Annotated in this window: 52 protein-coding genes and 2 pseudogenes (2 of these 54 cut by a window edge); 33 read left to right on the top strand and 21 right to left on the bottom strand. The window is 73.1% G+C overall.

The window, feature by feature from the left end:
* Positions 1-102, bottom strand: the start of a protein-coding gene (locus ACIRGB_RS22345; RefSeq protein WP_403867767.1) for a Fur family transcriptional regulator. 312 nt of this gene lie to the left of the window's left edge; only the first 102 of its 414 coding nucleotides appear in the window; the start codon lies at positions 100-102; the stop codon falls past the left edge of the window.
* A gap of 123 nt (positions 103-225) precedes the next feature.
* On the opposite strand from ACIRGB_RS22345, the gene ACIRGB_RS22340 reads away from it, so the two are divergent.
* On the top strand, positions 226-1,689 hold the full coding sequence (locus tag ACIRGB_RS22340; RefSeq protein ID WP_403867764.1) for a catalase: 1,464 nt from the start codon (positions 226-228) through the stop codon (positions 1,687-1,689).
* Positions 1,690-1,788: 99 nt separating this feature from the next.
* Positions 1,789-2,184, top strand: a complete 396-nt coding sequence (locus ACIRGB_RS22335; RefSeq protein ID WP_403867762.1) for an ankyrin repeat domain-containing protein — start codon at positions 1,789-1,791, stop codon at positions 2,182-2,184.
* Between the two features lie 29 nt (positions 2,185-2,213).
* On the opposite strand, the pseudogene ACIRGB_RS22330 reads toward ACIRGB_RS22335, so the two are convergent.
* A pseudogene (locus ACIRGB_RS22330) lies at positions 2,214-2,324 on the bottom strand (flavodoxin family protein); the annotation flags it as partial.
* A gap of 89 nt (positions 2,325-2,413) precedes the next feature.
* On the opposite strand from ACIRGB_RS22330, the pseudogene ACIRGB_RS22325 reads away from it, so the two are divergent.
* From ACIRGB_RS22325 to ACIRGB_RS22215, 23 genes and pseudogenes are all read left to right on the top strand, one after another.
* Positions 2,414-2,671: pseudogene (locus tag ACIRGB_RS22325) on the top strand (hypothetical protein); the annotation flags it as partial.
* Positions 2,672-2,803: 132 nt separating this feature from the next.
* On the top strand, positions 2,804-3,919 hold the full coding sequence (locus tag ACIRGB_RS22320) for a MerR family transcriptional regulator (RefSeq protein WP_403867760.1): 1,116 nt from the start codon (positions 2,804-2,806) through the stop codon (positions 3,917-3,919).
* 334 nt (positions 3,920-4,253) lie between these two features.
* A complete protein-coding gene (locus ACIRGB_RS22315) occupies positions 4,254-5,732 on the top strand; it encodes a sugar transferase (RefSeq protein ID WP_403867757.1) in 1,479 nt (492 codons plus the stop codon).
* Positions 5,733-5,802: 70 nt separating this feature from the next.
* Positions 5,803-7,119: a nucleotide sugar dehydrogenase gene (locus ACIRGB_RS22310; RefSeq protein ID WP_403867754.1), complete on the top strand. Its 1,317-nt coding sequence runs from the start codon at positions 5,803-5,805 to the stop codon at positions 7,117-7,119.
* The gene (locus ACIRGB_RS22305; RefSeq protein ID WP_403867751.1) at positions 7,109-8,368 is read left to right on the top strand and encodes a glycosyltransferase family 4 protein; all 1,260 of its coding nucleotides are present in this window, start codon (positions 7,109-7,111) and stop codon (positions 8,366-8,368) included. The genes ACIRGB_RS22310 and ACIRGB_RS22305 overlap by 11 nt, the downstream gene beginning before the upstream one ends.
* Positions 8,365-9,732, top strand: a complete 1,368-nt coding sequence (locus tag ACIRGB_RS22300) for a Wzz/FepE/Etk N-terminal domain-containing protein (RefSeq protein ID WP_403867748.1) — start codon at positions 8,365-8,367, stop codon at positions 9,730-9,732. The genes ACIRGB_RS22305 and ACIRGB_RS22300 overlap by 4 nt, the downstream gene beginning before the upstream one ends.
* Positions 9,729-11,258 (top strand): Wzz/FepE/Etk N-terminal domain-containing protein, encoded by a 1,530-nt coding sequence (locus ACIRGB_RS22295; RefSeq protein WP_403867745.1) that lies wholly within the window; start codon positions 9,729-9,731, stop codon positions 11,256-11,258. The genes ACIRGB_RS22300 and ACIRGB_RS22295 overlap by 4 nt, the downstream gene beginning before the upstream one ends.
* Before the next feature lie 3 nt (positions 11,259-11,261).
* On the top strand, positions 11,262-13,196 hold the full coding sequence (gene asnB / locus ACIRGB_RS22290; RefSeq protein ID WP_403867743.1) for an asparagine synthase (glutamine-hydrolyzing): 1,935 nt from the start codon (positions 11,262-11,264) through the stop codon (positions 13,194-13,196).
* A gap of 58 nt (positions 13,197-13,254) precedes the next feature.
* Positions 13,255-15,450, top strand: a complete 2,196-nt coding sequence (locus tag ACIRGB_RS22285) for a bi-domain-containing oxidoreductase (protein WP_403867740.1) — start codon at positions 13,255-13,257, stop codon at positions 15,448-15,450.
* Positions 15,447-17,432, top strand: a complete 1,986-nt coding sequence (locus ACIRGB_RS22280; protein WP_403867738.1) for an alginate lyase family protein — start codon at positions 15,447-15,449, stop codon at positions 17,430-17,432. The genes ACIRGB_RS22285 and ACIRGB_RS22280 overlap by 4 nt, the downstream gene beginning before the upstream one ends.
* A gap of 22 nt (positions 17,433-17,454) precedes the next feature.
* Positions 17,455-18,999, top strand: coding sequence for a right-handed parallel beta-helix repeat-containing protein (locus ACIRGB_RS22275; protein ID WP_403867735.1), 1,545 nt, complete (start codon positions 17,455-17,457; stop codon positions 18,997-18,999).
* Position 19,000: 1 nt separating this feature from the next.
* Positions 19,001-20,233 carry an O-antigen ligase domain-containing protein gene (locus tag ACIRGB_RS22270; protein WP_403867732.1) on the top strand — a complete coding sequence of 411 codons (1,233 nt, stop codon included), beginning with the start codon at positions 19,001-19,003 and terminating at the stop codon, positions 20,231-20,233.
* A 2-nt stretch (positions 20,234-20,235) separates the two neighbouring features.
* Positions 20,236-21,474: a glycosyltransferase gene (locus tag ACIRGB_RS22265; RefSeq protein WP_403867729.1), complete on the top strand. Its 1,239-nt coding sequence runs from the start codon at positions 20,236-20,238 to the stop codon at positions 21,472-21,474.
* Positions 21,475-22,725 carry a class I SAM-dependent methyltransferase gene (locus tag ACIRGB_RS22260; protein WP_403867726.1) on the top strand — a complete coding sequence of 417 codons (1,251 nt, stop codon included), beginning with the start codon at positions 21,475-21,477 and terminating at the stop codon, positions 22,723-22,725.
* Complete coding sequence (locus ACIRGB_RS22255; RefSeq protein ID WP_403867723.1) at positions 22,722-23,531, top strand: glucose-1-phosphate cytidylyltransferase; 810 nt, start codon at positions 22,722-22,724, stop codon at positions 23,529-23,531. The genes ACIRGB_RS22260 and ACIRGB_RS22255 overlap by 4 nt, the downstream gene beginning before the upstream one ends.
* Positions 23,528-24,175, top strand: coding sequence for a PIG-L deacetylase family protein (locus ACIRGB_RS22250; RefSeq protein WP_403867720.1), 648 nt, complete (start codon positions 23,528-23,530; stop codon positions 24,173-24,175). Before ACIRGB_RS22255 ends, ACIRGB_RS22250 begins: the two co-directional genes overlap by 4 nt.
* A 3-nt stretch (positions 24,176-24,178) precedes the next feature.
* Complete coding sequence (locus tag ACIRGB_RS22245) at positions 24,179-25,204, top strand: NAD-dependent epimerase/dehydratase family protein (protein WP_403867717.1); 1,026 nt, start codon at positions 24,179-24,181, stop codon at positions 25,202-25,204.
* A complete protein-coding gene (locus ACIRGB_RS22240; protein WP_403867714.1) occupies positions 25,192-26,475 on the top strand; it encodes a DUF4910 domain-containing protein in 1,284 nt (427 codons plus the stop codon). The genes ACIRGB_RS22245 and ACIRGB_RS22240 overlap by 13 nt, the downstream gene beginning before the upstream one ends.
* A gap of 5 nt (positions 26,476-26,480) precedes the next feature.
* Positions 26,481-27,770, top strand: coding sequence for a hypothetical protein (locus ACIRGB_RS22235; protein ID WP_403867711.1), 1,290 nt, complete (start codon positions 26,481-26,483; stop codon positions 27,768-27,770).
* Positions 27,767-28,714, top strand: a complete 948-nt coding sequence (locus ACIRGB_RS22230) for a glycosyltransferase family 2 protein (protein ID WP_403867708.1) — start codon at positions 27,767-27,769, stop codon at positions 28,712-28,714. Before ACIRGB_RS22235 ends, ACIRGB_RS22230 begins: the two co-directional genes overlap by 4 nt.
* Positions 28,711-29,943 (top strand): polysaccharide pyruvyl transferase family protein, encoded by a 1,233-nt coding sequence (locus ACIRGB_RS22225; protein WP_403867705.1) that lies wholly within the window; start codon positions 28,711-28,713, stop codon positions 29,941-29,943. Before ACIRGB_RS22230 ends, ACIRGB_RS22225 begins: the two co-directional genes overlap by 4 nt.
* The gene (locus tag ACIRGB_RS22220; RefSeq protein WP_403867702.1) at positions 29,940-30,491 is read left to right on the top strand and encodes a dTDP-4-dehydrorhamnose 3,5-epimerase family protein; all 552 of its coding nucleotides are present in this window, start codon (positions 29,940-29,942) and stop codon (positions 30,489-30,491) included. Before ACIRGB_RS22225 ends, ACIRGB_RS22220 begins: the two co-directional genes overlap by 4 nt.
* Before the next feature lie 7 nt (positions 30,492-30,498).
* On the top strand, positions 30,499-31,824 hold the full coding sequence (locus tag ACIRGB_RS22215) for a glutamate-1-semialdehyde 2,1-aminomutase (RefSeq protein ID WP_403867700.1): 1,326 nt from the start codon (positions 30,499-30,501) through the stop codon (positions 31,822-31,824).
* Positions 31,825-31,877: 53 nt separating this feature from the next.
* On the opposite strand, the gene ACIRGB_RS22210 is transcribed toward ACIRGB_RS22215, so the two are convergent.
* Both ACIRGB_RS22210 and ACIRGB_RS22205 read right to left on the bottom strand, forming a co-directional pair.
* On the bottom strand, positions 31,878-32,597 hold the full coding sequence (locus tag ACIRGB_RS22210; RefSeq protein WP_403868169.1) for a phosphatase PAP2 family protein: 720 nt from the start codon (positions 32,595-32,597) through the stop codon (positions 31,878-31,880).
* A 160-nt stretch (positions 32,598-32,757) separates the two neighbouring features.
* Positions 32,758-33,576: an SAM-dependent methyltransferase gene (locus ACIRGB_RS22205; RefSeq protein ID WP_403867693.1), complete on the bottom strand. Its 819-nt coding sequence runs from the start codon at positions 33,574-33,576 to the stop codon at positions 32,758-32,760.
* 97 nt (positions 33,577-33,673) lie between these two features.
* On the opposite strand from ACIRGB_RS22205, the gene ACIRGB_RS22200 reads away from it, so the two are divergent.
* The 3 genes from ACIRGB_RS22200 to ACIRGB_RS22190 are packed head-to-tail and all read left to right on the top strand — an operon-like array spanning position 33,674 to position 36,157.
* Entirely contained in the window at positions 33,674-34,345 is a 672-nt protein-coding gene (locus tag ACIRGB_RS22200) for a HEAT repeat domain-containing protein (protein WP_403867690.1), read from the top strand.
* 3 nt (positions 34,346-34,348) lie between these two features.
* On the top strand, positions 34,349-35,353 hold the full coding sequence (locus ACIRGB_RS22195; RefSeq protein WP_403867687.1) for a MerR family transcriptional regulator: 1,005 nt from the start codon (positions 34,349-34,351) through the stop codon (positions 35,351-35,353).
* Between the two features lie 57 nt (positions 35,354-35,410).
* Entirely contained in the window at positions 35,411-36,157 is a 747-nt protein-coding gene (locus ACIRGB_RS22190; RefSeq protein WP_403867685.1) for a class I SAM-dependent DNA methyltransferase, read from the top strand.
* An 83-nt stretch (positions 36,158-36,240) separates the two neighbouring features.
* Here the strand turns inward: ACIRGB_RS22190 and ACIRGB_RS22185 are convergent, their stop codons facing one another.
* Together ACIRGB_RS22185 and ACIRGB_RS22180 are read right to left on the bottom strand one after the other, a co-directional pair.
* The gene (locus ACIRGB_RS22185) at positions 36,241-36,705 is read right to left on the bottom strand and encodes a spore-associated protein A (protein WP_403867682.1); all 465 of its coding nucleotides are present in this window, start codon (positions 36,703-36,705) and stop codon (positions 36,241-36,243) included.
* A gap of 145 nt (positions 36,706-36,850) precedes the next feature.
* The gene (locus ACIRGB_RS22180) at positions 36,851-37,912 is read right to left on the bottom strand and encodes an NAD(+)/NADH kinase (protein WP_403867679.1); all 1,062 of its coding nucleotides are present in this window, start codon (positions 37,910-37,912) and stop codon (positions 36,851-36,853) included.
* 150 nt (positions 37,913-38,062) lie between these two features.
* Between ACIRGB_RS22180 and ACIRGB_RS22175 the strand changes: the two genes are divergently transcribed.
* Both ACIRGB_RS22175 and ACIRGB_RS22170 read left to right on the top strand, forming a co-directional pair.
* Complete coding sequence (locus tag ACIRGB_RS22175) at positions 38,063-38,302, top strand: hypothetical protein (protein WP_059296486.1); 240 nt, start codon at positions 38,063-38,065, stop codon at positions 38,300-38,302.
* Positions 38,302-38,685, top strand: coding sequence for a hypothetical protein (locus tag ACIRGB_RS22170; protein WP_003978453.1), 384 nt, complete (start codon positions 38,302-38,304; stop codon positions 38,683-38,685). The genes ACIRGB_RS22175 and ACIRGB_RS22170 overlap by 1 nt, the downstream gene beginning before the upstream one ends.
* A 26-nt stretch (positions 38,686-38,711) precedes the next feature.
* Here ACIRGB_RS22170 and ACIRGB_RS22165 read toward each other — a convergent pair whose 3' ends face one another.
* On the bottom strand, positions 38,712-39,317 hold the full coding sequence (locus ACIRGB_RS22165; protein WP_403867675.1) for a GPP34 family phosphoprotein: 606 nt from the start codon (positions 39,315-39,317) through the stop codon (positions 38,712-38,714).
* A gap of 53 nt (positions 39,318-39,370) precedes the next feature.
* Positions 39,371-40,264, bottom strand: a complete 894-nt coding sequence (sigJ, locus tag ACIRGB_RS22160; RefSeq protein ID WP_403867672.1) for an RNA polymerase sigma factor SigJ — start codon at positions 40,262-40,264, stop codon at positions 39,371-39,373.
* Positions 40,265-40,362: 98 nt separating this feature from the next.
* Here sigJ and ACIRGB_RS22155 point away from each other — a divergent pair, with 98 nt between their 5' ends.
* The gene (locus ACIRGB_RS22155; protein WP_403867670.1) at positions 40,363-40,725 is read left to right on the top strand and encodes a hypothetical protein; all 363 of its coding nucleotides are present in this window, start codon (positions 40,363-40,365) and stop codon (positions 40,723-40,725) included.
* A gap of 36 nt (positions 40,726-40,761) precedes the next feature.
* Here the strand turns inward: ACIRGB_RS22155 and ACIRGB_RS22150 are convergent, their stop codons facing one another.
* Together ACIRGB_RS22150 and ACIRGB_RS22145 are read right to left on the bottom strand one after the other, a co-directional pair.
* Positions 40,762-41,352: a DUF998 domain-containing protein gene (locus ACIRGB_RS22150; RefSeq protein ID WP_403867668.1), complete on the bottom strand. Its 591-nt coding sequence runs from the start codon at positions 41,350-41,352 to the stop codon at positions 40,762-40,764.
* Positions 41,353-41,399: 47 nt separating this feature from the next.
* Positions 41,400-42,146 carry a DUF1838 family protein gene (locus tag ACIRGB_RS22145; RefSeq protein ID WP_403867665.1) on the bottom strand — a complete coding sequence of 249 codons (747 nt, stop codon included), beginning with the start codon at positions 42,144-42,146 and terminating at the stop codon, positions 41,400-41,402.
* 141 nt (positions 42,147-42,287) lie between these two features.
* Here ACIRGB_RS22145 and ACIRGB_RS22140 point away from each other — a divergent pair, with 141 nt between their 5' ends.
* On the top strand, positions 42,288-42,902 hold the full coding sequence (locus ACIRGB_RS22140; protein ID WP_403867662.1) for a dihydrofolate reductase family protein: 615 nt from the start codon (positions 42,288-42,290) through the stop codon (positions 42,900-42,902).
* Between the two features lie 72 nt (positions 42,903-42,974).
* The gene (locus ACIRGB_RS22135) at positions 42,975-43,856 is read left to right on the top strand and encodes a GNAT family N-acetyltransferase (RefSeq protein WP_403867659.1); all 882 of its coding nucleotides are present in this window, start codon (positions 42,975-42,977) and stop codon (positions 43,854-43,856) included.
* Between the two features lie 205 nt (positions 43,857-44,061).
* Here ACIRGB_RS22135 and ACIRGB_RS22130 read toward each other — a convergent pair whose 3' ends face one another.
* The 11 genes from ACIRGB_RS22130 to ACIRGB_RS22080 form a co-directional block, all read right to left on the bottom strand.
* Complete coding sequence (locus ACIRGB_RS22130) at positions 44,062-45,078, bottom strand: homoserine dehydrogenase (protein ID WP_403867657.1); 1,017 nt, start codon at positions 45,076-45,078, stop codon at positions 44,062-44,064.
* A 59-nt stretch (positions 45,079-45,137) separates the two neighbouring features.
* On the bottom strand, positions 45,138-45,809 hold the full coding sequence (locus tag ACIRGB_RS22125; protein WP_403867654.1) for a response regulator: 672 nt from the start codon (positions 45,807-45,809) through the stop codon (positions 45,138-45,140).
* The gene (locus ACIRGB_RS22120; RefSeq protein WP_403867651.1) at positions 45,806-46,990 is read right to left on the bottom strand and encodes a sensor histidine kinase; all 1,185 of its coding nucleotides are present in this window, start codon (positions 46,988-46,990) and stop codon (positions 45,806-45,808) included. The genes ACIRGB_RS22125 and ACIRGB_RS22120 overlap by 4 nt, the downstream gene beginning before the upstream one ends.
* Positions 46,991-47,081: 91 nt before the next feature.
* Positions 47,082-49,328 carry an MMPL family transporter gene (locus ACIRGB_RS22115; protein WP_403867648.1) on the bottom strand — a complete coding sequence of 749 codons (2,247 nt, stop codon included), beginning with the start codon at positions 49,326-49,328 and terminating at the stop codon, positions 47,082-47,084.
* 91 nt (positions 49,329-49,419) lie between these two features.
* Positions 49,420-50,058, bottom strand: a complete 639-nt coding sequence (locus ACIRGB_RS22110) for a hypothetical protein (protein WP_403867645.1) — start codon at positions 50,056-50,058, stop codon at positions 49,420-49,422.
* A 4-nt stretch (positions 50,059-50,062) separates the two neighbouring features.
* Positions 50,063-50,899 carry a carbohydrate ABC transporter permease gene (locus ACIRGB_RS22105; RefSeq protein WP_403867642.1) on the bottom strand — a complete coding sequence of 279 codons (837 nt, stop codon included), beginning with the start codon at positions 50,897-50,899 and terminating at the stop codon, positions 50,063-50,065.
* Positions 50,896-51,861 (bottom strand): carbohydrate ABC transporter permease, encoded by a 966-nt coding sequence (locus ACIRGB_RS22100; protein WP_403867638.1) that lies wholly within the window; start codon positions 51,859-51,861, stop codon positions 50,896-50,898. Before ACIRGB_RS22100 ends, ACIRGB_RS22105 begins: the two co-directional genes overlap by 4 nt.
* On the bottom strand, positions 51,858-53,195 hold the full coding sequence (locus ACIRGB_RS22095) for an ABC transporter substrate-binding protein (RefSeq protein WP_403867635.1): 1,338 nt from the start codon (positions 53,193-53,195) through the stop codon (positions 51,858-51,860). Before ACIRGB_RS22095 ends, ACIRGB_RS22100 begins: the two co-directional genes overlap by 4 nt.
* Positions 53,196-53,248: 53 nt before the next feature.
* Positions 53,249-53,977 carry a cupin domain-containing protein gene (locus ACIRGB_RS22090; protein WP_403867632.1) on the bottom strand — a complete coding sequence of 243 codons (729 nt, stop codon included), beginning with the start codon at positions 53,975-53,977 and terminating at the stop codon, positions 53,249-53,251.
* Complete coding sequence (locus tag ACIRGB_RS22085) at positions 53,971-54,912, bottom strand: PmoA family protein (RefSeq protein ID WP_403867629.1); 942 nt, start codon at positions 54,910-54,912, stop codon at positions 53,971-53,973. Before ACIRGB_RS22085 ends, ACIRGB_RS22090 begins: the two co-directional genes overlap by 7 nt.
* On the bottom strand, positions 54,909-55,890 hold the 3' portion of the coding sequence (locus tag ACIRGB_RS22080) for a Gfo/Idh/MocA family protein (protein WP_403867626.1). 167 nt of this gene lie beyond the right edge of the window; the window shows 982 of its 1,149 coding nt (coding positions 168-1,149); its start codon lies beyond the right edge, outside the window; its stop codon occupies positions 54,909-54,911. Before ACIRGB_RS22080 ends, ACIRGB_RS22085 begins: the two co-directional genes overlap by 4 nt.

Below are 55,890 nucleotides of genomic sequence, written 5' to 3'. Positions count from 1 at the left end.
GGTCAGGTGCACGTGGTCTCCGTCGAGGACCTCGGCGACCACGCGTCGCTGCGCGGTCAGGCGCCAGCCGCCTTCGCGAAGCCGCCCCAGGAGATCACTCATGCGCAGCACCCTAGCAGGGTCCGGCATCAACTCGAGAGCGGATATGGCTCTGGATGGCACCTTGCTTTAGATCCTGTCCAAGGTAGGGTGGTGTCCGCGAAGAACCACACCGAGGAGCAAGCCTTGCCTGAGAACAACCAGAAGCCGCTGACCACGGTTGCCGGTGCACCGGTTCCCGACAACCAGAACTCGCTGACGTCCGGCCCGCGCGGTCCGATGCTGCTGCAGGATGTGTGGTTCCTGGAGAAGCTCGCCCACTTCGACCGCGAGGTGATCCCGGAGCGCCGGATGCACGCCAAGGGCTCGGGCGCGTTCGGCACCTTCACGGTGACCCACGACATCACGCGGTACACGAGCGCCAAGATCTTCTCCGAGATCGGCAAGCAGACCCCGCTGTTCACCCGGTTCTCCACGGTGGCCGGTGAGCGCGGTGCCGCCGACGCCGAGCGGGACATCCGCGGCTTCGCCGTGAAGTTCTACACGGAGGAGGGCAACTGGGACCTGGTCGGCAACAACACCCCCGTCTTCTTCTTCCGTGACCCGCTGAAGTTCCCGGACCTCAACCACGCGGTGAAGCGCGACCCGCGCACCAACCTGCGCAACCCCGAGAACAACTGGGACTTCTGGACCAACCTCCCCGAGGCCCTGCACCAGGTCACGATCGTGATGTCGGAGCGCGGCATCCCGGCCTCCTACCGGCACATGCACGGGTTCGGCTCGCACACCTACAGCCTGATCAACGCCGACGGCGAGCGGTTCTGGGTCAAGTTCCACCACCGCACCCAGCAGGGCATCAAGAACCTCACCGACGCCGAGGCCGAGGCCCTCGTCGGCAAGGACCGCGAGTCCCACCAGCGCGATCTCTTCGACGCGATCGAGAACGGCGACTTCCCGAAGTGGAAGCTGTTCATCCAGGTCATGCCGGAGGCCGACGCCGAGAACTACCGCTTCCACCCGTTCGACCTCACCAAGGTCTGGTCGAAGAAGGACTACCCGCTGATCGAGGTCGGCGAGTGGGAGCTCAACCGCAACCCCGACAACTACTTCGCGGACGTCGAGCAGGCCGCCTTCAGCCCGGCCAACGTGGTCCCGGGCATCAGCTTCTCCCCCGACCGGATGCTCCAGGGCCGGCTCTTCTCCTACGGCGACGCCCAGCGCTACCGCCTCGGTGTCAACCACCACCAGATCCCGGTCAACGCCCCGAAGAGCCCGGTGAACTCCTTCCACCGCGACGGTGCCATGCGCGTCGACGGCAACCAGGGAGCCACCCCGGGCATCGAGCCCAACTCCTACGGGCGCTGGCGGGAGCAGCCGGCCTACCGCGAGCCCAGCCAGGCCGTGGGCGCCGTCGCCGACCGGTTCAACTTCCGTGAGGACGACGACAACTACTTCGAGCAGCCCGGCAACCTGTTCCGGCTGATGAGCCCGGAGCAGCAGCAGGTGCTCTTCGAGAACACGGCACGCGCGATCGACGGCGCCTCGGAGCAGACGATCGAGCGGCACATCGCCAACTGCACGCAGGCCGACCCGGCCTACGGTCAGGGCGTCCGCAAGGCGATCGAGGCCCTGGCCGCCGGCAACCGCTGACCCGGCCGGCCGGAAGAACGAGCGGTACACACGCACCGCGCCGGCGCGGGCACCCCTGAGGTGCCCGCGCCGGCGCGGGCGTACCGCCACGGAGACATCATGGACATGAGCAACAACGGTGGTCTGACGCCCGAGCAGACGGAGCGCGTCGTGGCCATCGCGATGGACCTGGCCCGGGAGGGCGGCACCGAGCAGCTGCTGGAGTTCGTGGCACACGGGCTGCCGGTGGACGTACGCGATCCGGCGGGCAACACCCTCCTCATGCTCGCCGCGTACCACGGTCACGCCGACACCGTGGCGGCCCTGATCCGGCACGGCGGCGACCCGGACCTCCGCAACGACAGGGACCAGTCCCCTATCGCCGGTGCCCTGTTCAAGGGTGCCGACGACGTGGTGACCGTACTGCTCCGGGCCGGTGCCGACCTGGACTCCGGTACGCCGACCGCACGGGCCGCCGCGGCCATGTTCGGCCGCGACCACCTCCTCGCGAGCTGACGCCGGCCCGACCCGAACGGCCGGCCCCGGCCCCGTACGTACAGGCCGAAGCCTTTGCGGCCCGGCGCTTCGAGGCCCTGCCTCAGCCGCAGGGGCGGGATCTCGTAGTCACCGGAGTTCTGCCGCCGGAACCGACGAGGTCTGTCATCGCCGACGCTCCGCCTCGGCGGCCGCGTCGTTCAGGGGCGCCGCTTCCGTCGGACCCCGGCGCCGCAGCCATACTGGGGCCATGGACGATCTCGCGGGCCTCCTGTGCACCCGGCGCTCGCGGGTCGGCCCCTCCTCCGTCGGCATCTCCGCCGACAGCCGTCGCCGCGCCGCGGGGCTGCGCCGCGAAGACCACCGGCTGGGCGTGGCCGCGGGCCACCGCCTCACCGGCCTCCTCTACGACCGGTCGCCGCGCGGCCTGTACGCCGACGGGGAGACGCCCACCCTCGACGCGGTCGGACACCTGCGCTTGGCGGCCGGGAAGTACCCCGGCGGGCCGGGCAGGGAACTGCCGGTCCTGTCCGCTGAGGGCGGGCTGCGTCTGCTGGGCACGTTCGGTGGTGCCGACCGACACGGTGCCGGGAGCGCAGCGCTTGACCCTCACGCGGCGTGATGCCGCATCGTTGGTGACGTGGAGGAACACCTGACCGTGGGGCGCGTGGCCGAGCTGGCCGACGTGAGCGTCCGCACGCTGCATCACTACGACGAGATCGGGCTCGTGCGGCCGTCCGCGCGGACCGCGGCCGGTTACCGCGCCTATTCGGCGGACGACGTGGAGCGGCTGCGGGAGGTGCTGGCCTACCGGCGGCTCGGTTTCAAGCTGCGCGACATCGCGGACCTGGTCGACGACCCGGCCACCGACGCGGTCGCGCACCTGCACCGGCTGCGCGGCCTGCTGGTGGAACGGCGCGACCGCGCCGCCTCCATGGTGACGGCCATCGACAGCGAACTGGAGGCACGGGCGATGGGTATCAGAACGACGCCGGAGGACCAACTGAAGGTGTTCGGCGCGAAGTTGTACGAGTCGATCGGGGGCGACTACCCGGCGACGCGGCGCACCGAACCGCGGATCGCCGCGAAGGTCTGGGAGGCGCTCGGCGACGCCCGGACGGTGCTGAACGTGGGCGCCGGCACCGGCTCCTACGAACCCCCGGACCGCGAGGTGACCGCGGTGGAACCGTCGGCGGTCATGCGGGCGCAGCGTCCCGCCGACGCGGCGCGGTGCGTGGCCGCCGCCGCGGAGAGCCTGCCGTTCGAGGACCGGTCCTTCGACGCCGCGATGGCCTTCAGCACCGTGCACCACTGGCACGACCCGATCGCCGGGCTGCGGGAGATGCGCCGCGTCGCCCGTCGCGTGGTGGTGTTCACGCACGACGCCAGCGACACCGGCTGGCGGCACCGGTTCTGGCTGACCCGCGACTACCTGCCCGAGGTCGCGGACCTGGTCGCGGGCCGGCCCCCGGTGGACGAGCTGGCCCGCGCGATCGGGGCCCGCATGGAGCCGGTGCTCATCCCCTGGGACTGCGCCGACGGCTTCCTGGAGGCCTACTGGCGCCGGCCGGAGGCGTACCTGGAGGAACACGTGCGCCGCGCGGTCTCCGCGTGGACCCGAGTCGGGCCACAAGCCGAACGGCGGGCGGTGGCCCGGCTCCGCGACGACCTCTCCTCGGGCCGCTGGACCGAGCGCAACCGCGACCTCCTGGATCTCGACGCCGCGGAGCTCGGCCTCCGGCTGCTCGTGGCCTGAACCGGCGGTCCGCGAACGCCCGGGCGGCGCCGGAATCACGGTGGGACCCGACGGCGCGGAGCACGCGGTGGCGGGAAGACGCCCCCGGGCTTTCACCGGTTGGTTGATCAACTCCCAAAGCTTGAGCACGAATTACACACATCCCCTCTACACGGTGGCCCCGATGGTCTAGATTGACCGTGCTTCAGCTGTTCAGGCACGAGGCGACCGATAACGGACAGGCCGGGGGGCCGTCCGTGGGGAGGAACAGCGCGGCGCGGGAGGCGGGGGTCTCCCGAGGGGGAAGCACAGTGCTAGGCGACTACGTCGAACCACTGGGAACCTGGGGGGTTCTGTGCGGCAAGGGGGATTGGTCAGCCCGTTTCCGTCTGCCCGCGGGCAGTTGGCGGACGGGGCAACCAGCCGGCCGGCGAGCGACTGGGAGCAGCGCTACCGCCGTACCGTGATCACCAGCGATACCGTGACCACCGCCTTAGTGGTGGCGGGCATCGGCAATTTCTTCGGCGTCCGGGACGCGGCCAACTGGCACGAGAAATGGGGAATTCTCGCGTTCGGCACCTGGCTGCTGGTGCTGGGCGCGCTCGCGGTGAGCCGGTCGTGGTCACCGGCCGTGCTCGGCCAGGGCGCCGAGGAGTTCCGGCGGCTCGGACGCTCACTGTTCATGGCGACCGTCGTGCTGGCGCTCGGCGGAATCGCCCTCACCTCGCGCAACATCAAGCTCTGGATATTCGTCGCCGTTCCCGCGATCGCGGTCGTCACCATGATCGCGCGTTACGCGCTGCGCGTCCGGCTGCACCGGCAGCGCAAGGAAGGACGCTGTCTGAGACCGGTGCTCGCCGCCGGCAGCCCGGCCACCGTGCGCGATCTGATCGCCCGGACCCGGCGGTTCCCGCACCTCGGCTGGCGCGTGGACGCGGTCTGCACGACGCTCGGCCCCGGACTCGAGGACGACCAACTGGACGGAGTGCCGGTCGTCGGCCCGCTGGAGGACGTCGCCCACCACGTCCGCCGCGACGGCTACCGGGTGGTCGCGGTCACCCCGGACCCGCACTGGTCACCGCACCGGCTGCAACGGCTGGCCTGGAACCTGGAGGGCAGCGAAGCCGAGATGATCGTGGCGCCGGTGCTGATGGAGGTGGCCGGTCCGCGGCTGCACGTCGACGCAGTGCTCGGGATTCCGCTGCTGCGGGTCAGCATGCCGACCTTCACCGGGGGCCGCCGGGCCGTGAAGGCCGTGGTCGACCGGCTGGGCGCGGCGATCCTGCTGACGCTGTTCGCTCCCCTGATGGTGTTCGTCGCCCTGCTCGTCATGGTGGACAGCCGGGGCGGGGCGTTCTACCGCCAGCGCAGGGTCGGCAAGGACGGCCGCGAGTTCACCATTCTCAAGTTCCGCACCATGGTCGCCGGGGCCCACCGGGCGCGCGCCGCGCTGGCCGACCGCAACGAGGGCGCGGGCCTGCTGTTCAAGCTCCGCCGGGACCCGCGGGTGACCCGGGTCGGGGCGGTGCTGCGCCGGTACTCGATCGACGAACTGCCGCAGCTGTTCAACGTGCTCACCGGATCGATGTCGCTCGTCGGCCCGCGGCCCCCGCTGCCGGAGGAGTCCGCGGCGTACGGCCCGGACATCCGAAGACGGCTGCTGGTCAAGCCCGGGCTCACCGGCCTGTGGCAGATCAGCGGACGCAGCGATCTGCCGTGGGAGGAAGCGGTCCGGCTGGACCTGCGGTACGTGGAGGACTGGTCGCTCGCGCTGGACACAGTGATCTTGTGGAAGACGCTGCGCGCCGTGCTCCATGGACAGGGGGCGTACTGATGCGCGGGGGCCGCCGGGCCGGCGCGCGGATCGCAGGCCGTCGAGGTCTGCCTGGGGGGAGGAACGGGTCATGAGGGTGAGCGTTTTCGGCCTCGGCTACGTGGGCTGCGTGTCGGCCGCGTGCCTGGCCGGCATGGGGCACGAGGTCATCGGGGTGGATGTGAACCAGGTGAAGGTCGACCTGGTCAACGACGGCAAGGCCCCGGTGGTCGAGGAGCGGATCGGCGAACTGATCGCCGAGGTCGTGGGCACCGGAGCGCTGCGCGCCACCGGTGACGTCCGCGAGGCGATCAGGGAGAGCGAGATGTCCCTGGTCTGTGTGGGCACCCCGTCGGAGCCCAACGGCAGCCTGTGCACGACGTACTTGGAGCGGGTCACCGAGGAGATCGGCGCCGCGCTCGCCGAGCGGGGCGGGCGGCACACCGTGGTGTTCCGCAGCACCATGCTCCCGGGCACCTGCGCGAACCTGCTGGTGCCGATCCTGGAGAAGTACGTCGGCGGCACCGCCGGGGTGGACTTCGGGGTCGCGGTCAACCCGGAGTTCCTGCGCGAGGGCACAAGCGTGCGGGACTTCTTCGACCCGCCCAAGACCGTCATCGGTGAACTCGACCCGGCCAGCGGCGACGCGGTGCTGGCCCTGTACGACAGCCTGCCCGGCGAGGTGTTCCGGGTGCCGGTCGCCACGGCCGAGGCGATCAAGTACGCGGACAACGCCTTCCACGGCCTCAAGATCGGCTTCGCGAACGAGCTGGGCGCGGTGTGCCGGGCGCTCGGGGTGGACTCGCACCAGGTGATGGACGTCTTCCTGGCCGACCGCAAGCTGAACATCAGCCCCGCCTACCTGCGGCCCGGCTTCGCCTTCGGCGGCTCCTGCCTGCCCAAGGACCTGCGCAGCCTGGTCCACGCGGCGCAGCGGGCCGACGTGTCGGTGCCCATCCTGGCCCACGTGCTGCCCTCCAACTCCGCGCACCTGGAGCGCGCGGTGGAGCTGGTGGAGCGCGCCGGGAAGCGCCGGGTCGGGCTGTTCGGGCTGTCCTTCAAGCCCGGCACCGACGACCTCCGGGAGAGCCCGCTCGTCGAACTGGCGGAGCGGCTCTTCGGCAAGGGCTACGACCTGAAGATCCACGACGCCAACGTGAGCCTGTCCCGGCTGCTCGGCGCGAACCGCGAGTACGTCGAGACCCGGCTGCCGCACCTCGCCCAGCTGCTCGCGGACTCCGTCGACGAGGTCCTCGAACACGCCGAGGTGTGCCTGGTCGGGACCAGGGACCCGGCCGTGCTGGCGGCACTCCCGCACGGCGGGGAACCGGCGCTGATCGACCTCGTCCACCTTCCCGACGCCGACACGCGCCGGACCGAACCGGGGTACGTGGGCCTTGCTTGGTGACCCGACGCCCGGTGCCACGCCGCTCGGCGGCGGCACCGGCGACCGGCCGGGACGGCGCGCGCTGATCCTGGTGGAGAACCTGTCGGTGCCCTTCGACCGGCGGGTGTGGCAGGAGTGCACCACCCTGCGCGACGCGGGCTGGGACGTGCACGTCATCTGTCCCCGGGGCGCCAAGCGGGACACGGAACGGGAAGCGGTCGTCGACGGCGTGCGCATCCACCGCTACCCGTTGCGCGCGGCCACCGGAGGACCGGCCGGCTACCTGCGGGAGTACGGGGCGGCGCTCTGGCACACCTTCCGGCTGGCCCGCAGGGTCGGCCCGGTCCACGTGGTCCACGCCTGCAACCCGCCCGACCTGCTGTTCCTGCCGGCCCTGTGGCTCAAGCGGCGCGGCGCGCGGTTCGTCTTCGACCAGCACGACCTGATACCCGAGCTGTACCTCTCCCGGTTCGGCCGCGGCAAGGACCTGCTCTACCGCGCCGTGTGCGCCCTGGAACGGATGACCTACCGGGCCGCGGACATCGTGCTCGCCACGAACGAGAGCTACAAGGACGTCGCGATACGCCGCGGCGGCCGGCGCCCGGACGACGTCTTCGTGGTGCGCAGCGCGCCCGCGACCGACCGCTTCCAACCGGTGCCGGCCGAACCGGACTTGAAGCGGGGCAAGCCCCATCTGCTGTGCTACCTCGGCGTCATGGGCCCCCAGGACGGCGTCGACTACGCCCTGCGGGCCCTGGCGAAACTGCGCGACGAGGTCGGGCGGACCGACTGGCACGCGGTGTTCGTCGGCTCCGGTGACGCCTTCGACGCGATGGTGGAGCTGTCCCGGTCGCTGGGGCTCGACGAGCAGGTGCGGTTCACCGGGCGCATTCCGGACGCCGACCTGGTGCGCTACCTGTCCACGGCGGACGTGTGCCTCTCCCCCGACCCGCGCAATCCGCTCAACGACGTGTCCACCATGAACAAGGTCCTGGAGTACATGGCGATGGGCCGCCCCATCGTCTCGTTCGACCTCCGGGAGGCGCGCGTCTCCGCCGGTGACGCCGCCCTCTACGCCCCCGCCAACGACGAGGCCGCGTTCGCGAGGCTCGTCGCACGGTTGCTGGACGACCCGGACGAGCGGGCCAGGATGGGCAAGATCGGCCAGGAGCGCCTCAACGGGCAGCTCTCCTGGCGCAATTCGCAGACGGCGCTGCTGGACGCGTACGCCGCCGCCTGCCGCACAGCAGGGAGAAGGCCGCGCCGTTGAGCGATGACACGATACGCCTGGTCACGGTCGGGCGGATTCTCCGTCGGCGGCGACGGCTGCTCGCCGTCCTCGTCGTGGTGGGCGCACTCGTCGGCTACGGCGCCTCGGTGCTGTTCCCGCCGCGCTACACGGCGTCCGCCTCGGTGCTGCTGCCGGGGCAGTGGGAGGAGCGCGAGCTGGTCACCCAGGTCGAGATCGCGACCAGTTCGTCGGTGGTCGACCGGGCGGGCGAGGCGCTCGCCTGGAGCGGCGTCAGCGACAGCGAGCTGCGCGACCGGGTGAGCGCCGAGACCGCCGACGGAAACGTCGTCAAGATCTCCGGGACGGCCGAGACCCCGGAGCGTGCGCAGCGGCTCTCCGACGAAGTGGCCCGGCAGTTCGTGACGTTCGCGGCACGGATCGCGAGCGGCAGCACCGATCCCGACGAGGCGGCGGGGCCCGAGGCGCTGCGGGAGCAGGTGAAGCGGACCAACCAGCGCATCACCGACCTGGCCAACGCGGCCGATCCGGGGCAGACCGTGGAGAGCGTGCAGGCCCGCACCGAGCTGGAGAAGCTGCGCACCACGCTCCAGGAGGCCATGCAGAAGCTGGAGGAGGCCGACCCGGCGAACAACAGGGCCGGCCTGGTCGTCATGGGGCCGGCGCCCCGGCCGTCCGGCGAGGCTCCGCCGACCAGGCCGCAGCTGGTGGGCGGCGGCGCGCTGCTGTTCTTCGTGCTCGCCGTCGTCGGTCATCTGGCCGCCGCGCGGGTGAACCGGCGGCTGCGTTCCGAAGCCGAGGTCGCCGCGGCGCTGCGCTCCACGCTGCTGGGCACCGTCGACGTCCCCGGTGACCGGCGCGCCCACCGGCCGAAGGCACGCGGCGCGCGGGCCCGGCTGCGGCGGCTGCTGGGCACCGACGTCCGGTGGGACCTGCCGGCCCCGCGGTCCTCCGGTGACGAGGCCGGGCGGCGGACCCGCTACCGGAGGGTGTGCGCGCGCCTGCGGGAACGGCTGCCGGCCGCCCGGCGGCTGCTGGTCGTCGTACCGGACGACGACGAGACCGCCCGGCGGGCCGCGGAGCGGCTCGCCGCCGAGGCCGGGGGCGGCCCGCTGCTGCGGGTGGTGGAGGTCTCGGTGTCCCGGCCGATGGTGCCGGACCGCGACACCGAGTCCGGTGTCCTGGTCGTGCTCGGCGCGGGCAGCCGCACCGCGGAGGAACTCGCCGGCGTCGCCGAGGCGTGTGCGGACGGCGGGCACGAGGTCGTCGGCGTCGTCGTCGCCGACGAGGTCCGGGCCCGTCCCACGGACTCGTCCGGCCGCCCTCCGGAGAACGCCGGCGCGCCGGCTCCGGTGCACGAGAACGCGACGGGAGGTGCCGCATGACGACGAGTACGGCTTCCCCGTCGTCCGCCTCCGCTCCGCTGCTGGACCTGCACGCACTGGTCGTGGCGGTGCGCAGGCGGCGGCGCCTGTGGGCCTCCCTCGCCCTGCTGGGCCTGCTGGCCGGCGCGGCGGTGGCGGTCCTGCTGCCGCCCCGCCCGGCCGCGGTGACCAAGGTGCTGGTCGCGCACAAGGACGACCAGCCGAACGACACCGGAACGCTGATCCGCACCGACGTCGAGCTGCTGAACACCACGCGGATCGCCGCCGCGGCCCTGCGCTCGCTCGGCTCCCGGGAGGACCCGGAGGACTTCATGCAGGACTACCGGGGCACCGGGCTGACCAACAACCTGCTGCGGATCGACGTGACCGGCGACAGCGACGCGGACGCGGTGGCCCGGGCCAAGGCGCTGGCCGAGGCGTTCGTCGCGGACCACGTGCGGCGGATGCGGGAGACCGCCGAGGCCGAGTCCGCGTCCCTGCTGGACCAGCGTGACCGCATGCGCAAGGAACTCGCCGAGGTCAACAGGTCGATCGGGGACCGCTCACCGGACGACACACCGAACGCGTCGGCGAGCATCGAGTCGCTCTTCGCCCGCCGGGCCGAACTCGACTCGCGGATAGCCGAGTTCGACCAGCGGGCCGCGGAGGCCCTCACCGGCACGCCCGAGGTCGTCGCCGGTACGAAGATCGTGGACGCCCCGCACGCGGTGCGGCACTCCCTGCCCAGGGCCGTGGGCACCGACGCCGCGATCGGGCTGGCCCTCGGGCTCGTGCTCGGGCTCGCGCTGGCCGCGGTCGGCGCGGTGGTGGCGGACCGCCCCGTGCTGCGCCGGGACATCGCCGCGAACCTGGGCGCCTCGGTCCTCGCGGAGCTGCGTCACCGGCCGCGCCGGTCGGCCCGGTCGTGGCAGCGCCGGCGGACCCGGGCGGCACGCGAACGGCTCACCACCACCCTGGCCCGCATCGTGCGCGGCTCCGCGGAACCGGTGTCACTGCTGGAACTCGGCTGTGCGCGCGGCACCGGCCTGATCGCCCTGGACGTCGCCGGAGCACTGGAGGCGGACGGGCCCGTCGTTGTCGTCGACGCGCTGCCCGGCACGGACCTCGCGGGCGCCCGCCCGAAGTCCGGGGGCCCCACCGTGCTGACCGGCGAGCGGGCCGCGGCCGAACCGCACCACGTACGCCGGCTCGGCGTCGGCTCGGTGGCGCCCGGCACCGCGTGGACCGACCTGCGTCACCTCGGCAGCCGGACGGTGCTCGTCGTGCGGGCCGGGCACGGCAGCGCCGCCTGGCTGCACACCGTGGCGCGGCAGCTCGCGGACCAGCGCATCGCGGTGACCGGGGTGGTCCTGATCGACCCCGATCCGCGGGACCGGACCGACGGCACCCTGTGGGACGGTCCGCGCCTCGTGCCGCGCGGCCACGAGGAACGGCCGAGGCGGCACAACGGGACGGGGAGGCTTCGCGCGGAACGGCCGTCGATGCCGGCCGCGACGGTCCCGGACAGCGATCAGGAGGCGCGGTAGCACATGTGTGGCATCGCAGGCACGTACCACTGGCCGGCCGGCAAGGCCGTGACTGACCGGCTCACCGACGTCCTCGCCCACCGCGGTCCGGACGGGGCGGGCCGCTACGCTCACCCCGCCGGTGACGGCGAGGTGCAGCTCGGGCACCGACGGCTGGCCATCATCGACCTGTCCGGGACCGGCGCCCAGCCGATGGTCTCGGACGGTCTCGCCCTGACGTACAACGGCGAGCTGTACAACGCACCCGAACTCCGCGGTGAGCTGGAGTCCGCCGGGGTGCGCTTCCGCGGTACCTCCGACACCGAGGTGGTGCTGGAGGCCTGGCGGCGCTGGGGCACCGACTGCCTGGCCCGGCTGCGCGGCATGTTCGCGTTCGCGGTGTTCGACGAGCGCACCGGTGAACTGGTGCTCGCCCGCGACCAGCTCGGCATCAAGCCGCTGTTCCTGCTCCGGCGCGGCGGGGGTCTGGTGTTCGCCTCCGAGCTGAAGGCGCTGGCCGCCGTGACCGGCGGGAAGCTGGAGGTGGACCACGCGGCGCTGGTGGCCTCGCTGCTGTACTACTGGGTGCCGGACTCGCGCTGCGCGTTCCGCGAGGCGGAGAAGCTGCCGCCGGGGAGCTGGCTGCGGTGCCGGCCCGACGGCCGGGTGGAGCGCGGCAGGTTCTGGAACCTGAAGGACGTCGCCGCCGAGGGCCGGGAGCGTGCCCTGAGCGGCGAGCGGCCGGACCTGGCCGCCGTGGTCGAGGAGTCCACCCGGCGCCACCTGCTCTCCGACGTGCCGGTGGCGACGTTCCTCTCCGGCGGGCTGGACTCCAGCTATCTGACCGCGCTGGCGGCCCGCGAGCGGCCCGGGATCTCCGCCTACACGATCGGGTTCCGCGCCGAGGACGCCAGGTTCGAGGCGATGCCCGACGACCTGCGCTACGCCCGGCAGGTGGCCGAGCGCTTCGGCGTGGACCTGCACGAGATCGAGATCGCCCCCGACGTGCTCGACCTGCTGCCGCGGATGACGTACCACCTGGACGAGCCGATCGGCGACCCCGCCGCGATCAACACCTTCCTGATCTGCTCGGCCGCCCGGGAGGCCGGGGTCAAGGTGATGCTCTCGGGGATGGGCGCCGACGAACTGTTCGCCGGTTACCGCAAGCACCTGGCCAACGTGCTGGCGCTGCGCTACCAGCGCGTCCCGCGCCCGCTGCGGCGCGGGGTGTCCGCGGCCGTGGACCGGCTGCCGGTCGCGACGAGCCGCCGGGGCTACCGGTCGGTGCGCTTCGCGAAGCGGTTCCTCTCCTTCGCCGACCTGCCGGAGGAGACCGCCTTCCGGCGCAGCTACACGATGTACGACCGTCAGGAGCTGCTCGCCCTGATCGACCCGGACCTGGCGGGGACGGTCGACGACGTGCTGACCGAGCACGCGGACGTCTACGCGGACAACGACCTCGACGACTTTGTGAACCGCATGTGCCTGGGCGACGCCCGGATGTTCCTGCCGGGCCTGAACCTCGCCTACACGGACCGCTCCAGCATGGCCGCGTCGACCGAGGTGCGGGTGCCGTACGTGGACGTCGAGGTGGTGAAGGCGGCGTTCGCCGTCCCCGGCGACCGCAAGATCGTCGGACGGCAGGGCAAGGCCGTCCTGAAGGAGGCGGCCACGTCGGTCCTGCCCCGGGAGATCGTGTACCGGCCCAAGGGCCTGTTCAGCGCCCCGCTGCGGGCCTGGATGAGCCGGGATCTGGCGCCGCTGGTGCGCGAGGTGGTGAACGACGGCGAGCTGGTGCGCTCCGGTTTCCTGCGGCGCGACGCGCTGCGGCGGCTCGTCGCCGAGGACGCCGCCGGGCAGCGGGACTACTCCAAGCACCTGTGGCACGTGCTGACCCTGGAGTACTGGTACCGCGGCGCGACCTCGGGGGCCGACCAGGACCCTCCATCGACGGTGTAGAACCTCCGGCGCACGGACCGGCACGGAGACAACCGGCACAGAGACAAGAGGACTTCGGGTGAAACAGGTTGTGCAGAACTACAAGAGCGGCGAGCTGGCGCTGCTCGACGTGCCGGTGCCGGGCTGCAAGCCGGGCGGTGTGCTGGTGCGGACCGCCTACTCGCTGATCTCCACCGGCACCGAGCTGATGAAGGTGTCCGAGGCCGGCATGTCGATGCTGGGCAAGGCCCGTTCCCGGCCGGACCAGGTGGCCAAGGTCGTGCAGAGCGTGGCCACCAACGGCGTGCCCGCCACGTACCGCAAGGTGATGGGCAAGCTGGACTCCTACACCCCGCTCGGCTATTCGCTGTGCGGGGTGGTCGAGCAGGTCGGCGCCGGGATCGACGACGTGAAGGTCGGCGACCTGGTGGCCTGCGCGGGCAACGAGCACGCCCTGCACGCCGAGGTGAACTGGGTCCCGAAGAACCTCTACGCCCCGGTGCCGGACGGTCTCGCGCCGCGGCACGCGGCCTTCGGCACCGTCGGGTCGATCGCGCTCCAGGGGGTCCGCCAGGGCGAGTCGCGGCTCGGCGAGGTGGCCCTGGTCGTCGGCCTCGGGCTGATCGGGCAGCTGGTGGTGCAGTTGCTCGCCGCCTCGGGCGTCCGGGTCGTCGGCGCCGACCCCGACCCGGTGCGCTGCGAGCTGGCCGAGCGGCTGGGCGCGGCGGCCTGCGGTGACCCGGAGTCCCCGGCCGTGGAGAGTGCCGTGGCCGAACTCACCGACGGCCACGGAGTGGACCAGGTGTACCTGGCCGCCGGCGGCGGCAGCAACCAGCCCGTCGAGCTGGCCGCGCGGCTGTGCCGGGACCGCGGCCGGGTCGTCGACATCGGCAAGTGCCGCCTGGACCTGCCGTGGAACGCGTACTACGAGAAGGAGCTGGACGTCCGGTTCTCCCGCTCCTACGGCCCCGGGCGCTACGACCCGGAGTACGAGATCGAGGGGCGGGACTACCCGATCGGCTATGTGCGCTGGACCGAGCGGCGCAACCTGGCGTGCTTCCTCGATCTCGTCGCCCGGGGCCGTGTCGACGTGGAGCCGCTGATCACCCGCACGGCCGCCTTCGACGACGCGGTGGAGACGTACCAAAGCCTCAAGGACGGCGAACTGAAGGCCGTGGCCGTGCTGTTCCGGTACCCCGAACCGACCGCGGAGGAAGGGGCGTCGGCCGAGGCACCGGTGCTGACCGTGCCCGCGGTGCCGAGCGGCGGCAAACGCTCCGCACCGCTGCGGGCGGCGAAGACGCCGGTGCGCCTCGCGTTCGTCGGCGCGGGGAACTACGCGACGTCGATGCTGCTGCCGCACCTGGCGCGGCGCGACGGCGTCGAACTGTCGACGGTCGTCACCACGACGGCCCTGTCCGCGGCCAACGCGCAGCGGAAGTTCGGCTTCGGGAAGGCGACCACCGATCTGGACGCCGTGCTCGGTGACGCCTCCGTCGACGCGGTGTTCGTCGTCACCCGGCACAGCTCGCACGCCGAACTGACCCGCAGGGCACTGCTGGCCGGCAAGGCCGTGTTCGTGGAGAAGCCGTTGGCGCTCACCGAGGACGAGCTGGCCGGCGTGCTCGCCGCGGTGGAGGAGTCCGGCAACGACCGGTTGCAGGTGGGCTTCAACCGCCGGTTCGCGCCGCTGCTCCAGGAGGCCAGGAAGCGGTTCGGCACCCGCACCGGACCGGCGAGCCTGCGCTACCTGGTCAACGCGGGGCGGCTCGACCACGGCAGCTGGTACCTCCAGCAGGGCACCGAGGGCTCGCGGTTCGCCGGTGAGGGCGGGCACTTCGTCGACACGGCGAGCTGGCTGCTGGGCACCGACCCGGTCTCGGTGTACGCCCTCGCCCCGTCCGGCGACGAGGACCTCCAGGTGGTGCTGGGCTATCCGGACGGGTCCACCGCCACCATCAGCTACGTCACCACCGGCGCGGCGGGCTTCCCCAAGGAGACGCTGGACCTGGTCGCGGACGGCAAGGTGCTCCAACTCGACGACTTCGTCCGTACCTCCGTCTACGACGGCCGCAAGCGGTGGGTCAGTTCCCGGCTGCCCAAGGCCAGGGACAAGGGCCAGTCGGCCGAACTGGCCGCGTTCGTCCGGGCGGTGCGCACCGGCGGGCCGATGCCGGTGCCGCTCCGGTCGCTGGTCGCCACCACGACGGCCACCCTGGCCGTGCGGGCCGCCCTGACCGGCGGCGCTCCGGTGACCCTGGCGGAGGCGCGATGACCGTGACCCCGGGGAGTGCGGGCTGGTACCTGCGGCGGCTGTCCCGGATGGGGCCGCGTGAGGTGGGCGGCCGGGTGGGCGACACCCTGCGCAGGCGCCGGTGGCGCTCGGCGCGGCCGGACGTCCCGGGCGTGACCGGGGCCCGGTTCACCGCGGCCCTGCCCGCCGGGACGCTCGCCGCGGTGCCGCCGGACGCCGCCAAGCGCCTCGTCGCCCAGGCGGACCGCCTGATGGCCGGGCAGGTCGAGTACTTCGGCGTGGTCCGCGACGACCTGACCGACCCGGACTGGTGGTACGACCCGAAGACCGGGCGCCGGGCGCCGGACGGCTACGCCTTCGACGTGCCCTACCGCGACGAGGACGCGGTCGGGGACATCAAGCAGATCTGGGAGCCGTCCCGGCACCAGTACCTGACGGTGCTCGCCGCCGCCTACGCGGTCACCGGGAACGAGCGGTACGCCGAGCGGGTGGCCGAGCACCTGCGGTCCTGGTGGGCGTCCAACGCGCCGCTGCGCGGCGTGCACTGGGTCAGCGGGATCGAGCTGGGGATCCGGCTGCTGTCGTGGGTGTGGGTCCGCCGGCTGCTCGACGGCTGGCCGGGCGCGGCCGGTCTCTTCGAGGACAATCCGGTGGCCCTGAAGCAGATCTGGCACCACCAGCGCTGGCTGGCCGCCTTCCCCAGCCGGGGATCGTCGGCGAACAACCACGTCGTGGCGGAGGCGGCCGGGCAGTTGGCCGCGGCCTGCGCCTTCGACTGGTTCCCCGCCTCGGCGCGCTGGCGGGACGACGCGCTGCGGTCGCTGGAGCGGCAGCTGCGCGCGAACACGTTCCCCTCCGGTCTCAACCGCGAGCTGGCCACCGAGTACCACGGTCTGGTGCTGGAACTCGGCCTGGCCGCGGTGGCGGAGGCGGACGCCGCCGGTGTGCCGGTGCCAGCGACGGTCCGGCTGGTGCTGCTGCGGATGACCGACGCGCTCGCCGCCGTCGTGGACGACTCGCTGCGTCCACCGCGCCAGGGGGACGCGGACGACGGGCACGGCCTGGTGCTGGACGGCGCGGGCACCGACCGCTGGGCCTCCCTGCTGGCCACCGGGGACGCCGTGTTCGGCGCCCTCCCCTGGTGGCCGACGGTGACCGGCACCGATGTGCGCACGCCGCTTCTGGCCGCGCTGGTCCGGCCGTACGGCAAGGAGGGCGCCGGTCCGGCCGTGAGCCGTCCGGCGCGCAGGCCGGCCCACTTCGCGGACGCGGGGCTCACGGTCCTGCGCGGTCCGGCGGGGATCTGGTGCCGCTGCGACGGCGGTCCGCACGGCTTCCTGTCCATCGCCGCGCACGCCCACGCGGACGCGCTCTCGGTGGAGGTGCGGCACGAGGGGATCGACGTGCTCGCCGACCCGGGGACGTACTGCTACCACGGGCAGCCCGGGTGGCGGCGGTACTTCCGCTCCACCCTCGGCCACAACACCCTGGAGCTGGACGGCACCGACCAGTCCGTCTCCGGCGGCCCGTTCCTGTGGACCCGGCACGCCCGCAGCCGCGTGCTGGCCGTGGACGCCTCCGACCAGGCGGTGTCCCGCTGGTGTGCCGAGCACGACGGGTACGGGGATTCCGTGCACCGCCGCCGGGTGGAGCTGACGGCCGCGCGCCGTGAGCTGCGGGTGGTGGACGAAGTGCGCGGACCGCGCCGGGCCGTGCGCCTCGCGTTCCACCTCGGCCCGGCGATCTCGGCCGACCTGTCCGGGAGCCGCGCCGTGCTCACCTGGGCCCGGGACGGCGAGGAGCGCTCGGCGGTGCTGGACCTGCCGGGCGAGCTGTCCTGGCGGGCGCATCGCGGGGAGACCGACCCGCCGCTGGGCTGGTACTCCCCCGGCTTCGGGCGCAAGGAACCGGCCACCACGCTGGTCGGCACCGGCTTCACCGACGGCACGCAGGGCTTCACGACCGTACTCGGGTTCCGCGACCAGGCCGACCAGGCCGACTAGGCACAGGAAGGGGGGAGGACGCATGGGGACGACCTGGCGGAGCCGCGGGCTGTGGGCCGCGGCGCCACTGGCGCTGGCGCTGCTGGCGGCCGGCTGTGTCGGCACGTCGGACGCGCCGTCGCCGGGGCCGTCCGGGTCGTCCGCGTCCTCCGCCCCGTCCGGTGGGCCGCCCGCGGCCCGGGTGTGCGCGAAACCCGCGGCCGGACCGGCGAAGGCACCGGCCGGTGCGGTGGCCGTCGATCCGGCGGTCGTCGGCGACCTGGCTGCCAAGACCCGCACCAGCCCCGCGCACACCACCTTCTGGCTGCGGCCCGGCAGGCACCGGCTCGAAGCGGACCGGTACGCGCAGGTCGTCCCCAAGGAAGGCAACCGCTACCTCGGCGCCCCGGGCGCGGTGCTCGACGGGCGGGAGACCAACCGGTACGCGTTCGGCGGCAGCGCGCGCGACGTCACCATCAGCCACCTCACCGTGCGGGGCTTCGCCGCGCCGCACGACGAGGGCGTGGTCAACCACGACTCGGCCGACGGGTGGGTGATCGAGCACGCCACGGTCCGGGACAACTCCGGCGCCGGGCTGATGGCCGGCGACCGCCAGGAGGTCCGCGCCAGTTGCCTGCGCGACAACGGCCAGTACGGCCTGAACGCGTACAAGGGCGACGGCACCATCAACGACCTGGTGATCGAGGGCAACGAGATCACGGGCAACAACACCGGCGACTGGGAGCGCAAGCGGCCGGGCTGCGGCTGCACCGGCGGCGTCAAGTTCTGGGCCGTCCAGGGCGCCGACATACGCGGCAACTGGGTGCACCACAACCGCGGGACCGGCCTGTGGGCGGACACCAACAACAACGACTTCCTCATCGAGGACAACGTGCTGGAGGGCAACGACGGTGCCGCGCTGATCTACGAGACCAGCTACAACGCGGTCGTGCGGGGGAACACGATCCGGCGCAACAACTGGGTCGAGGGCCGGGAGAACACCGACGGCGGCGACACCTTCCCGTTCGCCACCGTCTACATCTCCGAGTCCGGCGGAGAACCGCGGGTCGCGGCCCGCACCGACAAGATCGAGATCTACCGGAACGTCCTGGAGGACAACTGGTCCGGCATCACCCTGTGGGAGAACGCCGACCGGTTCTGCAACAGTCCGGCCAACACCTCCTCCGGCGACTGCACGCTGCTGGTGAAGGACATCGGGCGCTGCGCGCGCCCGGCGATCGCCAAGGCGCCGCTGTACGCCGACTGCCGCTGGAAGACCCAGCGGGTGGACGTCCACGACAACCGCTTCGTCCTGGACAAGACCGTCGTGGAGTGCACGTCGAACTGCGACCGCATGGCGCTGCTGGCCAACTACGGCACCTATCCGGACTGGTCTCCGTACCAGGGCGAGCGGGTGGCCGAGGCCGTCACCCACCGGCAGCGCAACCGCTGGCACGACAACGTCTACGTCGGACCGTGGACGTTCGTCGCCCACGACCCGAGCCGGGTCCTCGACTTCGGACAGTGGCAGGGCGCGCCCTACCGGCAGGACGCGGGCAGCACCCTGCGTACTCGGGACGGTGGTTGAGATGGACGCGGAGCGCACGCCGAAGCTGGTCGGGACGGTCTGGGGGCTGCTGGTCCTCAACACGCTGGGCTCCGCGGGGGCGGAGACCGTCGTCCCGCTCCCCCGGTCGCTCATCCAGATGGTCACCATGGGCGCGCTGGTCGCCGCGTTCTCGCTGGCGCTCGCGCTCAATCTCCGGCTGCGGGTGCGCGCCAGTGCCTTCCTGTTCCTGCTCTCCCTGCTGCTGGTGCCGAGCCTGATCTCCAGCGCGGACCTCCAGTCCGGGCTCGGCGCGCTGTTCCGCTGCGCCCGGATGGCGCTCTTCGTCGGCACCCTGTGGCTGCTCAGCCGCTGGTGGGACGGCGGCCCGACGTTCGTCCGGCACCACATCCGGATGTACTTCGCCGTCCTGTGCTCGGTGGCCGCCGGCGCGCTCGTCTCGCCGGGCGCGGCCATGCCCGACCTCTACGGCGGTCGGCTGGTCGGCGCGTTGTGGCCGCTCACCCCGCCGCAGATCGGACAGTACGCCGCAGTGATCATCGGGCTGGCCGTGCTGCTCGTCCTGGGCCACCGCACCGACCGGCGCAGCGCGGCGCTGGTCGTCGTGCCCTCGCTCGTCCTGCTCCTGCTCACCCATACCCGTACGGCCACCCTCGGCCTGCTCGTCGGTCTGACGCTCGCGATCGCCTCGCTGACCCTGACCAGTGCGGCGGCCCGCCGGTTCTTCTCCTGGGCGGTGCTGTGCGCCGCGGTGGCCGCCGTGGTGTTCGCCTCGGCGCTCCAGTCGTGGTTCCTGCGCGGGCAGAGCGAGGAGAACTTCAGCAATCTCACCGGCCGGGCCAAGGTCTGGGACGCCCTGCTGGCGGCGCCCCGGACGACCGGGGAGAAGGTCTTCGGGACGGGCCTGGGCGACAAGTCCTTCGACGGGCTGCCGATCGACAACAGCTGGCTGGCCGTCTACCACGAGCAGGGCCTGATCGGGGTCGCCCTGGTGGCGGCGGTCTTCGTCGCGCTGGGCGGCGTCGCGCTGCTGCGGCCGCCGTCACTGGCCAGGGCCTGCGCGATCTTCCTGATCAGCTACTGCGCCCTCGCGTCGTACACCGAGGCGGGTCTCGGCGACGCCTCGCCGTACCTGCTGCACCTCGCCGTGGCCGCCTCCCTGCTGGCGCAGCCCGCCCCGGCCGCGCCCCCGCCGGCGCCCGACCCCCCTCGACGACGCGTCCCGCGCTGGGCGCGGACCTCGGAGGTGATCTGAGCATGCACGTACTCGTGGTGCACAACCGGTACAACTCGGCCCAGCCGAGCGGCGAGAACAACGTCGTCGACCAGGAGGTGGCGCTGCTGCGCGCGGCCGGCCACCGGGTCGGGGTGTTCGAGCGGCGCAGCGACGACATCGCCGCCCGGTCACTGCCCGGAAAGGCCGCGCTGCCGCTCCTCGTGCCGTGGAACCCGGCGGTCCGCCGGGAGCTGGCCGCCCGGCTGCGCGCCGAGCGGCCGGACGTGGTGCACGTCCACAACGTCTTCCCGCTCCTGTCCCCGGCGGTGCTGGCCGCCTGCGCCGACGCCGGGGTGCCCGCCGTCGCCACGCTGCACAACTACACGCAGGTCTGTCCGCCCGGCACGCTCCAGCGCGAGGGGCGGCCCTGCACCGAGTGCGTCGGGTCGACGCCGCTGCCCGCCGTGCGGCACGGCTGCTACCGCGGCTCCCGCCTGGCGACGGTCCCGCTCGCGGTCAGCCTGGCGGCCAACCGGCGGCGCTGGTGGTCCGGTGTGGAGCGGTTCTTCTGCATCTCCGCGGCACAGCGCGAGGTGCTGGTGCGGTCCGGGATGCCGGCCGGGCGGCTGTCGGTGAAGCACAACTTCGTGCCCGAGCCGGAGGAGCGCCGCGCGGGTACCGGCGAGCACCTGCTGTATCTGGGGCGGCTCGCCGAGGCCAAGGGCGTGCGGCTGCTCATGGCCGCCTGGGACGAGGTCGCCGCGGCCGGCGGGGTGGGTGTCCCGCTCGTCATCGCCGGCACGGGACCGCTGGAGGGCGAGGTGACCGCCTGGGCGGCCGGGCGGGACGACGTGCGGTACGTCGGTCTGTACGACCCGGAGCAGTGCAGGCGGGCGCTGGCGCGGTCGGTGGCCGTGGTGGCTCCCTCGACCTGGCTGGAGGCGTTCGGCCTGGTGGTCGTGGAGGCGATGGCGGCGGGGGTCCCGGCCGTCGCCGCCGGACACGGCGCCTTCGTGGAACTCGTCGAGGACCGGGTGACCGGGCTGCTGCACCGGCCGGGCGAGCCCGCGTCGCTCGCGGCGTGCCTGCGCCGGATCACGGCGGAGCCGGACCGGAACCAGGAGATGGGCCGGGCGGCCCGGCGCCGTTACGAGCAGGGGTTCAGCCCGGCCGTCGGGCTGGAGCGCCTGCTGGAGGGGTACCGCACCGCGATCGCGGGGCGGTCGGCACAGGCTCGTGGCGGGGACACCCGCGCGGGCAGGGGGGATGGGGGCAAGTAGATGACACGATGCCGACTCTGCGGTTCGGCGGCGATGGAGAGCGTCGTCGATCTCGGAGCGACTCCGCCGTGCGAGAGCTTCCTCGCCGCGGACCAACTGGACCGGCCGGAGCCGGCGTACCCGCTGCACCTGCGGGTCTGCACCGACTGCTGGCTGGCGCAGATCCCCGCGCTGATCACGCCGGAGGAGACGTTCACGCAGTACGCGTACTTCTCCTCCTACTCGACCTCCTGGGTGGAGCACGCGCGGACCTTCGTGACCGGCGCCGTGGAGCGGCTGGGCCTCGGCCCGGACGCCTTCGTGGTCGAGGTCGCGAGCAACGACGGGTATCTGCTGCGGCACCTGGTGGACCGCGGGATCCGCTGCCTCGGCGTGGAGCCGTCGGTGAACGTCGGTGCCGCGGCGCGGGAGGCGGGCGTGCCCACGCTCACGGAGTTCCTGAGCCCGGACACCGGCGCGGCCGTCCGCGCCGAGCACGGCCCGGCGGACCTGGTCGTGGCCAACAACGTGTACGCGCACATCCCGGACGTCATCGGCTTCACCCAGGGGCTGCGCGCCCTGGTCGCCGACGACGGCTGGGTCTCGATCGAGGTGCAGCACCTGCTGACGCTGATCGAGGAGAACCAGTACGACACGATCTACCACGAGCACTTCCAGTACTACACGGTCGCGTCCGCGATCCGGGCGCTGGCCAGTGGTGGACTGGCCCTCGTGGACGTCGAGTTGCTGCCCACGCACGGCGGTTCCATCCGGCTGTGGGCCCGGCCGGCCGAGGTGGCCGGCGAGCCGAGCCGGCGGGTGGCGGAGGTGCTGGACCGGGAGAAGGCGGCCGGGCTGCGGGAGCTGTCCGGGTACACCGAGTTCTCCGCCCGGGTGGCCAAGGTGCGCCGGGACCTGCTGCGGTTCCTGATCGAGGCCGCCGAGCGCGGCGAGACGGTGGTCGGCTACGGGGCCCCCGGCAAGGGCAACACCCTGCTCAACCACTGCGGTATCCGGCCCGACCTGCTCGCCTACACGGTCGACCGCAACCCCTACAAGCACGGCAGGTTCACCCCGGGCACCCGCATCCCGATCCTGCCGCCCGAGCGGATCGCCGCCGACCGGCCGGACTACGTCCTCGTCCTACCGTGGAACCTGCGGGCCGAGCTGGCCGAGCAGCTCTCGTTCGTGCACGAGTGGGGCGGCCGGCTGGTGTTTCCCATCCCGGAACTGAGCATCGTCGAGGCCGCGTCCCGAGAGGTCACAGCATGAAGGTCGTACTGTTCTGCGGCGGTTACGGGATGCGGATGCGCGAGGGCGCGTCCGACGACGTGCCCAAGCCGATGGCGATGGTCGGGCCCCGGCCGCTGATCTGGCACGTGATGCGCTACTACGCGCACTTCGGGCACAAGGAGTTCATCCTGTGCCTCGGCTACGGGGCCCACCACATCAAGGAGTTCTTCCTCAACTACGAGGAGACGACGTCCAACGACTTCGTGCTGCGGGGCGGGCGGACCGAGCTGCTGTCCGCCGACATAGCCGACTGGACGATCACGTTCGCGCAGACCGGCATCGAGTCGCCCATCGGGGAGCGGCTGCGCCGGGTGCGGCACCATCTGGACGGGGACGAGATGTTCCTCGCCAACTACGCGGACGTGCTCACCGACGCGCTCCTGCCGCAGATGATCGACGCCTTCGCACGGCGGGACGCCGGGGCGTCGATGATGGTGGTGCCGCCGCAGTCCTCGTTCCACTGCGTGGACCTGGGCGAGGACGGTCTGGTGGGCGGCATCACGCCCGTGAGCGACCTGCCGCTGTGGGAGAACGGCGGCTACTTCGTGCTCCGCCAGGAGGTCTTCGACCACATCCCGGAGGGCGGTGACCTGGTGGCCGACGGGTGCACGCAACTGGCCAAGCGCGGACGGCTGGTGGCGCACCAGCATCGCGGCTTCTGGAAGCCGACGGACACCGTGAAGGAGCGGGCGGCGCTCGATACCGCCTACGCCCGGGGCGAGCGTCCGTGGGCCGTGTGGGAGCGGGACGGTGCCGGTGGGCGTGCCGGGGTGAGGTCCGCGTGATCCGGCTCGGCGCCGGACGCGCGGACCGGATCGTCGCGGTGGGCGCGCACTGCGACGACATCGCCATCGGCGCCGGCGGCACCCTGCTGACGCTGTGCCTGGCGCGGCCGGGCGTGCGCGTCGACGCGCTGGTGCTGTCCGGCGGTGGCGGTGAACGGGAGCAGGAGGAGCGGGCCGCGCTCGCCGCCTTCTGCCCGGGCGCCGATCTGCGGCTGACGGTGCTCAAGCTGCCGGACGGCCGGATGCCGGCCCACTGGGAGGAGGCCAAGACCGCCGTCGAGGAGCTGCGGGAGCGGACCGAACCGGATCTCGTGCTGGCCCCGCGCACCGACGACGCGCACCAGGACCACCGCGGCCTGGCGAAGCTGATGACCACCGCGTTCCGCGACCACCTCGTGCTGCGGTACGAGATCGTCAAGTGGGACGGCGACCTGGGCCGCCCGACGGCGTACCAGCCCTTGACGCCGGAGGTCGCCGAAGAGAAGGTGCGGCTGTTGCAGGAGCACTACCCCTCGCAGCGGCACCGCCCCTGGTACGACCGGGAGGCCTTCCTGGGCCTCGCCCGGATCCGCGGCATCGAATGCCACGCCCGCTACGCGGAAGCGTTCGACGTCGCCAAACTCACTCTCAACCTGGGGGGTTGAACCTTGCGCGTACTGCTCACCGGACACCAGGGCTACCTGGGCACCGTGATGGCACCCGTCCTCACGGCCGCCGGACACGAGGTCGTCGGGCTGGACGCCGGCCTGTTCGCCGACTGCGTCCTGGGACCGGCACCCGCCGACCCCCCGGGACGGCGGGTGGACCTGCGCGACCTCACGGCCGAGCACGTGGCCGGGGTGGACGCCGTGATCCACCTGGCCGCGCTCTCCAACGACCCGCTGGGATCGCTGGCACCCGAGCTGACCTACGACATCAACCACCACGCGTCGGTGCGGCTGGCCCGGCTGGCCCGCGACGCCGGGGTGCAGCGCTTCCTGTACGCCTCGACGTGCTCGGTCTACGGCGCCGCGGGCGGCGGCGACCTGGTGACCGAGGACGCCCCGCTGCGCCCGGTGACGCCGTACGCGGAGTCCAAGGTGCGGGTGGAGGACGATCTGCACGCGCTGTCCGACGGCGACTTCAGCCCGGTGTACATGCGCAACGCCACCGCCTTCGGCTACTCGCCCCGGCTGCGCGCGGACATCGTGCTGAACAACCTGGTGGGTCACGCGCTGCTGTCCGGCGAGGTGCTCGTACTCTCCGACGGCACCCCGTGGCGCCCCCTGGTGCACGCCGCCGACATCGCGCGGGCCTTCACCGCCGCCCTGGAGGCGCCCCGGGAGGCGGTGCACGACCGGGCGTTCAACATCGGCAGCGAGGTCAACAACGTCACGGTCGCCGAGATCGCCGAGGAGGTGGCCGCGGCGGTGGCCGGCTCGAAGGTGGTGATCACCGGGGAGACGGGGGCCGACCCGCGCTCGTACCGGGTGGACTTCTCCCGGTTCCGGGCCGCGATCCCCGGCTTCGACTGCGAGTGGACGGTGAAGCAGGGCGCGCTCGAACTCGCCGACGCCTACCGCGAGCACGGGCTGACCCGGGAGGACTTCGAGCGGCGCTTCACCCGCCTCGCCGTGCTGCGCGCGGCCTCCGAGACCGGCGCCGTCGACGACACCCTGCGGTGGCGCCGATGACCGAGCCGGGAGAGGAGATGTACGCCCTGGTGGAGCGGATGTACCCGCTGTGCCGGAGCATCACCGGCGACGGGGTGCGCGCCACCCTGCGGATCGTCGACGAGTACATCCCTCTGCACGTGCACGAGGTGCCGACCGGGACGCAGGTGCTCGACTGGACGGTGCCGCAGGAGTGGAACATCCGGGAGGCGTACGTCGCCGACGCCGCCGGCCGCCGGGTCGTCGACTTCGCCGCCTCCAGCCTCCACGTGCTCGGATACAGCGTCCCGGTGTCGGCGACCATGCCGCTGGCCGAGCTGCGCCCGCACCTGCACACCCTGCCGGAGCAGCCGTCCTGGGTGCCGTACCGCACGAGTTACTACCGGCCGGAGTGGGGCTTCTGCCTGGCCCAGGAGACACTCGACGCACTGCCGGAGGGCGACTACGAGGTCCGCATCGACTCCACCCTGGCGGACGGCCACCTCACCTACGCCGAGCACGTGGTCCCCGGACAGGTGCCCGACGAGGTGATCGTCTCCTGCCACACGTGCCACCCGTCGCTGGCCAACGACAACCTGGCCGGCATCGCGGTGGCGACGTTCCTGGCCCGGGAGCTGGCGGAGCAAAACCCCTACTACACCTACCGGTTCATCTTCGCGCCCGGCACCATCGGGGCGATCACCTGGCTGGCCCGCAACCGGGAGCGGGTGGAGCGGGTCAAGCACGGCCTGGTGCTGGCCTGCGCGGGCGACCCGGGGCAGCTGACGTACAAGCAGAGCAGGCGGGGTGACGCGGAGATCGACCGGGTGCTGCGGCATGTGCTGACCGCGTCCGAACGCCCGCACCGCGTCACCGAGTTCACGCCGTACGGCTACGACGAGCGGCAGTACTGCTCGCCTGGGTTCGACCTCGGCGTGGGCTCGCTCACCCGGACCCCGTACGCGGGCTACCCGGAGTACCACACGTCGGCGGACAACCTGGACTTCGTCTCCCCGGCGGCGATGGCGGACACGCTCGCCGTGTGCCGCGAGGCGTTCGCCGTCCTGGACCGCAACCGGCGGTACGTCAACCTCAGTCCCTACGGGGAGCCGCAGTTGGGGCGGCGCGGGCTGTACGACTCGCTGGGCGGCCGCAGCGACGCGAAGCAGGCCCAGATGGCCATGCTCTGGGTGCTCAGCCTCGCCGACGGCGAGCACGGTCTGCTGGACGTGGCCGACCGGTCGGGGCTGCCGTTCGCCACCGTCGCCGCGGCGGCCGACGCCCTGCACGGCGCCGGACTGATCAAGGCATGACGCCGATGGCCGTCGAAGGGGAGAAGACGACGACACCGGCGGGGGCCGCCCGGCGGGGCGTCGTCGGCAGGCTGTCCTGGGGGCTGGCCGACCAGGCGGCCTCCAGCCTGTCCAACTTCGTGGTGGGCATCTACGTGGCACGCTCGCTCGGACTGACCGCGTTCGGGGTGTTCAGCCTGGCCTGGGTCACCTACGGCGTGGTCCTCAACGTCTCGCGCGGGCTGGCCACCGACCCGCTCGTGGTGCGCTTCAGCGGTGTGCCGGAGCCGTCCTGGCGCGGGGCGGTGGCCCGGGCGTCGGGGGCCGCGCTCCTGGTGGCCACCGGTATCGGCGCCGTGTCCGTGGCCGCCGGGCTGGGCATCGGCGGCCAGGTGGGGGCCGCGTTCGCCGCGCTCGGCGTCGTGCTGCCGGGGCTGCTGCTCCAGGACGCCTGGCGTTACTCGTTCTTCGCCGCCGGCGTCGGCCGCAAGGCGTTCGTCAACGACGTGGTGTGGGCCGTCGCGCTCGTCCCGGCCATGGTGGTGGCCGCCCGGGTGGGCACGGTGCCGGCCTTCCTGCTCGCCTGGGGCGGGTCCGCCGCGGTGGCGGCGGTGTACGGCTGCTTCCAGTCCGGCATCCGGCCCCGGCCCACCGGAGCGCGCGAGTGGCACCGCGACCACCGCGACCTCGGCTACCGGTACCTGGTCGAGAACGTCGGCGTCAGCGGTGCGGGCCAGATACGGGCCTACGGGCTCGGCGCGATCGTCGGTGTCGGCGCGGTGGGCGTGCTCCGCGGCGCGGAGCTGCTGCTCGGGCCGTTCCTCGCGGTGCTGATGGGGCTGTCGCTGGTCACCGTGGCGGAGTCGGCGCGGGTGCTGCGGCAGGCCCCTCAGCGGCTCGGGAAGTTCTGCTTCCTGCTCGGCGCCGGGCAGACCGTCGCCGCGCTGGCGTGGGGCGCGGCGCTGCTGCTGGTGCCGGACCGGCTCGGCGAGTTCGTCCTCGGCGACGTCTGGAGCGGGGCCTCGGAGCTGATCGTGCCGGTCACGCTCAGCGTCGCGGGCGCCGGGCTCGGCACCGGCGCGGCGGCCGGGCTGCGGGCGCTCGCCGCGGCCCGGCGCAGTCTGCGCTGCCAGTTGTTCGCCTCCGCCTGCTATGTCACCGGCGGGCTCGCGGGCGCGGTCGCGGGCGGCACGGTCGGTTCGGCCTGGGGCGCCGCCGCCGCGTCCGCCTGCGGCTCGGCCGTGTGGTGGCTGCAACTGCGGGCCGCCCTGCGCGAGCGCCACGACCATCCCCTCCCCGAAGTGAGGAACACATGACCCCCCACCCCCGGCTGAGCATCGGCCTGCCCGTCTACAACGGCGAGGAATACCTCGCCGAGGCGCTGGACGCCCTGCTCGGCCAGACCTACGAGGACTTCGAACTGGTGATATCCGACAACGCGTCGACCGACGGCACCCAGGACATCTGCCGCCGGTACGCCGCGCGGGACTCCCGCATCCGGTACCTCCGGCTGCCCCGGAACATCGGTGCCGCCCCGAACCACAACTACGTGTTCACCGAGTGCCGCGGCGAGCTGTTCAAGTGGGCCTCGCACGACGACCTGTACGCCCGGGACCTGCTGCGCAGCTGCGTCGAGGCACTGGACGAGCGTCCGGAGGTGGTTCTCGCGCACAGCGGCCAGGCGGTCATCGACGGCGACGGCAAGGTGAAGGTCCCCTACGAGTACGGGCTCGCCACCGACTCCCCGCGTGCTCCGGAGCGGTTCCGCAGCCTGCTGTTCGAGCCCGGGGGCGACGACTTCTACGGGGTGATGCGGGCCTCCGTGCTGCGCCGGGTGAAGCCGCACGACAGCTACCACCACGCCGACCGCACCTTCGTCGCCGAGATCACCCTGCACGGTCCCTTCCACCAGGTGCCGGAGCTGCTGTACTTCCGCCGCGACCACCCCACCCGGGCAGAACGGGCGAACCCCTCCAAACGCGCCCGGTGCGTCAACCTGGACCCGCGCCGGGCGGGCCCGCTGCATCCGACGCCGCGGCTGCTCGCCGAGTACGTCTGGGGCTTCGCCTCGGCGATCGGGCGGGCACCGCTGTCCTCGGCCGACCGGCGCGCGTGCCACCGTCATCTGGCCGCGTGGCTGACCAGCCGGGTCCGGCCGGGCGCCGGCGAGCGGGTCGAGGACCGCGCCCCCGTCGACCCGGACCGGCTCACGGTCTCCGTCGACGACCTGGTCGCCGGCCGCGAGGGAGGGCGGGCATGACCTCCGTAAGCGAAAAGCCTTTACACGTCGGCGTGTTCGGCCTGTTCGGCGTCGGCAACAGCGGCAACGACGGGTCGCTGGAGGCAGTGCTCGACCACCTCAGGGCCGCCCGTCCCGACGCGGTCCTGGACGCGATGTGCGGCGGGCCCGAGATCGTCGCCACCCGGTACGGGATTCCCGCGACGCGGCTGAACTGGTACCGCGGGGAGTACCGGACCGCCTCCCGGGTCGGCGCGATCGCGGCCAAGGCGCTGGGCAAACTCGTCGACGTCGTCCGGACCGCCGCCTGGGTGCGCCGGCACGACGCGGTGGTCGTGCCGGGCACCGGCGTGCTGGAGACCACGCTGCCGCTCAGGCCGTGGGGCTTCCCGTACTCGCTGTTCCTGCTCTGTCTGACGGGCCGGCTGCTCGGCACCCGCGTCGCGCTGGTCAGCGTCGGCGCCGGTCCGATCGGCGATCGGCCGACCCGGGTGCTGACCCGCTGGTCGACGCGGCTGGCCGCGTACCGGTCGTACCGGGACGGCCAGTCGCGCGACGCCATGCGGGCGATGGGCGTGAACACCGCGCGGGACGAGGTCTACGCGGACCTCGTGTTCGCCCTGCCGGCGCCGTCGGCGAGCGAGCCCGCGGACACCCGGGGCCCGGTGTGCGTCGGCATCATGGACTTCCACGGGAGCAACGACGAACGCGACCGGGCCGAGGAGATCCACCGGCGCTACCTCGACGGGACGACGCGGTTCGTGCGCGCGCTGGTCGACGAGGGCAGGCCGGTCCGGCTGCTCACCGGCGACGAACTCGACCGGCCGGTGGCCGCCGCGATCGTCGACGCGGTGGGCTCGCCGCTGGTCACCGTCGCCGAGGCGGCCTCGCTGGCCGACCTGATGAAGGAGACCGCGAGCGCCGACAGCGTGGTGGCGACCCGCTACCACAACCTGGTGTGCGCCCTGAAGGTCGGTACGCCGACCCTCGCGCTCAGCTACTCGGCGAAGAGCGACGTGCTCATGGCCGAGATGGGGATGGGCGCGTACTGCCATTCGGCCCGCGAGGCCGACGCCGACCGGCTGCTGGAGCAGTTCCGCGAGCTGGAGCGGCGGTCGGCCGAGGTGCGGCAGGCCCTCTTCGAGCGGAACCTGGTCGTCGCCCGGCGCGTCGAGCAGCAGTTCGCCGCCCTGGCCGCGGCCCTGTTCCCCGCGGCCGGTCCCACCCACGCCCCTCGGGAGGCACCATGAAGGCGACCGAAGTGCCGGAGATCGCCGGCGCGTACCTGTTCGAGCCGACGCCGCACGCCGACGAACGCGGCTTCTTCTGCCGCACCTTCGACGCCGACGTGGTCCGCTCGGTGGGCCTCGACCCGGCCGCCTTCGTCCAGGACAGCGTCTCGCGCTCGGTCCGGGGCGTGCTGCGCGGCCTGCACCTGCGCTCCGGCGCGGGCGAGGCCAAGCTGGTGCGGTGCTCGTACGGGAGGATCTTCGACGTCGTCGTGGATCTGCGGGCGGACTCGCCGACGTACCTGGGCCGGGCCTACTTCGAGCTGTCCGGCGAGACGCAGGCGACCGTGTACGTCCCGGCGGGGTGCGCGCACGGCTTCCAGTCGCTGACGGAGACCTCCGACGTGTCGTACCGGATCGACCGCCCGCACGATCCGGCCGAGGACGTGACCATCGCCTTCGACGACCCGGAGCTGGCCGTCCCCTGGCCGCTGCCGGTCACCTCGACCTCCGCGCGGGACCGGCAGGCGCCGAGCCTCGCCGAGGTCCTGAAGCACCTGGAAGGGTGAGGCCGCGGTGAACACGGAGGAGTTCGAACTGCCCCGGTCGCGCCGGGCGAACGAGCGGCTGCACGCCATGGTCCCCGGGGGCGCGCACACCTACGCCAAGGGCGACGACCAGTATCCGGAGAACCTGGCGCCGGTGATCAGCCACGGCCGGGGCGCCCATGTGTGGGACGTCGACGGCAACCGCTACATCGAGTACGGCTCCGGGCTGCGGTCGGTGAGCCTCGGCCACGCCCATCCCCGGGTGACGGAGGCGGTGCGGCGGGAGATCGACCGGGGCGGCAACTTCGTCCGGCCGTCCGTCGTGGAGGTCGAGGCCGCGGAACGGTTCCTGGCCACGGTGCCGACCGCGGAGATGGTGAAGTTCGCCAAGAACGGCTCCGACGCCACCACCGCCGCCGTGCGTCTGGCCCGGGCGGCCACCGGGCGCCCGCGGGTGGCCGTCTGCGCCGACCATCCGTTCTTCTCCGTCGACGACTGGTTCATCGGCACCACGCCGATGTCCGCCGGTGTCCCGGCGGCGACCGGGGAACTCACCGTGGCGTTCCCGTACGGGGATCTGGCCGCCACGGAGGAACTGCTCGTCCGGTACCGGGACGAGGTCGCCTGCCTGATCCTCGAGCCCGCCACCCACGCCGACCCGCCGCCCGGGTACCTCGCCGGTCTGCGGGAACTGGCCGACCGGTACGGCTGCGTGCTGGTCTTCGACGAAATGATCACCGGCTTCCGCTGGTCGGAGGCGGGCGCCCAGGGCCTGTACGGCGTCGTGCCCGACCTCTCCACGTTCGGCAAGGCGCTGGGCAACGGGTTCGCGGTCTCCGCGCTGGCCGGGCGCCGCGCGCTGATGGAGCGGGGCGGGCTGCGTCACTCCGGGGACCGGGTGTTCCTGCTGTCCACCACCCACGGCGCGGAGACGCACGCGCTGGCCGCCGCGATGGCCGTGCAGGCCACCTACACCGAGGAGGGGGTCACCGCGCGGCTGCACGCCCTCGGCGAGCGGCTGGCCGCCGGGGTCCGCGACGCCGCGGCGAGCATGGGCGTCGGCGACCACGTCGTCGTCCGGGGCCGGGCCAGCAACCTGGTCTTCGCCACCCTGGACGAGAACCGGCAGCCGTCGCAGCCGTACCGCACCCTGTTCCTGCGCCGGCTCCTCGCGGGCGGGGTGCTGGCCCCGTCGTTCGTGGTGAGCAGCGCGCTCGACGAGGCCGACATCGCACACACCGTGGACGTAGTGGCCGAGGCCTGTGCGGTGTACCGGAAGGCGCTGGACGCCGCCGATCCCACGCCCTGGATGGGCGGACGAGCGGTGAAGCCGGTGTTCCGCCGCCTGGCGTGAGGCGAGGCGCACGGCGCGCCGAAGGGCGACGCCGTACGCGACCCGGCGCCGGGTCAGCGGCCCTGCTGCCGGCCGGCGCCGGCTCTCCGGTCGGCGGGTTCGTCCGCCGGCCGGTCGGCGGTCGCACGCTTGGCCAGCCGGTCGGACGTCCGGTCGACCAGCCACGCGCTCACCGGCAGCACCGCCAGCGCGGTGCACCAGCCGCCGAGGGTGTCGGTCGCGTAGTGCGAGCCCAGGGCCACCTGCGCCCAGCCCATGGCGGCACCGGCCACCAGCCCCGCGGCGAAGACGAACGCCGTGCCGGCCGCCCGGCCGAGGCCGAGGCGGCCGGCCGCGAGCAGCGACACCATGAGGGCGAGCGCGGTGAGGAAGGCGGTGTGCCCGCTCGGAAAGGACAGGTTGTCGCCGTGGATGGTGCGTCCCACGACGGGCTTGAGCAGCGTGGTCGTCCCCACGGTCAGACCGGCGCCGGTCACCACGAACACGGCGGCGCGCGGGCGCCGCAGCAGCAGGCAGCCCGTCACGACGGCCGCGACCAGCAGCACCGCTCCCACCGGCTCCCCCAGGAAGTCCGTGACCAGGGCGACGTGCCGCCACGGCGGCCCCACCCCGTCCACCACCGCCCAGATCCGCGCGTCCGCCGCGCCCGGCTCGCTGTCGCCGGTGTACGTGACTCCGACGACGAGGACCACCAGCGCGGCCAGGGCGGCGATCAGGGCGCACCCCACGCGCAGCGACGACGGCAGCACCGCGGGCCCCGGCCGGCCGGTCACCCGTCCACCGCCCCCGGGCGACCTGTCGTGCTCTCCCACGTCCTCGCCCACTCCCCCGCTTCACCCGGCTCGCCGGCCGGCGCGCCGACCGCTCTCGGGTCCAGCCCACCGTAGTCGTTCCGGTCGGCCTGATAACAGCCGGTTCGGGCCATTGCGCGGCCTACGGCTTCCGGGCCATCCCGGCGGCGATGAGGCGCTCCCAGACGGTCAACTCCCGCTCACCACCGCCGAGCTGCGGATCAGCGGCCGTCTCGGGACGCCATCGGGGGGCCGGCACTATCCCCGGTTCGAGGATCTCCAGGCCGTCCAGCAGGGCCTCGATCTCCGCGTCCGTCCGCCACCGGCCGCGGCCGAAGGTCCCCTGGAGGACCTTCTCGGCCTCCGCGGTCTCCGGGTTGTTCCCGGAGCGGAAGTGACTGACGAAGAAGTAGCTCCCGGAGGGCACGCGGTCGCGCCAGTGGCGGACGATCCCGGCGGGGTCCTCCTCGTCGTTGACGTGGTGGAGGATGGCGCTGAACATGACGGCGACGGGGCGGTCGAAGTCGATCAGCTCCCGGGTGTCCGGATGGCCGCGGATGCCCTCGGGGTCGCGCACGTCGACCGGTACGACCCGGGTCCGGTCGTTCTCCTCCAGCAGCGCCCGCCCGTGGACCAGTACTTGGGGGTCGGTGTCGACGTACACCACCCGGGTCTCGGGTGCCGTGCGCTGCGCGACCTGGTGGACGTTGTCGGCGGTGGGAAGGCCGCTGCCCAGGTCGATGAACTGCCGCACCCCGGTCGTCGTCACGATCTCCCGCACCGCCCGCACCAGCGCCGCGCGGTTGGCGAAGGCGATCGCCACCGAACCGGGGAGGTCGCGTTTGAACACGTCACCGATCTCCCGGTCCACCGCGTAGTTGTCCTTGCCGCCGAGCAGGTAGTCGTAGACGCGGGCGATGCTGGGCCTGGTGCTGTCGATGGAGGAACTGTCTCCCGTCATGGCCCCCATCCTCTCCCGTGCCGAGGAGCCCCGGCCACCACTTGTTTGACCTTGACACGGTGACAAGGTCTTCACTGCGGACGAGGAGGTGGTCCCGATGACCATGACGAGTCAGGACGCGGAGCCGATGCGAACACTCAGGGCTCTGGAGGACGGGCGTGCGTCCGTGCGGCTGCGGGCGGCCCTCTCGGCCGGATCGGCGCCGGACCCGCGTTTCGTGGACAAGCTCGTCGAACGATCCGCGATCGAGCCGGAGTTCTTCGTCCGCGACATGCTGACCTGGGCGCTCACCCGTCATCCGGTGTCCCTGACGCTCGACCGGCTGGTCGGTGAGGTCCGCTCGGACCGCTCACAGGCACGCAGCCAGGCGCTGCACACGCTGTCCAAGATCGGGGACCGGCGGGCGTGGCCGGTGATCACCCGGGCGGTGCTCTGCGACGCCGACGACGAGGTGGCGCGCAGTGCCTGGCGGGCCGCGGTCGTCCTGGTGCCCGAGGGCGAGGAGCCCGCCCTGGCCGCGGTGCTGTCGACGCAGCTGGGACGTGGTGGCCGGGAGACGCAGCTGAGTCTCAGCCGGGCGCTGGTCGCGCTGGGCGAGTCGGTCGTGGAGGTTCTCGATGCCGCGACGACCGCCCCTGCCCCGCACACGCGGGCGCACGCCCTCGCCACGCTGCGGCTGCTGCGCGATCCCGACGCGGGGTTCGCGTCGGCGATCGAGGAGGCGAAGCGCGTCGTGGCCCTCGGCGGGTCCGGTCCCGAGGGACCATAGAGCGTGTTGATCGGTGAGGTGGCGCGACGGTCCGGGGTCAGTGCCCGCATGCTCAGGCACTACGAGTCGCTCGGCCTGGTGCGGCCTTCGGGCCGCACCGGCTCCGGTTACCGGGAGTACTCCCGGGAGGACATCCGGCGGATCTTCCATGTGGAGAGCCTGCGGTCGCTGGGGCTGTCGCTGCGCGAGATCGGACGTGCGCTCGACGAGCCCGGTTTCGAGCCCTCGGCACTCGTCGCCGACCTGATCCGCCGGACCCGCGAACGCATCGCGGCCGAGACCGAGTTGCTCACCCGGCTGCGCCGGATCGACGCCGCGGGGCCCGGCGGCTGGGAGGACGTGCTCCAGGCCGTCGCGCTGCTCCAGGCGCTGGGTTCGAAGAGCGCGGACGCGCGCCAGCGGGCGGCCCTCTCCTCGGTCCACGAGGCGGCGGTGCCGGTGGAAGCCCTGGTCGAGGCGGCGCTGAGCGAGACGGACACCAACGTCGCCGGAGCCCTCCGCTGGGCGCTGGCGCGGTCGGGCGACGACGCCGCGGACCTGCTGGCGGAGGGCCTCGGGTCACCGGTGGCCGCGGTGCGGGAGCGTGCGGTCCAGGCGCTCACCGAGCTGCCCGGCGGTGCGGCCACCGCGCGGCTGCGGCACGCCCTCGCGAGCCCCGACGCCGTGGTCCGCGGGTACGCGGCACTGGCGCTCGGGGCGCAGGGGGTGGCCGACGCGGTCCCGACGCTCATCGAGATGATCGTGGCGGGCCGCAACGACACCGACGCGGCGGACGTGCTGAGCGTGCTGGCGGGCGACACCGCGACGGCGGACCGGATCGCGGCCGGGCTCGTCGGCCGGCTCGCCCACGACACCACCGAGGCGCCCGCGCGCGGCCGGCTGACCCAGGCGCTGGCGGGCATCCCGGGCCCGAGGGCGTCCCGGGCGCTGACCGAGCTGTCGCGGGACGGGGACCGTGCCGTCGCGCTGACCGCGGCGTACCTTCTCCGGCTGCGCGAGGCGCGGTGACGTCCCGGGCGTAATCGCGTCGACAGCGCACCGTCGGGCCCGGCAGTATGTCCGCCCGTGACGAGCAGCGAACTGTGGACCCGTGAGACCGCCGACCGCTACGACGCCGAAGAGGCCGCGACCGGGATGGCCTCCGCCGCCGTCCTCGGGCCGACCGTGGACTTCCTCGCCGAACTCGCCGGAGACGGCCGGGCGCTGGAGTTCGCCATCGGCACCGGACGCGTGGGCGTCCCGCTGCGGGAACGCGGCGTGCCGGTGGTGGGCATCGAGTTCTCCGAGCACATGGCGGCGGTCCTGCGGCGCAAGACCGACGAGGAGACGCTGCCGGTGTTCCTCGGGGACATGGCCACGACCGTCGTCCCCGGCGAGTTCACGCTGGTCTACCTCGTCTACAACACCATCACCAACCTGCTCACGCAGGACGAGCAGGTCGAGTGCTTCCGGAACGCGGCGCGCCATCTGAGCCCCGGCGGCCGGTTCGTCATCGAGCTGGGCGTGCCCCCGCTGCGGTTCCTGCCGCCGGGTCAGGTCGCGGTGCCGTTCGACGTCTCCGAGCGGCATCTCGGCTTCGACACCTTCGACCTGGTCGAACAGGTCCTCGTCTCGCACCACTTCACCCGCGACCCGGCCGACGGCACCTACCGCCGCGACGCCTCCCGGCACAGGTATGCCTGGCCCGCGGAGCTGGACCTGATGGCGCGGATCGCCGGACTGGAGCGGGAACGCCGGGTCGGGGACTGGGACGGGACCCCGTTCACGCAGGACTCCGCGAAGCACGTCTCCGTGTGGCGCAAGCCGGTCTGAGGACGGCGCCCCGCCCGAGGGAGAGTTCTCGTCGAGGGGGCTCCGCCGTACGGAGGAGCCCCCGGTGGGTGACCGGCGCCGTGTCAGCGTTGGCCGGCGAACCAGTCCTTCTGCGGGGCCTTGCCCGCCAGTGCGCCGCAGTTCGAGCCGTAGTTCCAGGCCTGGAGGGTGTCGATGACGCCGCCCCACTCCACGCAGGCGCCGCGCGCGAACGCGTACACCGGCCCGGCGTACGACGTGTAGTCGCCCGCGTCGGACTGGTCCTCACTGCTGTCGACGTTGCGCACGTAGGCCACCATGTACGTCGGTGTGCCCGTCCTGTTGCGGATGGTCACGGTGCAGTTCTTGCCCGTGGACGAGTTGTAGGTGAGGTACACCGTGCCGGTGGTACCGATCGGCATGGAGTTCACCACCTTGTAGCCGGAGCCGCAGGCCCCGTTGTACGACGCGGTCGCACCGGCGGTCGCCGCGCCGGCGGCGGGAGCCGACACCAACAGCCCCGCCCCGATGGCCCCGACGGCGGTCAACGTCGCCCCTACGGCTTGCATGGAACGCTTCATGGCACCTCGATCCGTGAATCGGCCGGCCTCCCCATGGTGTTGCTGAAGCCACCTGTTGAGACCTTTGCGCCCCTTCGGGGGTTGTACGCCGTTGACAGATATTTACTTGTTTTCGCGTAGAGATCGGCGGGCGTCAGTCCTCGGCCGCCGGCTCCGGCATCGCCAGATGGGCGAGGTCTCCCGGCGGGGGCGTGCTGACCGGCCACAGCGGGGCGGGCGTGCCGTCGGCGACCGCGGCCGGGGCGTCGGTCAGCCGCATGCGGTCGCGCAGGCGGCCGTAGAAGTCCATGGGTCCGAGGCGCACCGCCCGCAGCCTTCGGGGAGCGGCGTAGACGCCGAGCCAGTCGCCCGGATCGAGCACGCCCCGCAGCTGCCCGTCGATGCTCACGGCGGCCCGGCCGGACCGTTCGAGGATCCGCATGCCGACGGGCTCGTCCGGCGCGGTGACCACGGAGCGGTCGAACGTCATGTGCGGGGCCACCGCGGTGAAGACGAGTGCTTCCGCGCGGGGCGAGACGACCGGGCCGCCGGCGGCGAAACTGTAGGCGGTGGAACCCGTCGGGGTCGCGACGAGCAGCGCGTCGGCGGAGTACGAGGCCAGCAGCCGGCCCGCGATGTAGACGCCGACGGAGATCTGCCGGTCCCGTGACAGTTTCTCGAGCACCACGTCGTTGAGGGCCGTGACGTTCAGCGCGACGCCCCACTCGCCCCCGCTCTCGCAGTCGGTCCGCACCCGCGGGGCAGGCAGCAGCGGTCCTCGCCCGTACCGCAGCAGCGCCTCCATCTCCGCTGGGATCTCCAGGAGCCGGGAGGCACGCAGCGTGAGCAGCATGCGGCTCTCCGGCTCCAGCCGGCCCGCGCGGACGGCGTCGAGGGCGGAGCGCACCGCCGGCGCGGGGACCTCGGTGAGGAACCCGACCCGTCCCAGGTCCACGCCCAGGATCAGGGCGTCGTTCTCCGCGGCGAGCCGGGCGCCGCGCAGGAAGGTGCCGTCACCGCCGAGGGTCACGACGAGGTCCGGGTCACCGGCCGCGTCCACCTCCTCGCGGGCACTGTGCCGACCCGCGTCGCTCCACACGTCGATGTCCGTGCACGCCACGGCGTTGCGGTCGCACCACTCCCGGACCTCCCGTGCCGCTTCCGCGGCGCCCTCGCGACCGCCGTGGACCACGAGTCCGACCCGCTCGATCGTCACCACTGCCTCCCTGCTCCCGGGCCGCGCTCCGGGGACGGCGAACGACGGAATCCTCGCCGACCCCCGCGACGGGGCGGGCCGCGACATGCCGGGGCGCCCTTCCCCGTCCGGCGAGTCGCACATCAGGTACCGAGTAGGTACCATGCGGGTATGCCATCACTCAACGTGACCTTCACCGAGGAAGAAATGGAAGGCGTCCGCGCTGCCGCCGCGGCCGAGGGCAAGAGCCTCAAGCAGTACATGCACGACCTCGGTGTCCGCGAGATGCAGCGCAAGCGGTTCGTCGCCGGGGCCGTCTCGTGGGCGGACCGGCTGCGCGCCGAGTTCGACGAGGCGTTCCCGGACGAGATCCCACCGTCCCAGCGCGGCGAGGGAGTCAGCGCCGCCTGATGAGCGAGCCCCTGTACATCGATGTCCCCTGGCTCCTGGACGTCCAGGACGCCGCTCTGGACAACGAGGACGTGTCGGTCACGGACTACTCGGCCCTCGTCGCGGCGGTGGCACGCCACAAGACCCGGATGCCGACCCTGGCCGCGTCGAACCCCGACAGCGCCTGGCGCGCGGCCGCCCTCCTGCACACCGTGGTGCGGCTCGAACCGCTCCCCCACCGCAACAGTCTCTTCGCGGCCTTCGTCACCGGTCAGTACATGGACCAGTCCGGGGAGGGCATCGATCCGCCCTACGGGGCCCTGTCCGATCTGATCAGAAAGGTCCGCGAGACCCGGCTGAGCATCTACGACATCGCCGACGTGCTCCGTTCCTGGCGCATCTGACCGGCGAGGCCGTCACCGTGCGGTCGTCACATCCCACGCCAGATGTTGTCGAACCCGGCTTCCTCGATGCTGCGGCGCTGCCGGGTGGCGGCCAGTTCCACCACGGCGTCGTGCACCGCGGCGAGGACCGTCGCGGTCCGGTCGTCCTCGGGATCCGCAAACTGGTCGGCCGACTCGTGCCGGACGCCGACCGCGGCCGCGAGACTCACCAGCACCGGGTCGCCGCCGGTCCAGCGGTCGGTGGCGCGCCGGCGGGCCGACGGATCGGCCGGGGCCGGCCGGTCGGCACCGCGCCGTGCGGTCCGCCACCGGCGCCCGCGGCCACCGTCGTCCGCGCCCGCGGCGGCGAGGTACTGCGCCGCCAGGCCGTCTCCCCGGCGCCACAGCCAGTCACTCACGGACTCGGCCGGCTCCTGCCCGGCCAGGGACGCCGCCGCCGCGTCGAGCAGCCGGTCGCCGGAGCCGCCGGGCGACCCCGGCCGCAGGTCGAGACCGTCCAGCTCGACCGTCCCCGCTGCCAGCAGGTCGATCAGTTCCGCTCCGGCCAGGGCCAGCGACAGGTCGCCACGCTCGACCGGGGAGTCGGAGGGAACCTCGAGAGTGACGATCGTCAGGTCGTGCGCTGTGGTCATGACGGAACTCCCCATCTGTCACCTCTGCTGCGACACGCCTGCCGCGATCCCGCTCAGCCTACCCACGGCCGCAGCTTCTCGGGGTTGCGGACGGCCCAGATGCGGCTGACACGGCCTTCGGCGACGTCGAAGGCGGCCACGGTCATGACGGCGCCGTCGCGCCGGGCGACCAGTCCCGGCACTCCGTTGACCGAGCGCTCCAGGAGTTCGAGGCCCGGGGCCTTGTCGGCGATGGCGACCATGTACTGGGCGATGCGGGCGCCGCCCTCGACCGGGCGCAGGACGGCACCCACCAGGCCGCCGCCGTCGGCGGTCATGACGGCGGCCGGGTCGAGGAGGTCGACCAGCGCCGCGATGTCCTTCGTCTCCCACGCCGCCTTCACCTGCCGCACCACGTCGGCCTGCACCGCGGGGGCCGCCTGAACCCGTGCGTCGCGCACCCGGCGCCGGCCCGAGGCCGCGAGCTGTTTGCAGGCCGCCGGGGTCCGGCCGAGGATGCCCGCGATCTCGGCGAAGGGGTAGCGGAAGACGTCGTGGAGGACGAAGGCCACCCGCTCCGCGGGGGTCATCGACTCCAGGACCACGAGGAAGGCCATGGTCACCGACTCGTCCAGGACCAGCTGGTCGGCGGGGTCGGCGCCGTGTCCGCGGTCCCGCTCGGCGTGGGCGGGCAGCGGGTCCGGCAGCCAGGCGCCCACATAGCGCTCGCGCCGGGCCCGTGCCGAGCCGAGCACGTCCAGGCAGACCCGGCCGGTGACCGTCGTCAGCCAGGCGCCCGGGGACGCTATCTCCTCCTGTCTGCCGCGCGGCAGCGCGTACCAGCGCGCGTAGGCCTCCTGCACGGCGTCCTCGGCCTCGGCCAGCGAACCGAGCAAGCGGTAGGCGACATTGATCAGTTGGCGCCGTTCTCCGACCGTCGCGTCGGTCCTCGCCCCCGCCGTCCCCATGCCCGACCGCCCCCTCGCCTTACCTTTCGCCGACCCGTTTCGTCGGGCTGGTGAAACCTTACGATCTACTGCCCCCGGGCGGAAAAGGGGACCGCGGCATGGCAACCCAGGCGACGGCGCAGCACCGGATCTCGTTCCTGCAGATCGCGATCGCCCTGCAGACCCTGACCATCTTTCTCCAGGCGGTCTCCGCCGGACTGTTGCTGACCGCCTCCTACGGGGAGACGCTGCACAGCGTCGGAGCCCGGGTGATGTACGGGGCGTCGATGCTGTACGTGCTGGCGGCGGTGCTGGCGTGGAAGACGGGCGGCGGCCCGCTCCGGCCCGTCTGGCACTCCTGCGGCTTCCTGGTCCTCGCCTCGGTCCAGGTCGTGCTCGGCATCGCGCACGTCCCGTCCGTCCATCTCCCCCTGGGCGTCCTGATGTTCGGGCTGAGCCTGCTGGCGCTGGCGCGACGGTGAGCGCGCCCGCGCCGCGGGGTCACGCGCGCCGCCGGGTCACGCGCGCTGCCGGGCGTGGCGAAGACAGGAGGCGGCCACCACGAAGGGCCACAGCGACTGGAGCGAGGTCACGACGCGTTCCGCGACCCCGGGGTCACCGTGTCGTCCCAGCTCGATCAGGAACCAGACCCCGCCGGCGGCCATCAGGGCCGTCACGGCGATCGAGGGCGCCAGACGCAGCGCCCAGGGAGCGGCCGCGCCTCCGTTGACGGCCAGCACCGGCCACACCGCCAGGAGGGTGAACCCGACGATCACCACCGCGCCGTGGCGCAGGGAGCCCCCGCTGCTCGGCGCGGGGAGCGCCACCAGGACCAGCGCGGCGAGTCCGCCCCCGCCGAGCGCGACGCGTCCGGCGGTGGCGGCGGGCCGCAGTCCCCAGGCGGTCAGCAGGTGGCAGACGCCCAGGGCCAGGAAGGCCGTCGTCATCACCCAGAACCCGGCGGCTCCGTAGGCCCCCAGAACGCTGATCGTCTGGGTGACGGGATCGTAGGAGGACCCTTCGTAGTAGGCCGCGCCGGTCCAGCCGGCGATCAGCAGCACGGGTGCGCATCCCGACGACAGCAGGACCCATCTGGGGACACATCGCATCACGCCACCATAAAACGCGCACCCGTGTGAGGCCGCGCTCACGGCTCTCACACGGGCGGGTTGAGTGTGCGGAAGTACGTCCAGCTCGTCTCGTTCGGCTCGCTCCACCGCTCCGGTGCCCGCGCGAACCGCGGCTGGTGGTCGGCGATGTAGGCGCGGGTGCGCTCGGGCACCTCGGCGTACGAACCGAGCTTGCGGCCCCGGCAGTGGAAGGTGAGGCCGCCGGGCCGTTGCCCCCGGGCCATCCACGGCAGCCACGGGGACATCCGGGTCCACGACATGGTCGCCGGGACGCTGGGGGCCGGGCCGGCCAGGTCCGCGTGGTGGGCGAAGAACTGGAAGAGCTCCAGGGCCTGGTACGTGTCGCCGGCCGAGTGGAGGGGGTACTGGGCCACCGGCAGCGGGGAGGGGTAGGCGAGCGGGATCTCCAGGCTGAAGCAGACCTGGGCGCCGAGGTCGGTCGTCGGTACCGGGAAGGGGCGCCACTTCTGGTTGGCCGGGTCGTTCCAGACATGCACCACCGGCAGGTCCCGCCAGGTCTCAAGGATCTCCCGGGTGACGGGGTCCAGGTAGAAGGCGGCCTCCCGGGTGAGCAGCCGATACGCGTCCGGGCCGTCGTCGGCGTCCTGGACCAGGCGGGCGACGTTGACGCCTTCGAAGCCGAAGAGGTGCTCGTAGGGCTCGCCGGGAGCCCACGCGTACACGTTTCCGGACCACCAGTACGTCACCTCCTCGCCGTCGAGGGAGGCCCGGGTGCGGGCGAGGGAGCGGAGCGACTGCGCGGGTGTCGTCATGGGAAGTACTCTGCGCGACCACCGCCCGCACCGGGCGGGAAACGACACGCCCCGCCCCGGAAACGGCCGGAAGCATCCGGCGTCCGGCATCCGCCTCGCACGGGAGCGATGAGTTCGGCGAACGCATCGGGTCCACCCTGTATGACTCGGATCATCGCGGACATCTCGATCTCCCTCGACGGCTGTGTCACCGGACCGGACCCCGGCCCGGGCAACGGTCTGGGGACCGGCGGCGAGGCCCTGCACACCTGGGCGTTCTCGGACGACCCGGAGGAGCGCCGGATCGTGCGGGAGAGCACCGCCCGCTCGGGCGCCGTCGTACTCGGCCGCCGGCTCTTCGACCTGGTCGACGGGCCGGGCGGCTGGGACGACACCGTCGGCTACGGCGCCGCGGAGGTCGGCAGGCCCCCGTTCGTCGTCGTGACGAGTTCGCCCCCGGCCTCGGTCCGGCTCACCGGCCTCGACTGGACGTTCGTCACGACCGGGCTGCCCGACGCCGTCACCGCGGCGCGCGAACGGGCCGAGGCGGCTTCGGCGGACCGCGGCACGGACCTCGACGTCGTCCTCATGGGCGGCGGCGCCCTGATCGGCTCGGCGTTCGACGCCGGGCTGGTCGACGTGCTGTCCCTGCACCTGGCTCCCGTGGTGCTCGGCTCCGGAACCCCGCTGTTCACCGGCGGGACCCCGCGCACCCTGGTCCGACGGAGTGCGAACCCCACCCCGAACGCCACCCACCTGCTCTACGAAGTCCGCTGAGTCCGCTGAGTCCGCCGGCCTGCTTCCGGACGAACCGCCCCCGGGTCCCGGGCGGTTCAGGGACCATGAGGCATGCGACCGGACGGCTGGTACCTCACCGAAGACCTCGACGACTTCCTGGCCCGGGCCTGGGACTTCCTGTGCTCGCGCCCCGCCCCGCACACCACGCCCCTGACGGCGATCGAGAAGCTGCGCACGCACGGCGGGGGCGCGGCCGGGTCCGGAGCGGGAACCACCGTCTTCGGCCGGCTGGAGGAAGGCGGCGAGGTCCGCGCCGCCTTCCTGCGCCCGCCGACGGGCCGGCTGACCCTCACCGCCCTCTCCCCCGGGCAGGCCGACCGCTTCGCCACCCACCTGGTGAGCGTCGACCTCCGTCCCTCCGGCGTCCTCTCGGACGACGAGACCGCCACCGCGTTCGCCGGTGCCTGGCGACGGCACACCGGTGCCGCCCCCGTGCGCACTTGGGGCGCCCGTCTCCACCGGCTCGGCACGCTCACCCCGCCGCGGCCCGTTCCGGCGGGCCGGGGCCGGCCCGTGGGCGAGCGCGAGCACGGGCACCTCATGCGCTGGTGCCGTGAGTTCGCCGCGGACGTCGGCGAGGCGGTGACCGTCGACGCCGCGTCCTGGGCCGGCACCCGCTTCGCCGAGAAGCGCTACACCTTCTGGGAGACCCCGGACGGCACGCCCGTCGCCATGGCGGGCGCGAACCCGCTGGTCGGCGGGCAGGTCCGGATCGACCCCGTCTACACCCCGGCCCGCCACCGCGGTCGCGGCTACGCGGGCGCGGTGACGGTCGAGGTCACCCGGGCCGCGCTGGCGGCGGGCGCGAAGGAGGTCGTGCTGTTCACCGACCCCGCCAACCGCACCTGCAACGCCCTCTACCGGCGCATCGGATACGTCCCGCTCGCCGACTTCTGCGCCTACGACTTCACCCCCGCCGGTCGGCACCCGTAGGCACCCGGTACGGCCATGGACGGCTGCGGCCGCGTCCGGTCCTCCCCGCGACGCCGGGCGGTCCGGTCCACGAGGGCCTGCTGGCCGTCACCGCGTTCGCCGAGGCCGGGCAGCTCACGCCCGTGGTCGGCTGGGCCACGCCCGCGGCAAGACCGTGATCACCGTGTCGTGGGCGTCCCGCGGCGGCGGTCGCGGTGCCCGCGCCTCAGTGAAAACCCGTGCGCGGTGCCGTGACCTCGACGGCGTCCCTCACCAGGGCCAGCGCCGCGCCCACCGGGCTGGACCGTCCGCCGCTGACGGTCACGTCGCCCGCGTCCGGACAGCCGAAGACCACGGCCTTCTCCGGCCCCGTCAGTGCGTGCAGCGGGTCCCCCGGCCCGGTCTCCTCCAGCCGTACGCGCACGATGCCGGGCTCGGCCAACGACGCACCGGCGACCGCCCGCAGCCGGCGGGAGCGGGACGCCGCGTCCAGGGCCCGGTCGCCGGTGCTCCCGTCCACGGGCTGCGCCCGCACCCGCACCTCGGCCGGGTCCCAGCCCCAGGCCAGCGCGGCCAGCAGCCGTACCTTGGTGGCGGCGTCCTCGCCCGACAGGTCCGCCGACGGGTCCGCCTCCGCGATGCCCCTCAGCCGCGCGGCGCCGATCGCGTCGTCCAGTGTGTCGCCTTCGGCGAGGCGGTCGAGGACGAAGGTGACGGTGCCGTTGGGGCAGGCGCGGATCGTCCGGCAGTCCAGACCGCGCAGGGAGGACCGCGCCAGGTCGCCCGCCGGGAGGGCCGCGCCGGTGGCCCCGGAGATCCGGATCATGCTGCCGCCCGCCCGGGCGGCCGCCTCCAACTCCCGCCAGTGCGTGAGCAGGTGGCTCTTGGTGGCGGTCACCACGTGGACGCCCCGGCGCAGCGCGGTCACCGCCTCCCGCGCGGCGCGCTCCCGCACACCGGGCGAGGACGGGACGGCCTGGACGAACACCCGGGCGCCGGTGCGCTCGAAGGTCTCCTCCAGCGGCCTCACGGGGCCCCACTCCGCGCGCGGCGGCAGCGCCCCGTCCGCGCCCGGCCGGCACTGCGCCGCGCTCGCGCGCACCGCGGCCACCCGCGGCCGTACGCCGTGACGGCGGGCGAGCGCGTCGCCGTCCCGGGCCAGCCGCTCGACGAAGGCCCGCCCGACCGGGCCGTATCCGGCGAGGACCACATCGGCGCGTGGCGCGTCCGTCGCATCCGTCACTTGTGTCGCTTCACCCATGGGTTCGGGATCTTCTCACATCACCGCCGTGCCCCGGGCCCTCAGCGGGGAGGCCGTACGAGGCCGGAGCGGTAGGCGTGGGCGACGAGTTGGGCCCGGTCCCGGGCGCCGAGCTTGGTCTTGGCGCGCTGGACGTGGGTGCGTACGGTCAGCGGGCTGAGGAACAGGTCGGCCGCGATCTCCTTGTCGGACTTGCCGTCCGCGACCAGGGCGGTGACCTCGCGCTCTCGGGCGGTGAGGGCGGCCAGGTCCTCGGGCGGCACCGGAGAGGCCGCGGGGTCGGGGGAATCGAGGAACCGGGTGATGAGGCTGCGGGTGGCGGCGGCGGACAGGAGGGCGTCGCCCGCCGCCACGGTGCGGATGCCGTCGAGGAGTTCCTCCGCCGTGACGTCCTTGCCGAGGAACCCGCTCGCGCCGAGGCGCAGGGCCCGGGCGACGTGCTCGTCGGTCTCGAAGGTGGTGAGGACGAGGACCCGGGTGTCCCGCAGGTCCGGGTCGGCGCAGATGGCGGCAGTGGCGGCGAGTCCGTCGGTGCCGGGCATACGGATGTCCATGAGGACGAGGTCGGGCCGGTGGGCGCGGGTCAGCGCCACGGCGTCCCGGCCGTCGGCGGCTTCGGCGACCACGGCCATGTCCTCGCTGGAGTCGATCAGGATGCGGAAGGTCGCCCGCAGCAGGGCCTGGTCGTCGGCGAGCAGCACGCGGATGGTCATGAGGGCTGTTCCCTTGGTGGTGGCGGGGCGGGGAGTTCCGCGGTGACGGCGAAGCCGCCTTCCGGCAGGATGCCCGCGCTGAGGCGGCCGCCGGAGGTCCGGGCGCGTTCCCGCATGCCGATCAGGCCGTAACCGCCGCCGGGGCCGGGCGGTCGCGGGGTGGCGCCGCCGTCGTCGGTGACCGTGAGGGTGAGGCGGTCGTGGGCGTAGGCGAGGTGCACGTCCGCGGTGCCGGCGTCGGTGTGTTTGGTGACGTTGGTGAGGGCCTCCTGCACGATCCGGAAGGCGGTCAGGTCCACTCCGGGCGGCAGGGGGCGCCGCGTGCCCCGGACGGTGACGGTGACGTGGAGTCCGGCGGAGCCGAACGCGGAGACCAGTTCGGGGAGCCGGGCCAGGCCGGGCGGCGGTTGGAGGTCGTCGGCGCCGTCGGCGTCGTCGGGTCTGCGCAGGAGGCCGACGGTGGCCTTCAGTTCGCGCAGCGCCGACGCGGTGGTGCCGGTGAGGTGCGTGAGGATCTCCCGGGCCTGCTCCGGGTGGGTGCGGGCGAGGTGGGCGGCGGTGCCGGCCTGGGCGTTGGCCAGCGCCATGTGGTGGGCGACGACGTCGTGCAGTTCCCGGGCGATGCGGACGCGTTCCTCGGCGACGCGGTGGCGGGCCTCCTCCTCGCGGGTGCGTTCGGCGTGCTCGGCCCGGGTGCGGACGGCGTCCAGGTAGGCACGCCGGCTGCGCACCGCGGTGCCGGCCAGGACCGGCAGCAGGGTCCAGAAGACGGGGCCGACGCTCTCGTCCGCCCACGGCTGGTCGCTCCGTTCGAAGAGCAGGGCGGCGGGGACGACCAGCGCCAGGGTGAGGGCGTAGCCGGCGTACGCGGTGCGCTGCGGGGTACGGACGGCCAGTTCGTAGAGCGCGATCAGGACGGGCAGCAGCAGGAGCGGGAAGACCAGGTAGCCCAGGGCGACGGAGACGGCGGCGCTGACGGCGGTGACGAGGACGGCGGCGCGCGGGTGGCCGCGGCGCGGGACCAGGCCCGCGGCGGCCAGGAGCGCCAGGGGCTGGCCCGGCCACCAGCCGAGGTCTCCGTGCACGTACTGCCGGCTGGTGACCGCGAGCACCAGCAGCAGGAAGGCCGTCTCGACGAGGTGCGGGTGGCTGTCGGCGCAGCGCCGCCAACTGCTGAGCATGGTGTCCTCCTGGGACCAGGATCGCCGATGCGCCGGACGCACGTCGGGAGGCCGCCCGTGTCCCGCACGAGCGGCCCTCCGGCGGCGCGGATCAGGCGCGCACGCGGTCGGCGTCGGGGACGGCCACGAGCCCGGGCGCGGCGGCGGTCCGGCGGACGAGGGCCTCGCCCTCCACGTCGACCCGGGGCAGCAGCCGGTCCAGTCGGCGCGGCAGCCACCAGGCGCGCTCGCCGAGCAGGACGAGGACGGCGGGCACGAACGCCATGCGGACGACGAAGGCGTCGAACAGCACGGCGACCGCCAGGCCGAAGCCGACCATCTTGAGCAGGGTTTCGCCGCCGGTCATGAAGCCCGCGAAGACGGACGTCATGATGACCGCGGCGGCGGTCACGACCCGGCCGCTGTGGCGGAATCCGGTGACGACGGCCTCGGCGGGACGCTCTCCGTGGATGACGGCCTCCCGCATCCGGGAGACGAGGAACACCTGGTAGTCCATGGCGAGGCCGAAGACGATGCCCACCAGCATGAGCGGCATCGTGCTCATGATCGGTCCGGTCTCGTCGACGCCCAGGAGTCCGGCGCCGTGGCCGTTCTGGAAGACGGTGACCAGGACCCCGAAGGACGCCCCGACCGACAGCAGGAATCCGAGGGCGGCCTTGAGCGGTACCAGCACGGAGCGGAAGACGACGAGCAGCAGGAGGAAGGCCAGGCCCACCACGACCAGGAGGTAGGGGACCAGGGCGTCCGTCATCTTCCGGGCGACGTCGATGTTCAGTGCGGTGGTGCCGGTCACCTCGAAGGTCGCGCCGGTGGCGGACTCGGCCGCGGGGCGTTCGGCGCGGATGGTGCGGACGAGTTGCCCGGTCCGCTCGCTGGTCGGCGCGGTGGCCGGGACGGCCTGGAGCACCGCGGTGTCCTCGGCCGCGTTGAACCGGGGCGGTGACACGGACACCACGCCGTCGGTGCCGGCGACCCGCTCGGACACGGCCGCGACCGCGGCGTGCGGGTCGTCGGCCTGCCGGGCGTCCACGACGACGGTCAGCGGGCCGTTGAACCCGGGCCCGAAGCCGTCCGCGAGGGCGTCGTAGGCGCGGCGCTCGGTGGTGGAGGTGGGTTTCGCCTCGTCGCCCGGCATGCCGAGCCGCAGGTCGAGCGCCGGTACGGCGAGTGCGCCCAGGAGGATCACCGAGCCGAGCAGCACCGGCACCGGGCGGCGCTGTACGAGGCGGGCCCAGCGGGCGCTCCACGCCCCGGCCTCCCGAACGCGTCCGGCGGGCGCCCCCTTGCCGAAGCGGCGGGCGGGACGCGTGTTCGTCCCCTTGCGGATACGGCGGGCCAGCAGGGCGTCGGGCCAGAACCCGCACAGCGCCGGGACCAGGGTGAGGGTGATCAGCACCGCGAGGACGACGGCTCCTGCGGCGGCCAGGCCCATCTTCGTCAGCGACGGCACTCCGATCACCGACAGACCGGCCAGCGCGATGACGACGGTGAGCCCGGCGAAGACGACCGCGGAACCGGCCGTGCCCACGGCCAGCCCCGCCGCCTCCCGGGCGTCGTTCCCCTTGGCGCGCTCCTCGCGGTAGCGGGAGACCACCAGCAGGGCGTAGTCGACGCCGACCGCGATCCCGATCATCATGGCCAGGTCGGCGGTGGCCGTGGACATGCCGAAGGCGCCGCCCAAAGCGATGATCGAGGCGAGGGTGAGGGCCACGCCGACGACGGCGGTGATCAGCGGCAGTCCGGCGGCCGCCAGGGAGCCGAAGGTGATCAGCAGGACGACCGCGGCGACGCCGATGCCCAGGAACTCGCCGATCCCGGCCGGCGGCTCACCGGCCACGGCGTCCCCGCCGGCCTCGACGGTCAGACCGGAGGTCCGGGCCTTCTCCACCGCCTCGGTGAGATCCTTCCGGGCGGCGTCCGTGACGTTGTCGTCGGTCGCTTCGTAGGTGACGGTGGCGTACGCCGTGGTGGCGTCCTCGCTGACCGTGGACGCGTCGAGGGGATCGGAGACGGCGGCGACCTGCGGGCCGTCGGCCACCTCGGCGACCAGCGTGTCGATCGCCGCCCGGTACTCGGTCGCCGTGACCTTCCGTCCGTCGGGCGCGACGAGGACGATCCGGGCGCTCGCGCCTTCCGCCTCGGCGTCCGGGAACCGCTCGTTGATGAGGTCGAACGCCTGCTGGGACTCGATGCCGGGCATCGAGTCCGAGTCGTCGGCCGCCTCGCCGGCGCTCAGGGCGGCGAGCACGACGCCGAGGAGGACGGCCGCCCACGACAGCGTCACCCAGCGGCGCCGTCGGAAGGCACCGCGTCCCAACCGGTACAACAAAGTTGCCATGGAGAGGTCTCCGCATCTGATCTGGGGAACCTCTCCAGCCTCATCGGGCGGACCCCGCCCCGTCGTCGTCCGCGCCGACCATCGCGTGTACTCAGTTTCGAGTACCGCCGCCCGCGGCCGGGTCCGTCCCCTCCCTCGTGAACCGCAGGTCCACCGCCGTGGCCGCGAAGACCAGGGGGCCGGGAAGGAGGGGGATCAGGACGGGGATCGACCAGGCGAGCAGCGCGGCCAGGACGACCGCGCCGGCCAGCAGGAGGGTGCCGCGGGGGTCGGCGAGGGAGCGCAGGAGGCCCTCGCGCGGGGACAGCGCGTGCGGCGCCGGCAACGCGGTCGTGCGCAGGGCCACTACCGCGAGGCCGAGGGTGAGCAGTGTCAGCGCGGGGGCCATGACGTGCGCGCCGGGCAGGGTGGTGCGGGCCAGCGCGGAGTCCACCAGCAGCACGCCGGCGAGGAGCGGTACGGCCAGTCCGCCGGCGAGTGAGCCGCGGGTCAGCCGGGCGCGCAGGTGTCCGGCGTATGTGCCGGTGTCGACGGGCACTCCGTCCTCGGCCGCCCGGCGCAGGGTGGCCGAGGCGGCGGCGAACGCGGCCGGTGCGGTGACGACGGGCAGGCAGGCCGCGGCGGTGAGCAGCCCCACCAGCAGCATGTCGGCGAAGAGGGTGAAGCCGGACGAGAAGACCTCGCCGGGTTCCCTGCGGTCGCTCGGCGGGAGTGCGGGCACCTGGGTCATGGGGTCAGCCCTTCAGTCCGGAGGTGGCCATGCCCTGCACCAGGTAGCGCTGGAACACGAAGAAGAACAGCACGATCGGCAGTACGGAGAGCACCGACATGGCGAACATCGGGCCGTAGGCGGAGGTGCTGGACTGGTCGACGAAGCTGCGCAGGGCCAGGGTGATGGTGAACTTCTCCGGCGCGAACAGGTAGATCATCTGCGTGAAGAAGTCGTTCCAGGTCCAGATGAACGTGAAGATCGCCGTGGTGATCAGCGACGGCCGGCTCAGCGGCAGGGTGAGCGACCAGTACGTGCGGAAGGCACCGCAGCCGTCGATCCGGGCCGACTCCTCCAGCTCGCGGGGCAGTCCGCGCATGAACTGGACGATGAGGAAGACGAAGAACGCCTCGGTGGCGAGGAACTTGGGCAGGATCAGCGGCCAGTAGGTGTCCACCATGCCGAGCCGGTTGAAGATGATGTACTGCGGGATCAGCACGACGTGGTGCGGCAGCATCAGGGTGGCGACCATGAAGGCGAACATCGCCTTGCGCATCCGGAAGCGCAGCCGGGCGAAGGCGTAGGCGGCCAGGGAGCAGGACAGCACGTTGCCGACGACGGCGCCGCCCGCGATCAGCAGGGAGTTCCACAGCAGCCGGCTCACCGGGACCCCGGAGACTCCGTCCAGGGCCGTCGTGTAGTTCGACCACTCCAGGTGGCTGGGCCACAGGTCCAGGCTGGTCACCACCTCGTCGGCGGGTTTGAGGGAGGTGGCGAGCAGCCAGGCCAGGGGGTACAGCAGGACCAGCAGTCCCGCGAGGGCGATCGTGTGCGGCAGCCAGCGCCGGGTGGCGGGATTCATCGTCCCTCCTCGTCCGCGTAGAAGACCCAGGACCTGGAGGTCCTGAACAGGATCAGGGTGATGACGCCGATGGCGATCAGCAGCAGCCAGGCCATGGCCGCCGCGTAGCCCATGTGGGAGGCGGTGAAGCCGCGTTCGTAGAGGTAGAGCGTGTAGAACAGGGTCGAGTCGGCGGGGCCGCCCTCGCCGCCGCTGACCGCGAAGGCCGGGGTGAAGACCTGGAAGGACTGGATCATCTCCAGGACCAGGTTGAAGAAGACGACCGGGGACAGCATCGGCACGGTGACGGACACGAACTGCCGCCATCGGCCCGCGCCGTCCAGCGCCGCCGCCTCGTACAGTTCGGGCGAGATCTGCTGGAGCCCGGCGAGGAAGATGACCATGGGGGCGCCGAACTGCCACACCGTCAGCAGGACGACGACGTAGACGGCGAGGTCGGGGTCGCCGACCCAGCTGCCGCTGTGGATGCCGAGGGAGCCGAGGATCTCGGAGACCGTGCCGCCGTCGTTGAACAGCGCCCGCCACACCAGCGCGATCGACATGCTCGCCCCGAGCAGCGAGGGCGCGTAGAAGGCGGAGCGGTAGAAGGCGCGACCGCGGCCGAGGTTCTTCAGGAGCAGGGCCGCCCCGAGCGCCAGGGCGAGTTTGAGCGGTACGGCGACGACGACGTACAGCAGCGTGGTGCCGACCGACCGCCAGAAGCGGGGGTCCTCGGTGAGCATCTCGGTGTAGTTGCGCAGGCCCACCCAGTGGGGCGGGTCGAAGAGGTTGTAGTCCGTGAAGGACAGGTACAGCGACACGGCCATGGGCACCAGCGTGAGCACGGCCGCGCCGAGCATCCACGGGGTGAGGAACACGTAGGCGGGCCACTGCTGTTCACGGCGGCGCCGGCGCCCGGCCGGTGGCCGTGGTTCGGTGGTGCGGTCGGCGCGTGCGGGCGCCCTGGTCGACACCGTGCTCATGACCGCAGCTCCCGGTCGGCCTCGTCGATGAATTCCCGTGCCGCCTCGCGCGGGGAGGTCAGGTCGTACATCACGCGGTGGTAGGCGCGTTTGAAGGCGGTCTGGAGGGCGACGTCGCCGCGGGGCGGCGCGGCGGGCGGGGCGTCCAGGCCGTACTTCTCCATCTTCTGGGCGTACCGGTAGATCTCCCGCTCGGCCCCTTCCAGGGTCTTGGCGACGCGGGCGGCGATCCTCCGGTTGGGGGGTGTGGAGCGGGTGAAGCCGAGGATGTCGCCGGCCCGCTCGTCGTTGAGGAGGAAGTCGACGAGCGCGGTCGCCTCCTCGGGGTGGTCGGTGTGCGCGCCGACGCCGAGGAGCATGGAGGGCTTGAAGTACGCGCCCTGGCGCCCGTCGGTGGTGGGGACCGGGGCGAAGTGGACCTGGTCGCCGAGCAGCGCCGGGTACCCGGGGAAGGGCGCGTCCCAGGTGAAGTCGGCGGCGGCGAGACCGCGGCCCATCGGTGACATCTCCGTGGTGTTGGCCTGTGCGGTGTCCGGGGCCCCGGCGACGGCGCCTTCCTCGCGCAGCCCGTCGCAGAAGGTCCAGAACTCGGTGAGGTCGTCCTCGGTGAAGCCCAGCTCCGTCTGGCTCGCGTAGAGCTTTCCGCCGCGGCCGCGCAGCCAGTCCTCGAAGATGTCCTCGTTGACGCCGTTGTCGTTGGCGCCCACCACGGTGCGTCCGTCCGGGGACTTCAGTCCCAGGGCGGTGATCTTCCGGTTGGCGTCGGCCCATTCCTCCCAGGTCCAGTCGGGTTCGGGGGTGGGGATGCCGGCCTTCTCGTAGATCTCGGAGTCGTAGGCGTAGCCGGTGATGCCGCGGCCCATCGGCACGGCGTACTGCCGGCCCTCGTAGGTGCCCGTGCGCAGGAACTCCTCGTCCATCTCGGAGGTGCGGAGCGTGCCGTCCTCGACGGCGTCGTCGAGCGGCAGGAGCGCGCCGCCGCCCGAGTACTGGGAGATCTGGCGGTAGTCGAGCTGGGCCACGTCCGGGATGCCGCCGCCGGCCGCCTGGGTGGCCAGCTTCTGCATGTAGGAGCCGAAGTCGGCGTTGGAGGTGCGGACGGTGATGCCGGGGTGTTCCCGCTCGAAGAGCGCCACGGCCTTCTTGGTGCGTTCGGCGCGGTCGTCGTTGCCCCACCAGGAGAAGGTGAGGGTGACTCCTGCGGACGACACGTCGCCGGAGGAGGAGCACGCGCCGAGCGATGCGGTCAGCGCGGTGCTGAGACCGACGGCGGCCGCGGCCAGGACGGCCCGGCGGGTGGGGAACCGGCGCCGACCGCTTCGGGATTCGGGCATGGGGGGCCTTCCCGGGGTGCGTGGATGGGTGGGGGGAGGTAGGGGGCTCGGGCTCAGATGCCCGGGTAGACGGCGAGCCTGCCGCACATGCCGAAGCGTCCGCGGGCCGCGGGCCCCGTCGCGGACACCCGGGCCGCGGTCAGATGATCGGCGTCCTCGCCGCGCAGGGCGTCGAGTTGGGCCCGGGTCGCCTCCGCGGCCGCGTGCGCGCCCTCGCGCCAGCGCTGTTCCCACGCGTCCAGCCGGGGCCGCACCAGCGCGGCGGCGGCCCGCTGGAACGCGGCCAGCGGTTCCGGGTCGCCTCTCTCGGTGGCCTCGCGGAGTGCGAGGAAGCGCCGGGTCGCCAGGTCGCGCCGGGCGCGCGCGGCCCTCGCCTGCTCGGCCTCGGGCTGGTCGGCGGGGATGCGGATCGCGTCGGCGTACGTGTCGGGGTCGGTGAGGCGGTCCTGGGGCAGGGTGAGGATGGCGTCACCCGCCTCGGGCAGGCCGCTGTTCTGCATCACGACGGTGATCTCCAGGCCGCCGTCGTTGACGAGGCGGTGGATCGTGCCGGGCGTGAACCAAGCCACCGTGCCCGGCTCCAGGGGTGTCTCCTCGAAGCCCGAGGTGGTCAGGGTCTGCACGGCTCCTCGGCCCGCCGTGACGACGTAGCCCTCGCTGCACGTCAGGTGCAGGTGCGGGGTGCCGCCGCCGGGCAGCCCCTCCACGGTCGGCCAGTCGTACACCGTCAGTCGCGACACGCCGACCGCGGCCGGGAAGCCGTCGTACGTCGGGCTCACCACGCGAGTCCCGCCAGGTGTGCGGCGACCCGCGCGCGGTCCCAGGCGCCGTCGGCGACGAGCACGCGGTAGGTCCGGGTGAGGGTGTCGCCGGGCGGCAGGACCAGTTCCTCGTGGAAGGCCCAGGACGGCGCGACCGCCGCGAAGGGGTCGCTGCGCACGAACCAGTGCGCCGGGTGGGTGCCCTTCTCGCCCAGGTGGTCGTTGGAGGGGGCGTGTTCGAAGACGAGCGTGGCGTGGCCGTCCCGTCCGTCGTGCTCGCCGACGTAGGCCAGCCAGGGGGCCTGGGAGCCCATCGGGTCGGCGTCGGAGGACTCGTCGGAGTCGGCGGATTCGGCGGTGAAGACCCGGCCGCCGCGGAAGGCGCGGGGTCCGCGCCAGAACAGTCCGGTGTATCCGGCGGCGGGGCGTCCGTGGGTGGTGGGGCTGCCGAACCGCAGGGGTTCGCCGCGCCGGTTGGTCACCGCCGAGGTCCAGGTGAGCGTCCAGCTGCCGGTGTCCGGGTCGACGTCGCGGACCTCGATGCGGCGCTCCTCCTCGGCCCACAGCTCGCCGCCGTGCGGGTGCCAGGTCAGCCGCTCGGCGATGACGGCGCGGTCCCCTTCCGCGCCGACCTCCTCGAAGGCCACGTGGGCCATCGAACCGACCCTCTCCGGCAGCGCGAGGTAACCCTCGCCGTGCACATAGGTGTTGCCGCCCCACAGGTTCTGCCCGGACAGGTGGGAGGCGGTGAGCTGGAGCCCCTTGTGCCAGCGGTGGTCGTTGGGCCGGTAGTCGGTGACGACTGCGCCGGACAGCGTCCTGACCGGGTGGAGGTACGGCTTGGGCGCCTCCCAGGCGGCCTCGGGGCGGTACACGTAGGAGAACAGCTCGGTTCCGGCCGTCCCGTGGGCCACGGTGACGCGGTCTCCGTGGACGTGGGTCAGTGCGAGCGTCATGCGCGGTCCTCTTCCTCGCGGGTGCCGGCCGGCGCCCAGCCCGGGGCTCCGCCGTGCAGTGCGGTGTAGTACGGGTCGCCGGGGCCGATGTCGCCCGCGTGTACGGGCGTTCCGGAGAACGCGGACTTGTACAGGGCGGTGATGAACTCCATGGTCCGCCGGGCGCCCGCACCGCTGGTGGAGTGGCGGCGGCCGTTCCTGATGTCGTCGATCAGGACGCGCAGTTGGGCCTGGTGCGAGCTGGGTTCGTCGGTGCCGAAGTCGCGCCAGGCCGCGACGGTCTCCTCGGGGACGCCGGGCGCGGGGGTGATGCGCCAGTCCGCGTTGCGGTGGCCGTACAGGTGGGTCAGTTCGACCGTGGCCCGTTCGCAGTCGATGCGGATCCGGCTCACCTCGTCCGGGCTCAGCACGCTGTTGACGAGGGTGGCGACGGCTCCGTCGGCGAAGCGGACCAGCGCCGTGGAGACGTCCTCGGTCTCCACGTCGTGCACGAGCCGGGCGGCCATGCCGCGCACCTCGGTCCACGGGCCCATCAGATCCAGCAGCAGGTCCGTCTGGTGGATGCCGTGCCCCATGGCCGGTCCGCCGCCCTCGGTGGCCCAGCGCCCGCGCCAGGGCACCGCGTAGTACGCCCGGTCCCGGTACCAGGTGGTCTGGCAGTGGGCCACCAGCGGCCGTCCCAGTGCCCCGCCGCGCAGCAGGGCGCGGACGTGGCGGGCGCCGGACCCGAAGCGGTGCTGGAAGACGACGGACGCGTACGGCCCCGCGCCGTCGCCCTGTTCGGCCGCCTCGACGGCGTCGTAGTCGGCCAGGGAGGGGCAGGGCGGCTTCTCGCACCACACCCAGGCCCCGGCGGCGAGCGCGGCCACGGCCTGCTCGCGGTGCACGGCGGGCGGTGTGCACAGCACGACGAGGTCCGGGCGGGCCTCGGTCAGCGTCGTGTGGAGGTCGGTGGACGCCTGCGGGATGCCGAACTCG

This window comes from Streptomyces sp. NPDC102490, assembly GCF_044765285.1.
Taxonomy (GTDB): Bacteria; Actinomycetota; Actinomycetes; order Streptomycetales; family Streptomycetaceae; genus Streptomyces.
This window is presented reverse-complemented; position numbering and strand designations above follow the sequence as displayed.

Excerpts from the sequence above, each read along its gene's own strand:
- ACIRGB_RS22335 (WP_403867762.1), top strand. The coding sequence starts at position 1,789 with ATGGACATGAGCAACAACGGTGGTCTGACGCCCGAGCAGACGGAGCGC.
- ACIRGB_RS22310 (WP_403867754.1), top strand. The coding sequence starts at position 5,803 with ATGAGGGTGAGCGTTTTCGGCCTCGGCTACGTGGGCTGCGTGTCGGCC.
- ACIRGB_RS22295 (WP_403867745.1), top strand. The coding sequence starts at position 9,729 with ATGACGACGAGTACGGCTTCCCCGTCGTCCGCCTCCGCTCCGCTGCTG.
- asnB (WP_403867743.1), top strand. The coding sequence starts at position 11,262 with ATGTGTGGCATCGCAGGCACGTACCACTGGCCGGCCGGCAAGGCCGTG.
- ACIRGB_RS22280 (WP_403867738.1), top strand. The coding sequence starts at position 15,447 with ATGACCGTGACCCCGGGGAGTGCGGGCTGGTACCTGCGGCGGCTGTCC.
- ACIRGB_RS22275 (WP_403867735.1), top strand. The coding sequence starts at position 17,455 with ATGGGGACGACCTGGCGGAGCCGCGGGCTGTGGGCCGCGGCGCCACTG.
- ACIRGB_RS22270 (WP_403867732.1), top strand. The coding sequence starts at position 19,001 with ATGGACGCGGAGCGCACGCCGAAGCTGGTCGGGACGGTCTGGGGGCTG.
- ACIRGB_RS22265 (WP_403867729.1), top strand. The coding sequence starts at position 20,236 with ATGCACGTACTCGTGGTGCACAACCGGTACAACTCGGCCCAGCCGAGC.
- ACIRGB_RS22260 (WP_403867726.1), top strand. The coding sequence starts at position 21,475 with ATGACACGATGCCGACTCTGCGGTTCGGCGGCGATGGAGAGCGTCGTC.
- ACIRGB_RS22255 (WP_403867723.1), top strand. The coding sequence starts at position 22,722 with ATGAAGGTCGTACTGTTCTGCGGCGGTTACGGGATGCGGATGCGCGAG.
- ACIRGB_RS22235 (WP_403867711.1), top strand. The coding sequence starts at position 26,481 with ATGGCCGTCGAAGGGGAGAAGACGACGACACCGGCGGGGGCCGCCCGG.
- ACIRGB_RS22230 (WP_403867708.1), top strand. The coding sequence starts at position 27,767 with ATGACCCCCCACCCCCGGCTGAGCATCGGCCTGCCCGTCTACAACGGC.
- ACIRGB_RS22225 (WP_403867705.1), top strand. The coding sequence starts at position 28,711 with ATGACCTCCGTAAGCGAAAAGCCTTTACACGTCGGCGTGTTCGGCCTG.
- ACIRGB_RS22220 (WP_403867702.1), top strand. The coding sequence starts at position 29,940 with ATGAAGGCGACCGAAGTGCCGGAGATCGCCGGCGCGTACCTGTTCGAG.
- ACIRGB_RS22205 (WP_403867693.1), bottom strand. The coding sequence starts at position 33,576 with ATGACGGGAGACAGTTCCTCCATCGACAGCACCAGGCCCAGCATCGCC.
- ACIRGB_RS22200 (WP_403867690.1), top strand. The coding sequence starts at position 33,674 with ATGACCATGACGAGTCAGGACGCGGAGCCGATGCGAACACTCAGGGCT.
- ACIRGB_RS22185 (WP_403867682.1), bottom strand. The coding sequence starts at position 36,705 with ATGCAAGCCGTAGGGGCGACGTTGACCGCCGTCGGGGCCATCGGGGCG.
- ACIRGB_RS22175 (WP_059296486.1), top strand. The coding sequence starts at position 38,063 with ATGCCATCACTCAACGTGACCTTCACCGAGGAAGAAATGGAAGGCGTC.
- ACIRGB_RS22170 (WP_003978453.1), top strand. The coding sequence starts at position 38,302 with ATGAGCGAGCCCCTGTACATCGATGTCCCCTGGCTCCTGGACGTCCAG.
- ACIRGB_RS22165 (WP_403867675.1), bottom strand. The coding sequence starts at position 39,317 with ATGACCACAGCGCACGACCTGACGATCGTCACTCTCGAGGTTCCCTCC.
- sigJ (WP_403867672.1), bottom strand. The coding sequence starts at position 40,264 with ATGGGGACGGCGGGGGCGAGGACCGACGCGACGGTCGGAGAACGGCGC.
- ACIRGB_RS22155 (WP_403867670.1), top strand. The coding sequence starts at position 40,363 with ATGGCAACCCAGGCGACGGCGCAGCACCGGATCTCGTTCCTGCAGATC.
- ACIRGB_RS22150 (WP_403867668.1), bottom strand. The coding sequence starts at position 41,352 with ATGCGATGTGTCCCCAGATGGGTCCTGCTGTCGTCGGGATGCGCACCC.
- ACIRGB_RS22145 (WP_403867665.1), bottom strand. The coding sequence starts at position 42,146 with ATGACGACACCCGCGCAGTCGCTCCGCTCCCTCGCCCGCACCCGGGCC.
- ACIRGB_RS22140 (WP_403867662.1), top strand. The coding sequence starts at position 42,288 with ATGACTCGGATCATCGCGGACATCTCGATCTCCCTCGACGGCTGTGTC.
- ACIRGB_RS22135 (WP_403867659.1), top strand. The coding sequence starts at position 42,975 with ATGCGACCGGACGGCTGGTACCTCACCGAAGACCTCGACGACTTCCTG.
- ACIRGB_RS22125 (WP_403867654.1), bottom strand. The coding sequence starts at position 45,809 with ATGACCATCCGCGTGCTGCTCGCCGACGACCAGGCCCTGCTGCGGGCG.
- ACIRGB_RS22120 (WP_403867651.1), bottom strand. The coding sequence starts at position 46,990 with ATGCTCAGCAGTTGGCGGCGCTGCGCCGACAGCCACCCGCACCTCGTC.
- ACIRGB_RS22115 (WP_403867648.1), bottom strand. The coding sequence starts at position 49,328 with ATGGCAACTTTGTTGTACCGGTTGGGACGCGGTGCCTTCCGACGGCGC.
- ACIRGB_RS22110 (WP_403867645.1), bottom strand. The coding sequence starts at position 50,058 with ATGACCCAGGTGCCCGCACTCCCGCCGAGCGACCGCAGGGAACCCGGC.
- ACIRGB_RS22105 (WP_403867642.1), bottom strand. The coding sequence starts at position 50,899 with ATGAATCCCGCCACCCGGCGCTGGCTGCCGCACACGATCGCCCTCGCG.
- ACIRGB_RS22100 (WP_403867638.1), bottom strand. The coding sequence starts at position 51,861 with ATGAGCACGGTGTCGACCAGGGCGCCCGCACGCGCCGACCGCACCACC.
- ACIRGB_RS22095 (WP_403867635.1), bottom strand. The coding sequence starts at position 53,195 with ATGCCCGAATCCCGAAGCGGTCGGCGCCGGTTCCCCACCCGCCGGGCC.
- ACIRGB_RS22085 (WP_403867629.1), bottom strand. The coding sequence starts at position 54,912 with ATGACGCTCGCACTGACCCACGTCCACGGAGACCGCGTCACCGTGGCC.